General features: G+C 35.1%; 70 protein-coding genes (2 of these 70 cut by a window edge). 16 read left to right on the forward strand and 54 right to left on the reverse strand.

Translation table 11 applies throughout. From position 1 onward, the window contains the following. The 4 genes from nadD to BLT04_RS05520 form a co-directional block, all read left to right on the forward strand. Nucleotides 1–576, forward strand: the 3' portion of a protein-coding gene (gene nadD, locus BLT04_RS05505; protein ID WP_089754556.1) for a nicotinate (nicotinamide) nucleotide adenylyltransferase. Its footprint begins 9 nt before the window's first position; only the last 576 of its 585 coding nucleotides appear in the window; its start codon lies off the left edge, out of view; the stop codon is at nucleotides 574–576. 75 nt (nucleotides 577–651) lie between these two features. Continuing rightward, entirely contained in the window at nucleotides 652–993 is a 342-nt protein-coding gene (locus BLT04_RS05510) for a DUF3817 domain-containing protein (RefSeq protein ID WP_089754559.1), read from the forward strand. 381 nt (nucleotides 994–1,374) lie between these two features. Continuing rightward, the gene (locus BLT04_RS05515) at nucleotides 1,375–3,684 is read left to right on the forward strand and encodes a TonB-dependent receptor domain-containing protein (protein ID WP_089754561.1); all 2,310 of its coding nucleotides are present in this window, start codon (nucleotides 1,375–1,377) and stop codon (nucleotides 3,682–3,684) included. Between the two features lie 75 nt (nucleotides 3,685–3,759). Then, complete coding sequence (locus tag BLT04_RS05520; protein WP_089754563.1) at nucleotides 3,760–4,617, forward strand: alpha/beta hydrolase; 858 nt, start codon at nucleotides 3,760–3,762, stop codon at nucleotides 4,615–4,617. Nucleotides 4,618–4,657: 40 nt separating this feature from the next. On the opposite strand, the gene BLT04_RS05525 is transcribed toward BLT04_RS05520, so the two are convergent. From BLT04_RS05525 to BLT04_RS05580, 12 genes are all read right to left on the reverse strand, one after another. Continuing rightward, a complete protein-coding gene (locus tag BLT04_RS05525; RefSeq protein WP_089754565.1) occupies nucleotides 4,658–6,412 on the reverse strand; it encodes a discoidin domain-containing protein in 1,755 nt (584 codons plus the stop codon). A gap of 28 nt (nucleotides 6,413–6,440) precedes the next feature. Continuing rightward, entirely contained in the window at nucleotides 6,441–7,466 is a 1,026-nt protein-coding gene (locus BLT04_RS05530) for a hypothetical protein (RefSeq protein ID WP_089755536.1), read from the reverse strand. Continuing rightward, nucleotides 7,463–9,052: an NAD(P)/FAD-dependent oxidoreductase gene (locus tag BLT04_RS05535; protein WP_089754566.1), complete on the reverse strand. Its 1,590-nt coding sequence runs from the start codon at nucleotides 9,050–9,052 to the stop codon at nucleotides 7,463–7,465. Before BLT04_RS05535 ends, BLT04_RS05530 begins: the two co-directional genes overlap by 4 nt. Further along, nucleotides 9,027–10,541 carry a polyamine aminopropyltransferase gene (locus BLT04_RS05540; protein ID WP_089754568.1) on the reverse strand — a complete coding sequence of 505 codons (1,515 nt, stop codon included), beginning with the start codon at nucleotides 10,539–10,541 and terminating at the stop codon, nucleotides 9,027–9,029. Before BLT04_RS05540 ends, BLT04_RS05535 begins: the two co-directional genes overlap by 26 nt. Beyond that, on the reverse strand, nucleotides 10,534–10,749 hold the full coding sequence (locus BLT04_RS05545; protein ID WP_089754570.1) for a DUF350 domain-containing protein: 216 nt from the start codon (nucleotides 10,747–10,749) through the stop codon (nucleotides 10,534–10,536). The genes BLT04_RS05540 and BLT04_RS05545 overlap by 8 nt, the downstream gene beginning before the upstream one ends. Nucleotides 10,750–10,759: 10 nt before the next feature. After that, a complete protein-coding gene (locus BLT04_RS05550) occupies nucleotides 10,760–10,957 on the reverse strand; it encodes a hypothetical protein (RefSeq protein WP_228421913.1) in 198 nt (65 codons plus the stop codon). A 3-nt stretch (nucleotides 10,958–10,960) separates the two neighbouring features. Beyond that, nucleotides 10,961–12,433: a DUF4178 domain-containing protein gene (locus BLT04_RS05555; RefSeq protein ID WP_089754572.1), complete on the reverse strand. Its 1,473-nt coding sequence runs from the start codon at nucleotides 12,431–12,433 to the stop codon at nucleotides 10,961–10,963. Nucleotide 12,434: 1 nt separating this feature from the next. Continuing rightward, nucleotides 12,435–12,794 (reverse strand): S-adenosylmethionine decarboxylase family protein, encoded by a 360-nt coding sequence (locus BLT04_RS05560; RefSeq protein ID WP_089754574.1) that lies wholly within the window; start codon nucleotides 12,792–12,794, stop codon nucleotides 12,435–12,437. 22 nt (nucleotides 12,795–12,816) lie between these two features. Continuing rightward, the gene (ctlX, locus tag BLT04_RS05565; protein ID WP_089754576.1) at nucleotides 12,817–13,740 is read right to left on the reverse strand and encodes a citrulline utilization hydrolase CtlX; all 924 of its coding nucleotides are present in this window, start codon (nucleotides 13,738–13,740) and stop codon (nucleotides 12,817–12,819) included. After that, a complete protein-coding gene (locus tag BLT04_RS05570; protein WP_089754578.1) occupies nucleotides 13,716–14,192 on the reverse strand; it encodes a four helix bundle protein in 477 nt (158 codons plus the stop codon). The genes ctlX and BLT04_RS05570 overlap by 25 nt, the downstream gene beginning before the upstream one ends. Before the next feature lie 108 nt (nucleotides 14,193–14,300). Beyond that, nucleotides 14,301–15,215, reverse strand: a complete 915-nt coding sequence (locus tag BLT04_RS05575) for a dimethylarginine dimethylaminohydrolase family protein (RefSeq protein ID WP_089754580.1) — start codon at nucleotides 15,213–15,215, stop codon at nucleotides 14,301–14,303. A 298-nt stretch (nucleotides 15,216–15,513) separates the two neighbouring features. Beyond that, nucleotides 15,514–15,885, reverse strand: a complete 372-nt coding sequence (locus BLT04_RS05580; protein ID WP_089754582.1) for a winged helix-turn-helix transcriptional regulator — start codon at nucleotides 15,883–15,885, stop codon at nucleotides 15,514–15,516. Nucleotides 15,886–16,008: 123 nt separating this feature from the next. On the opposite strand from BLT04_RS05580, the gene BLT04_RS05585 reads away from it, so the two are divergent. Next, nucleotides 16,009–16,803 (forward strand): SDR family oxidoreductase, encoded by a 795-nt coding sequence (locus BLT04_RS05585; protein ID WP_089754584.1) that lies wholly within the window; start codon nucleotides 16,009–16,011, stop codon nucleotides 16,801–16,803. Nucleotides 16,804–16,827: 24 nt separating this feature from the next. Then, nucleotides 16,828–17,151, forward strand: a complete 324-nt coding sequence (locus BLT04_RS05590; protein WP_089754586.1) for a nuclear transport factor 2-like protein — start codon at nucleotides 16,828–16,830, stop codon at nucleotides 17,149–17,151. Between the two features lie 328 nt (nucleotides 17,152–17,479). Here the strand turns inward: BLT04_RS05590 and BLT04_RS05600 are convergent, their stop codons facing one another. After that, nucleotides 17,480–18,184 carry a hypothetical protein gene (locus BLT04_RS05600; protein WP_139166213.1) on the reverse strand — a complete coding sequence of 235 codons (705 nt, stop codon included), beginning with the start codon at nucleotides 18,182–18,184 and terminating at the stop codon, nucleotides 17,480–17,482. A gap of 159 nt (nucleotides 18,185–18,343) precedes the next feature. Here BLT04_RS05600 and BLT04_RS05605 point away from each other — a divergent pair, with 159 nt between their 5' ends. Further along, the gene (locus BLT04_RS05605; protein WP_089754592.1) at nucleotides 18,344–18,556 is read left to right on the forward strand and encodes a helix-turn-helix transcriptional regulator; all 213 of its coding nucleotides are present in this window, start codon (nucleotides 18,344–18,346) and stop codon (nucleotides 18,554–18,556) included. Between the two features lie 191 nt (nucleotides 18,557–18,747). Here the strand turns inward: BLT04_RS05605 and BLT04_RS05610 are convergent, their stop codons facing one another. The 5 genes from BLT04_RS05610 to BLT04_RS05635 all read right to left on the reverse strand — a co-directional run bounded on the left by BLT04_RS05610 (nucleotide 18,748) and on the right by BLT04_RS05635 (nucleotide 24,308). Continuing rightward, a complete protein-coding gene (locus BLT04_RS05610; RefSeq protein WP_089754594.1) occupies nucleotides 18,748–20,034 on the reverse strand; it encodes a citrate synthase in 1,287 nt (428 codons plus the stop codon). A gap of 90 nt (nucleotides 20,035–20,124) precedes the next feature. Continuing rightward, nucleotides 20,125–21,417, reverse strand: a complete 1,293-nt coding sequence (gene eno, locus BLT04_RS05615) for a phosphopyruvate hydratase (RefSeq protein WP_089754596.1) — start codon at nucleotides 21,415–21,417, stop codon at nucleotides 20,125–20,127. A 137-nt stretch (nucleotides 21,418–21,554) separates the two neighbouring features. Then, on the reverse strand, nucleotides 21,555–22,346 hold the full coding sequence (locus BLT04_RS05620; protein ID WP_089754598.1) for a sensor histidine kinase: 792 nt from the start codon (nucleotides 22,344–22,346) through the stop codon (nucleotides 21,555–21,557). 636 nt (nucleotides 22,347–22,982) lie between these two features. Next, complete coding sequence (locus tag BLT04_RS05630) at nucleotides 22,983–23,669, reverse strand: hypothetical protein (protein ID WP_089754602.1); 687 nt, start codon at nucleotides 23,667–23,669, stop codon at nucleotides 22,983–22,985. Nucleotides 23,670–23,675: 6 nt separating this feature from the next. Next, complete coding sequence (locus tag BLT04_RS05635) at nucleotides 23,676–24,308, reverse strand: response regulator transcription factor (RefSeq protein WP_089754604.1); 633 nt, start codon at nucleotides 24,306–24,308, stop codon at nucleotides 23,676–23,678. A gap of 180 nt (nucleotides 24,309–24,488) precedes the next feature. Between BLT04_RS05635 and BLT04_RS05640 the strand changes: the two genes are divergently transcribed. Continuing rightward, nucleotides 24,489–24,923, forward strand: coding sequence for a hypothetical protein (locus BLT04_RS05640; protein WP_089754605.1), 435 nt, complete (start codon nucleotides 24,489–24,491; stop codon nucleotides 24,921–24,923). Between the two features lie 74 nt (nucleotides 24,924–24,997). Here the strand turns inward: BLT04_RS05640 and rplQ are convergent, their stop codons facing one another. The 28 genes from rplQ to rplC form a co-directional block, all read right to left on the reverse strand. After that, nucleotides 24,998–25,522 (reverse strand): 50S ribosomal protein L17, encoded by a 525-nt coding sequence (gene rplQ / locus BLT04_RS05645; protein ID WP_089754607.1) that lies wholly within the window; start codon nucleotides 25,520–25,522, stop codon nucleotides 24,998–25,000. Nucleotides 25,523–25,528: 6 nt separating this feature from the next. Beyond that, nucleotides 25,529–26,524, reverse strand: coding sequence for a DNA-directed RNA polymerase subunit alpha (locus BLT04_RS05650; protein ID WP_089754609.1), 996 nt, complete (start codon nucleotides 26,522–26,524; stop codon nucleotides 25,529–25,531). A gap of 33 nt (nucleotides 26,525–26,557) precedes the next feature. Further along, nucleotides 26,558–27,166: a 30S ribosomal protein S4 gene (gene rpsD / locus BLT04_RS05655; RefSeq protein WP_089754611.1), complete on the reverse strand. Its 609-nt coding sequence runs from the start codon at nucleotides 27,164–27,166 to the stop codon at nucleotides 26,558–26,560. A gap of 19 nt (nucleotides 27,167–27,185) precedes the next feature. Then, complete coding sequence (gene rpsK / locus BLT04_RS05660; protein WP_089028777.1) at nucleotides 27,186–27,575, reverse strand: 30S ribosomal protein S11; 390 nt, start codon at nucleotides 27,573–27,575, stop codon at nucleotides 27,186–27,188. A 12-nt stretch (nucleotides 27,576–27,587) separates the two neighbouring features. Next, nucleotides 27,588–27,965: a 30S ribosomal protein S13 gene (rpsM, locus tag BLT04_RS05665; protein ID WP_089754613.1), complete on the reverse strand. Its 378-nt coding sequence runs from the start codon at nucleotides 27,963–27,965 to the stop codon at nucleotides 27,588–27,590. Nucleotides 27,966–27,974: 9 nt separating this feature from the next. Continuing rightward, a complete protein-coding gene (rpmJ, locus tag BLT04_RS05670) occupies nucleotides 27,975–28,091 on the reverse strand; it encodes a 50S ribosomal protein L36 (protein WP_007839480.1) in 117 nt (38 codons plus the stop codon). Nucleotides 28,092–28,200: 109 nt separating this feature from the next. Beyond that, nucleotides 28,201–28,416 carry a translation initiation factor IF-1 gene (gene infA, locus BLT04_RS05675; protein ID WP_027381317.1) on the reverse strand — a complete coding sequence of 72 codons (216 nt, stop codon included), beginning with the start codon at nucleotides 28,414–28,416 and terminating at the stop codon, nucleotides 28,201–28,203. 3 nt (nucleotides 28,417–28,419) lie between these two features. Then, a complete protein-coding gene (gene secY, locus BLT04_RS05680; RefSeq protein WP_089754615.1) occupies nucleotides 28,420–29,799 on the reverse strand; it encodes a preprotein translocase subunit SecY in 1,380 nt (459 codons plus the stop codon). A gap of 9 nt (nucleotides 29,800–29,808) precedes the next feature. After that, on the reverse strand, nucleotides 29,809–30,258 hold the full coding sequence (gene rplO, locus BLT04_RS05685) for a 50S ribosomal protein L15 (RefSeq protein WP_089754617.1): 450 nt from the start codon (nucleotides 30,256–30,258) through the stop codon (nucleotides 29,809–29,811). 19 nt (nucleotides 30,259–30,277) lie between these two features. Next, nucleotides 30,278–30,454: a 50S ribosomal protein L30 gene (gene rpmD, locus BLT04_RS05690; protein WP_007839493.1), complete on the reverse strand. Its 177-nt coding sequence runs from the start codon at nucleotides 30,452–30,454 to the stop codon at nucleotides 30,278–30,280. A 10-nt stretch (nucleotides 30,455–30,464) separates the two neighbouring features. Further along, nucleotides 30,465–30,986 (reverse strand): 30S ribosomal protein S5, encoded by a 522-nt coding sequence (rpsE, locus tag BLT04_RS05695; RefSeq protein WP_042721505.1) that lies wholly within the window; start codon nucleotides 30,984–30,986, stop codon nucleotides 30,465–30,467. Between the two features lie 18 nt (nucleotides 30,987–31,004). Further along, nucleotides 31,005–31,358 (reverse strand): 50S ribosomal protein L18, encoded by a 354-nt coding sequence (gene rplR / locus BLT04_RS05700; RefSeq protein WP_089754619.1) that lies wholly within the window; start codon nucleotides 31,356–31,358, stop codon nucleotides 31,005–31,007. A gap of 15 nt (nucleotides 31,359–31,373) precedes the next feature. Beyond that, nucleotides 31,374–31,919: a 50S ribosomal protein L6 gene (rplF, locus tag BLT04_RS05705; protein ID WP_089754621.1), complete on the reverse strand. Its 546-nt coding sequence runs from the start codon at nucleotides 31,917–31,919 to the stop codon at nucleotides 31,374–31,376. 17 nt (nucleotides 31,920–31,936) lie between these two features. Further along, nucleotides 31,937–32,335 carry a 30S ribosomal protein S8 gene (gene rpsH, locus BLT04_RS05710; protein WP_089754623.1) on the reverse strand — a complete coding sequence of 133 codons (399 nt, stop codon included), beginning with the start codon at nucleotides 32,333–32,335 and terminating at the stop codon, nucleotides 31,937–31,939. A gap of 145 nt (nucleotides 32,336–32,480) precedes the next feature. After that, nucleotides 32,481–32,750, reverse strand: a complete 270-nt coding sequence (gene rpsN, locus BLT04_RS05715) for a 30S ribosomal protein S14 (protein ID WP_089754625.1) — start codon at nucleotides 32,748–32,750, stop codon at nucleotides 32,481–32,483. Nucleotides 32,751–32,753: 3 nt separating this feature from the next. Then, nucleotides 32,754–33,305 (reverse strand): 50S ribosomal protein L5, encoded by a 552-nt coding sequence (gene rplE / locus BLT04_RS05720; RefSeq protein ID WP_089754627.1) that lies wholly within the window; start codon nucleotides 33,303–33,305, stop codon nucleotides 32,754–32,756. 13 nt (nucleotides 33,306–33,318) lie between these two features. Further along, entirely contained in the window at nucleotides 33,319–33,645 is a 327-nt protein-coding gene (gene rplX, locus BLT04_RS05725; RefSeq protein WP_047442256.1) for a 50S ribosomal protein L24, read from the reverse strand. 22 nt (nucleotides 33,646–33,667) lie between these two features. Continuing rightward, nucleotides 33,668–34,036, reverse strand: a complete 369-nt coding sequence (gene rplN, locus BLT04_RS05730; RefSeq protein WP_034684837.1) for a 50S ribosomal protein L14 — start codon at nucleotides 34,034–34,036, stop codon at nucleotides 33,668–33,670. Continuing rightward, nucleotides 34,036–34,293: a 30S ribosomal protein S17 gene (gene rpsQ, locus BLT04_RS05735; RefSeq protein WP_053073319.1), complete on the reverse strand. Its 258-nt coding sequence runs from the start codon at nucleotides 34,291–34,293 to the stop codon at nucleotides 34,036–34,038. Before rpsQ ends, rplN begins: the two co-directional genes overlap by 1 nt. A gap of 11 nt (nucleotides 34,294–34,304) precedes the next feature. Next, entirely contained in the window at nucleotides 34,305–34,493 is a 189-nt protein-coding gene (rpmC, locus tag BLT04_RS05740) for a 50S ribosomal protein L29 (protein WP_089754629.1), read from the reverse strand. Nucleotides 34,494–34,505: 12 nt separating this feature from the next. After that, nucleotides 34,506–34,931, reverse strand: a complete 426-nt coding sequence (gene rplP, locus BLT04_RS05745) for a 50S ribosomal protein L16 (RefSeq protein WP_089754631.1) — start codon at nucleotides 34,929–34,931, stop codon at nucleotides 34,506–34,508. 78 nt (nucleotides 34,932–35,009) lie between these two features. After that, on the reverse strand, nucleotides 35,010–35,747 hold the full coding sequence (gene rpsC, locus BLT04_RS05750; protein WP_089754633.1) for a 30S ribosomal protein S3: 738 nt from the start codon (nucleotides 35,745–35,747) through the stop codon (nucleotides 35,010–35,012). Nucleotides 35,748–35,755: 8 nt separating this feature from the next. Continuing rightward, on the reverse strand, nucleotides 35,756–36,154 hold the full coding sequence (gene rplV / locus BLT04_RS05755) for a 50S ribosomal protein L22 (RefSeq protein WP_056026831.1): 399 nt from the start codon (nucleotides 36,152–36,154) through the stop codon (nucleotides 35,756–35,758). Between the two features lie 2 nt (nucleotides 36,155–36,156). Then, entirely contained in the window at nucleotides 36,157–36,435 is a 279-nt protein-coding gene (gene rpsS / locus BLT04_RS05760) for a 30S ribosomal protein S19 (protein WP_027387215.1), read from the reverse strand. 2 nt (nucleotides 36,436–36,437) lie between these two features. Continuing rightward, nucleotides 36,438–37,259 (reverse strand): 50S ribosomal protein L2, encoded by an 822-nt coding sequence (gene rplB, locus BLT04_RS05765; RefSeq protein ID WP_089754635.1) that lies wholly within the window; start codon nucleotides 37,257–37,259, stop codon nucleotides 36,438–36,440. 22 nt (nucleotides 37,260–37,281) lie between these two features. Beyond that, nucleotides 37,282–37,572, reverse strand: a complete 291-nt coding sequence (rplW, locus tag BLT04_RS05770; protein WP_089754637.1) for a 50S ribosomal protein L23 — start codon at nucleotides 37,570–37,572, stop codon at nucleotides 37,282–37,284. A gap of 3 nt (nucleotides 37,573–37,575) precedes the next feature. Then, nucleotides 37,576–38,205: a 50S ribosomal protein L4 gene (gene rplD, locus BLT04_RS05775; RefSeq protein ID WP_089754639.1), complete on the reverse strand. Its 630-nt coding sequence runs from the start codon at nucleotides 38,203–38,205 to the stop codon at nucleotides 37,576–37,578. After that, a complete protein-coding gene (gene rplC, locus BLT04_RS05780) occupies nucleotides 38,196–38,822 on the reverse strand; it encodes a 50S ribosomal protein L3 (protein WP_007839520.1) in 627 nt (208 codons plus the stop codon). Before rplC ends, rplD begins: the two co-directional genes overlap by 10 nt. 243 nt (nucleotides 38,823–39,065) lie before the next feature. On the opposite strand from rplC, the gene BLT04_RS05785 reads away from it, so the two are divergent. Genes BLT04_RS05785 through BLT04_RS05795 form a run of 3 tightly spaced genes read left to right on the forward strand, consistent with a single transcriptional unit; the run spans nucleotide 39,066 to nucleotide 43,207 of the window. After that, nucleotides 39,066–39,479 carry a hypothetical protein gene (locus BLT04_RS05785; protein WP_089754641.1) on the forward strand — a complete coding sequence of 138 codons (414 nt, stop codon included), beginning with the start codon at nucleotides 39,066–39,068 and terminating at the stop codon, nucleotides 39,477–39,479. Further along, nucleotides 39,476–40,453 carry a hypothetical protein gene (locus BLT04_RS05790; protein ID WP_089754644.1) on the forward strand — a complete coding sequence of 326 codons (978 nt, stop codon included), beginning with the start codon at nucleotides 39,476–39,478 and terminating at the stop codon, nucleotides 40,451–40,453. Before BLT04_RS05785 ends, BLT04_RS05790 begins: the two co-directional genes overlap by 4 nt. 42 nt (nucleotides 40,454–40,495) lie before the next feature. Further along, complete coding sequence (locus tag BLT04_RS05795) at nucleotides 40,496–43,207, forward strand: hypothetical protein (protein ID WP_089754645.1); 2,712 nt, start codon at nucleotides 40,496–40,498, stop codon at nucleotides 43,205–43,207. 62 nt (nucleotides 43,208–43,269) lie between these two features. On the opposite strand, the gene BLT04_RS05800 is transcribed toward BLT04_RS05795, so the two are convergent. The 8 genes from BLT04_RS05800 to BLT04_RS05835 form a co-directional block, all read right to left on the reverse strand. Continuing rightward, complete coding sequence (locus tag BLT04_RS05800; RefSeq protein WP_089754647.1) at nucleotides 43,270–45,486, reverse strand: zinc-dependent metalloprotease; 2,217 nt, start codon at nucleotides 45,484–45,486, stop codon at nucleotides 43,270–43,272. A 146-nt stretch (nucleotides 45,487–45,632) separates the two neighbouring features. Continuing rightward, nucleotides 45,633–46,118 (reverse strand): low affinity iron permease family protein, encoded by a 486-nt coding sequence (locus BLT04_RS05805; RefSeq protein WP_089754649.1) that lies wholly within the window; start codon nucleotides 46,116–46,118, stop codon nucleotides 45,633–45,635. A gap of 151 nt (nucleotides 46,119–46,269) precedes the next feature. Further along, nucleotides 46,270–47,115, reverse strand: coding sequence for a carbonic anhydrase family protein (locus BLT04_RS05810; RefSeq protein WP_089754650.1), 846 nt, complete (start codon nucleotides 47,113–47,115; stop codon nucleotides 46,270–46,272). Nucleotides 47,116–47,392: 277 nt separating this feature from the next. Beyond that, on the reverse strand, nucleotides 47,393–47,698 hold the full coding sequence (gene rpsJ / locus BLT04_RS05815) for a 30S ribosomal protein S10 (RefSeq protein ID WP_002661363.1): 306 nt from the start codon (nucleotides 47,696–47,698) through the stop codon (nucleotides 47,393–47,395). Between the two features lie 17 nt (nucleotides 47,699–47,715). After that, the gene (gene fusA, locus BLT04_RS05820) at nucleotides 47,716–49,833 is read right to left on the reverse strand and encodes an elongation factor G (protein ID WP_089754652.1); all 2,118 of its coding nucleotides are present in this window, start codon (nucleotides 49,831–49,833) and stop codon (nucleotides 47,716–47,718) included. Between the two features lie 6 nt (nucleotides 49,834–49,839). Further along, on the reverse strand, nucleotides 49,840–50,316 hold the full coding sequence (rpsG, locus tag BLT04_RS05825; protein WP_047401262.1) for a 30S ribosomal protein S7: 477 nt from the start codon (nucleotides 50,314–50,316) through the stop codon (nucleotides 49,840–49,842). A gap of 23 nt (nucleotides 50,317–50,339) precedes the next feature. Then, a complete protein-coding gene (rpsL, locus tag BLT04_RS05830; protein ID WP_027381287.1) occupies nucleotides 50,340–50,753 on the reverse strand; it encodes a 30S ribosomal protein S12 in 414 nt (137 codons plus the stop codon). 171 nt (nucleotides 50,754–50,924) lie between these two features. Then, nucleotides 50,925–52,295, reverse strand: coding sequence for a hypothetical protein (locus BLT04_RS05835; RefSeq protein ID WP_089754654.1), 1,371 nt, complete (start codon nucleotides 52,293–52,295; stop codon nucleotides 50,925–50,927). A 139-nt stretch (nucleotides 52,296–52,434) separates the two neighbouring features. On the opposite strand from BLT04_RS05835, the gene BLT04_RS05840 reads away from it, so the two are divergent. The 5 genes from BLT04_RS05840 to BLT04_RS05860 form a co-directional block, all read left to right on the forward strand. After that, on the forward strand, nucleotides 52,435–52,911 hold the full coding sequence (locus tag BLT04_RS05840) for a Dps family protein (protein ID WP_089754655.1): 477 nt from the start codon (nucleotides 52,435–52,437) through the stop codon (nucleotides 52,909–52,911). 90 nt (nucleotides 52,912–53,001) lie between these two features. Beyond that, the gene (pncB, locus tag BLT04_RS05845) at nucleotides 53,002–54,180 is read left to right on the forward strand and encodes a nicotinate phosphoribosyltransferase (protein WP_089754656.1); all 1,179 of its coding nucleotides are present in this window, start codon (nucleotides 53,002–53,004) and stop codon (nucleotides 54,178–54,180) included. Nucleotides 54,181–54,184: 4 nt separating this feature from the next. Next, nucleotides 54,185–54,652 carry a YciI family protein gene (locus BLT04_RS05850; protein ID WP_089754659.1) on the forward strand — a complete coding sequence of 156 codons (468 nt, stop codon included), beginning with the start codon at nucleotides 54,185–54,187 and terminating at the stop codon, nucleotides 54,650–54,652. Between the two features lie 40 nt (nucleotides 54,653–54,692). Continuing rightward, nucleotides 54,693–54,938, forward strand: a complete 246-nt coding sequence (locus tag BLT04_RS05855; protein ID WP_089754661.1) for a hypothetical protein — start codon at nucleotides 54,693–54,695, stop codon at nucleotides 54,936–54,938. 100 nt (nucleotides 54,939–55,038) lie between these two features. Next, nucleotides 55,039–55,488 carry the 5' portion of a DUF5995 family protein gene (locus tag BLT04_RS05860; protein ID WP_089754663.1) on the forward strand. It continues 306 nt past the right edge of the window, so only the first 450 of its 756 coding nucleotides appear in the window; it begins with the start codon at nucleotides 55,039–55,041; its stop codon lies beyond the right edge, outside the window.

Raw genomic sequence — 55,488 nt, forward strand, 5'->3', positions numbered from 1 at the left:
ATAGGTTTATTTTTTGGCTCGTTTAACCCAATTCATATTGGACATTTGATTTTGGCGAATTATATTCTTGAAAATTCGGATATGGATGAATTGTGGTTTGTGGTAAGTCCGCAAAACCCTTTTAAGGATAAAAAAACGCTGCTAAAAGATCATAACAGGCTTGATATGGTGCAACTTGCCGTAAAAAACTATCCGAATATGAGAGCTTCCAATGTGGAGTTTTCTTTACCAAAGCCAAGCTATACGATCGATACATTAACTTATCTTCATGAAAAATATCCTGATCATTCTTTCAGCTTAATTATGGGTGAAGATAATCTGGCAGGTCTACATAAATGGAAAAACTCTGAAACTTTAATTAAAAATCATCACATTATCGTTTATCCGAGAGTTTTTGATGGTGAGAAAAAGGATTCCGAATATCTGCAACATGATAATATTTCTTTAATAAAAGCGCCTGTTGTGGAGCTTTCTGCCACCGAGATCCGGAATATGATCAGAGACGGCAAAAACGTAAGACCAATGCTTCCTCCCGAGGTTTTTGAATATCTGGATGGAAGTAGCTTTTATAAGTAATTTAAATAACAGATAATAGGGACCAGGTCTTAGACAAAACTCATAATTTATAACTTATCATTCATAATTCAAGACATGAATTTCATCGAAAAATTTTTCTCAAAATATTCACAGGAAAAAATCATAAAATGGTTTAAGCAGGTCTGCGTTGCTGAAGCAATTACTTGTTTTCTGCTTTACGGAGTTGCCATGATCTGGAAAAGATATGATGAGGAAGGGCTTCTTTCCACTATTTTCATTATTATTATCGGAAATATTCATGGGCTTTTCTTTACCCTTTATCTTTTGCTTTGCCTTCCGGTGAGAAAAATTTTCAAATGGGATGATGAAGATTTTGTTTTTGCATTAATGTCCGCATTTTTCCCGTTTGCAACGATTTGGGTTGATAAAAAACTCGCCCGATTCGACAGGGAATAAATTAACATAATAAAAAGGGCCTTTTCGGGCCTTTTTTTATTCTATCTACACTAAATCTTTTGATTATGTGTATCCCATTACAGTTCCTAAAATTCAATTTACTGAATAAAGTTTCACGAAGAACTTTATATGAATTTCTTATTAATATTTTAAAAGTTTAGGATTTCGATGTAACAAAAATTAGGTCAGCATTGTCTTATTAAGTATAAAATCAAAGAAAGTAAATTTTTAATGTAAAATTTAACTACTGATAATCAAATAGTTAAATTAATTATTAAATTATTTTAAGTACTTTGTATTGCATAATACTAAATTATTTATATATCTTTGCAATGTTAAATAATAACAAATACAAGCTATTAACGACTTAAAAATAACATCATGAAAACGCCCATTCTCATCGCAGCTCTATTTTTCAGCGGAATGACATTCGCTCAGCAGAAAAAATCAGACTCTGTAAAAACTCAAAACATAGAGGCAGTAACGTTAACGAAACAGGTTTTCAAAAAACAAAGTGACCGTTTTGTATATGATGTTGCGGCATCACCTGTTGCAAAGGGGAACACAACATTCGATATTTTAAAGCAAACTCCCCTGCTTTCTTCTACCGATGATAAAACGCTGAAAATTGCAGGAAAAAACAATGCTTTAATCTATATCAACGGCAGAAAAAGCAATATGGATGCTGATTCTTTGGTACAGTTCTTAAAAAATACTCCTGCCGAAAATATACAGAAAATTGAAGTTATTACGGTTCCGGGAAGTGAATTTCAGGTAGAATCTTCTGACGGAATCATCAATATCGTTCTAAAGAAGAAAATGAGCGACGGTTTGAACGGAAACATGAGAATGTCGAACAGCCAAAATAAATACAACTCTAGCAATGCAAGTTTTTCTGCGAATTACAGAAAAGATAAATTAGGAATCAGTGCAAACCTCAACGGCGGCGAAAATATCAATCCTCAATCTTATATTTTAAGAAACGGAAATGCTTTATCTTCAAACGAATCCGTAGGGAATATTGACGATCCGAACAAAAATCTCGGTGGCTATTTAAATATTGATTATCAGCTTACTGAAAAAAGCAATTTAGGCCTATCATGGAATTCGTGGGCCAATAAAAGCTATAATTCGAGGGTGAATTTATTCAATACCGTTCGTTCATTTGATAATAAAACTAATTCTTACTTTGAAAATTACACCAAATCCCAAAACAAAGAAGATGCAAGATCTTACAACAACTCTGTAAATCTGAATTATGAGCTTAAAACCGATTCATTAGGAAGCAAATTAAACATAAATGCTGCTTATTTAAATTATAAAAGATTCCAGTTTACAGATAACAGAACCATTATTTCTGATATTAACAGAAACGACATCAGAATCGGAACACAGATTTTCCAGGATTTACCACAAATTATTAATAATTTCTCTGGAACCGTAGATTACATCCAAAAGCTTAAAAACGATTTTACGGTATCTGTAGGTGGAAATTATAATAAAACAAAAACCAATAACGACACAAAAAACAATACGCTGGATTATGTTTATGATACTAATGGTCAATTGATAAACGTAGAAAATACATCTGCTCCCAATCATTTTGTCTATAATGAAAATATTTATGGCGTTTATCTAACCTTAGAAAAGAAATTTTCTGATAAATTTTCCGGGAAAATCGGAGCCAGATATGAAATGACAAACAGCGTAGGAACCTCAGACAACGCCGCTCCGGAATACAGAAGAATTGAACAGAATTACAATAACCTGCTTCCTTATCTGACCTTTAATTATGCCATTAATGATAAAAATAATATTTCCTATGCATTTTCGAGCAGAATGAGAAGACCGAGCTTCTGGGAAATCAATCCTGTAAGAAATATTCTGACAGAGGATAATTACACGCAAAACAATCCGTTTGTAAAAGCATCTTCTACATACAATCAGGAGTTGACGTATATGTATAAAAACTCCTATTTTCTGATTTTAAACCATTCTTATTTTAAAGATCAGATCACTCAGGTTCCTTTGCAAAGAGATATTTTGAAACCGAGATTGGACGATATGGGCAATCCTGTAAAAGATGAAAACGGAAATATAATCATGGATCCTCACAAACAATTAAGATACATCAGAACAAACTTTGGCGACAAACAGGAAATGTCAGCCATGTTAGGAATTCAAAAAACATTCTTCAAGCAATATTTAACATTAAACTTTAATGCGGGAATCCAGCACAATATCAACAACGGAAGCTTAAGCGTTGACCCGACGTCAGGAGACGTTTTCCCGACTTATGAAAATAAAGTACGCTCTACAAGTATCGTCATTACCAGTAACAACACGATCCGTTTAGACAAAAAGAAAACTTGGTTTTTGGGGGTAAATTATTTCTTTGTCGACAAACAGCAAATCGAGCTTGGAATGTTGAAAAACTTAATGAGCCTGGATTTAAGCTTAAAGAAAAACTGGAACGACTGGACTTTTGCCGTAAATGTAAATGACGTTCTGAGAACAAACGTCGTAGAAATCGAAGATTATCAAACCAACGGAAATTACAATTACATCAGAAGCGACCAGTACAGAAGAAACATGACCGTGAGCATCACTTACAACTTCGGAAACCAAAAAGTGAAAAAAGTAAGGGACATCGAAGGCGCTTCTGACGCGATCAAAAGCAGAACAAGATAAAACAATCATTCATTCATATCAATTATTTTGTACAAAGCTCACTGAGAAATCGGTGAGTTTTTTATCTTTATAAGTATGAAAGCTTTCGTTACAATTTTTATCGGTCTCATGCTTCTTCTTTTCACTATTGATTGCAAAGAAAAGCCGATCATTATTAATAAAAATACATCTTTTGAGGTCAAGAAAAATATTTCTTACGGTAAAGATTATGAACAAAAAATGGATCTATATCTTCCAGATAGTAAAAATATGGTGCAAAAAGATATATTTATCGTTATTCATGGTGGCGGCTGGCGAGGCGGCGACAAATCTCAATTGACACCTTTCATTTTTTCAATGATGGAAAAATTCCCGAATTCTATTTTTGTTAACCTGAATTACAGACTGGCTTCTATTAACCATTTTGCCCTTCCGGATCAAACTGACGATATTACGGATGTCATTCATTATTTAGAAAAAACTTTACAGTATAATCCTAGAGTAATCCTTCTCGGAAACAGCGCCGGCGGGCATTTATCAATGTTGTATGCTTACAAATTCGATAAAAATAAGAAGGTAAAAGCCGTTGTCAATATTGTAGGTCCGGCAGATTTGTCTGATCCCGGATTTAAAAATTATGAAGATTATTCTTTTATTGAAAAACAACTGATCGATCCTAAAATTCTTCCACAAAATGCTTTAGCAATGGATTTCGGAAGCCCGACATACTGGATTGATAAAAACGCTCCGCCCACTTTATCTTATTACGGAAAAATTGATAAGGTTGTTCCGGTTTCACAAAAAGAAATTCTGGATTCGGTTTTTTCCAAAAATAATGTTTTTCACGAATCTTATGAATTCAACGGAGGCCATGTTGACTGGGAAAAAGGGAAAAATTCAATATTTTTAATTAATACCATTGAAAGTTTCCTCAAAAAAGTAGATAAAAAATAAACGCTCTGAAATTTTCAAAGCGTTTGATTTATTTAAATCTTTATTCTGATTTTACAATTTCCGTTCGTTCTGACATTCCATTTGAATTAAAAGCTTCAATTTGGAAATAATAAGCGTCTGTGCGGTCGGCTCCCGTGAAGAAATATTCATTTTTACCATAAACCATGATGCTTCCGTACATTTTATCAGGAGATTTACCCCAATAAATCACATATCCGTCGGCATCGGAATTCTGTTGCCATTTCATCCAGATGCTTCTTCTTTCTCCATATTTTTTAGGATCTGCTCTCAAAGGAACAAAATTCTGAACTTTCGGAGGTGCTGCTCCCGCTCCTTTTCCAAACACCCTGAAACCGCTTAATGCAAATTTTCCGGTTGGCATTTTTAAATTTTCCATTTTCAGGAATCTCGCCTGTGCAGGTTTTTCCAATTCTACATAATCATGAGGAACATCTTTGGTATTCTTGCTTTTATCAACAATCACATGCCATTTTTTACCGTCGTTTGAACCGTAGATTTTATATTGATGCATTTTTCCCAATGTTTTCCCTAAAAATTCCACATCCTGATCTGCATAATTAATCTGAATCGCATTAATTGTAGAAACTTCACCTAAATCCGTCTGAAACCATTCACCGGAATTTCCGGTTTTTGCGCTCCAATACGTTTTAATATCTTCATCCACCGCCAAATTGGGCTGATAACCACCCAAAGTCGATGAAACCTGAACAGGCTTATTGTAATTCAACAACATCCAACCTGCAAAAAGGCCTTTTGAGAAATCTTTTCCCTGCGCATATTGCGGAAGGTATGTCGGATAATCGCCGTAAGCTGTGTTACAGTACATGACATCATCTTTATCAAATCCGGCAGGCCAGATTCCAAGTCTTCTTTCAAAATTATTTTTAGTTGAAATGAAAATGGTTGAAATATGCCACCAATTTTTATAATTATCCTCAAAAGTTGCACCATGTCCTGCTCCTCTCGCAAAACCTCCCGGCTTGTAAGAAAACGGATTATGCTGCTGATATTCAAAGCCTTCTAAAGGCTTATCGCTTACATAGACTCCGTCAGAATATCCGCTGAACTCTGTCGCCGGAGCGCCGTATTGCATATAATATTTTCCGTTGTGCTTGGTCATCCAGGCGCCTTCTACGAAAGGCTGCAGGAAAACATTGTCATTATATTCCCCGAATCTTTCCCAACCGTGATCTTCGGGTTTTAGCTTAATAATTGGCTTTACAAAACCTTCTGACTGTAGCGTTTTTACTTTAACTTCAGTTCCCAGCAACGGCCATTCGTTGCTCGAGCCCCAATATAAATACAGCTTATTTTTGTCTTCATCATAATGAAAAGCAGGATCCCAAGCTCCGACTTTTAATGTATCAACAGCAATTTTCCAGTCATCTTTTGTGGGATTTGTACTTTTCCAGATCGGAAAATCCTGTTCCCAGGTAGAGCCGAAAACGTATAAAGTATCTTTCATCGCCCAAACCGCAGGAGCATTCAGATCGTGTTGGTATTTGTTGTCTCTAAGGAATTTTCTTTTCACAAATTTCCAATCCAGCATATCGTCGCTGTACCAGTATCCCTCCTGATTTGTTGAAAAAAGAAATAGTTTGTTTTTGAAATTAACAATCACCGGATCTGCCGTCGCACGGTGTTTTCCCTGGCTTGAAAAAGATTTAAACGGGGTATATCCATAATCAATATTGATCGGATTACAAAATGTTTTTTGCTGGGCGTTTAAACCGATTCCCAACAAAAAAGCAAACAAAAATAAATACTTCTGCATCTTCATTTTTTTTACATTAAAAGCAAATTTACTTAACTTTTTTCTTTTTTCTCCAAATAAAGCCGTCCAATAGGTAATGCGTTAATTGGGGAACAACAAGTAAGGGAATTAAGAATTGAAACCAATTTAATGAAAGTTGAAAATCAAATGAAAAATGTTCGCGCCAAATAAAAACCTCCCACAAAAATTCCTCGAAGAAGGCAAATACAACAATTACAACGATGAATAAAAAAATTCCGAAAGTTGATTTAAAAATAGAAAGTTTATTCAATTCCTGGGAGTTTTTCTGTTCAATTTCTCTGATATAGATCAAAGCAACGTAAGGAATTCCGTGTGAAATGACATTCATAAAAGTGAAGACTAAATCATTATTAAAATAGACAATCCCGAAATACCATGAAAGATAAGTTCCTGTAATTAAGGTGATTTTGGGAACATTGATCTGTTTGGCTTTAAAAACCTCAAAGACAGTTTTAATAATCCAAACGGACAGAATCAGGACATATAAAACGGTGATAAAATTTGTATAATCCGGTAAATTCTGAAATAAGTTAAATTCATTCTCAACAAACCAAGTGAACGCTCTCGGCGTTTTAAACCAATACAGCATCGGGAAAACTGTTGCAGAATAAACAGCAACCTCATCGATTCTTTTATTCCAGTTATTCGGTTCAAAACGCGCATAAATCCGCATAAACCCATATTGCTGACGGATAAAATGGAAGACTGCGACCAAAGCCAGGACCGACCAAAATGTCAGACTCCCGAATTGATATAAAATTAAGCCTAAAACCCAGCTCAAAATGGGAATTCCATAATATAAAAGTTTTCTTTTCTGAACTTCTTCTTTAACAAAATAGGTTTTAAACAACGTTGAATATACATGCGCAACATCCACAAAAACGATTAAAAATAACCATGTATAAAAAGAATAATGATTTTCCAGCCCCTGAATTTGCTTCTGAAAAAGAAAAATAATCAGCAAAATCAAAAAAGGCGGTGATAAAATAAACCATCCGTCTGTTTTTGCATTATGTATCCAGGGTTGTTTCATATCATTTTTTCTGCAGTTCTCCATCCCTGATAAAAGGCTTCTTCAAAAATTGAAATTCCTGATAAATCGGTATGGGCAAAGAAAATTTTTCCGTCAATCGGTTGTTTTGCTTCATATGCATTTCTAAAAATCTGATTCGGAATGGGCGCAATCATTGCATGACCGATCTTGTGAAACTGCATTTCAATAATAAAGTCTTCGATCAAAGGATGTGCTTTTTTCAGATCATCCAGAACAAGACTTTTAAGTTCGCTTTCCTTCATAGAATAGAGTTTTTTTCTTGCTTTTCTGCAATCATCTGTGGAAAAGCTTCTGTAATAAGTGATCACTTTCTCACCCAGGATTTGATCTACATTCTGATGCTGATCGTAAATATAACCCAAGCCGTCCGAACCGTAAATTACATTATCCCAGGCCAATTCTTCATCACCTCCGAATTCATTTTTCAACGTAATCGTTGTTAAAAGCCATGGAACATAATTAAAATATTTTGTGCGTTTATCATTAAAAATTCTTTCGTTGACAAACTGTGGCGTCGCAAAGAGAACTTTTTCTGCAATAATTTTCTTTGTCTTTTTTTGGATGTTATCAAAGCTTAAAACCTCAACTTTGTTTTCATTTAATTTTACATCAAAAACTAAATGTTTCGTTAAACTTTTTTCTTCTGTATATTTTGAAAAATGCTTTGCTAATCTTGCATTTCCTTCCGGCCATGTAAAAACCTGATCTTTATATTTTTTGCTCCAGTTGTTTTTTCTTCCTGCAAAATAATGGATTCCCGCCCAGGCTGAAACATAGTCAATTCCTAAACCATAGTCATCTCGACAGGAATAATCCAGCAACCAAAGTAATTCTTCTGATTTGAAATTTTCTGTTCCAAGAAAACTTTTAAACAACATTTTTTCTAATTGGATTAATCCAGAGTCTTCACTTGAATCTTCAACCGGAATTGCAAAAAAATACTTTTCATCTTCTCCTTTTTTATCACGAAAACCATCCATTAATTTGAAAAAACGGTCAAATTCTTTCTGAGTTTCTTCAGAAATTCCTTTTTGCGGAACAATATCGTTTTGCCATGAATTTTTGAAAAATAATCGTTCCTGCTGAGGAAAAGTCATTTGATATTCATCTAAAATCGGTTCGCCATTTTCATCGTCACCCTGATAAATGTTACATTCTTTTAAAAAATCGATGATCTCTGTATTTTCTTTATTCGGCAATGGTAAATAATGAGCTCCCAAAGGAAATTTAGAGAACTTATTTTGTCCGTTTGAAGAATTTCCTCCTAAATGATCTTCCATTTCGAGTAAAAGATAATCATTTTCATTATTTTGACTGAAAAATCTACATGCTGAAAGCCCGGAAATTCCACCTCCGACCACGAGATATTTTGTACGAATTTCTTCTGTAAATTTAGGAAAATCTTTAGCCCAAAGCTTGTGCCCGAGAACGTGATTGGTTCCGGTGATTTTAAGCAACAATGACTTTCCTTTTCTTTCACAATATTGTAGAAAAGGAAGCATCAGACTGCCCAAAAAGATCGTTTTAAGGAAATCTTTTCTACTGTACTTTTCCCCACTCTTCATCGAAATAGCGTACTAAAATTTGATTATCCAATCGATTGACCTCTACGTCTTTCGTCTTCATATCTTTTGTGAAATATGACATCTGAGAAAAGTTGTAATCGTAAAATTTTAAATCGGGAATTCTTCTGTAAATCCTATTGTTAACAGGCTCAAAAGATGCCATCGAAAAGCCCCACTCCCCGAAAGACGGAACATACGTATGATACGCCGAAGTAAACGGAAATATCTGATTGATCGTTTTCTCAATGCACCAGAAAGATTTTGGCGCAAAGTATGGTGAAGTTGTCTGAACAACGATTTTTGTGTCTAAAGTAGTCAGTTTTTCCAATTCTTTGTAAAACTGCAGAGAATATAATTTTCCTAAGCTATAATTGGACGGGTCAGGAAAATCAATGATAATAGCTCCGAATTTTTGTTTGTTTTCTTTTACCCAAATGTAAGCGTCTTTGTTGATGACCTTCACTTTCGGATTGGATAAAGAACTGTGATTCAGCTCGCGCATGGTTTCATTGGTTTTGAAAAAATCGGTCATTTCACCATCCAGATCTACCAATGTGATATCTTTTACTTCTTTATATTTTAAGACTTCACGAACGGCAAAACCGTCGCCACCGCCCAAAATCAGGACATGATCAATATTTTTTGACATTGACATCGCGGGATGCACCAACGCTTCATGATAACGGTATTCGTCGGTAGAGGAAAACTGCAGATTGTTATTTAAATATAAACGAAATTCACGATTATTCCTCGTTAAAACGATTCTCTGATAAGGTGAGCTTTTTGTATAAACAACATTTTCACCATATAATTTTTCTTCGGAATACGATAAAATTTTATCCGAAAAAATAAAAAGTACCAACAGAAAAATAAATGCTCCGATTGCTTTTATTTTCAATGAAATCGGTTTTGACAATTCTTTTTTAAGATAAAAACATAAGAAAATAGCGATTGAAATATTAATCAATCCAAAAAACAAAGGCGTTTTTACAATTCCTAAATTTGGAATTAGAACTAACGGAAATAGTATTGAGGCTAATAAAGCTCCGATATAATCGAATGCGAAAACATTAGAAATTAAATCTTTAAACTGAACTTTATCCTTTAAAATATTCATCAACAGAGGAATTTCCACGCCAACCAAACATCCCGTAAAAAACACAAAAAGATATAAAACCGCTTCAAAATGCGCCAACGTATTGAATAAAATAAACAGAACCACCGAACTTATTCCGCCGACAATTCCTACGAGAATTTCTATTTCAACAAATTTATCGATCAGATTTCCTTTAATAAATTTCGCAAAATAAGAGCCCACTCCCATCGAAAAAAGATAAACCCCGATGATGAAAGAAAACTGCTTCACGGAATCTCCCAAAAGATAACTCGCCAGAGCGCCCGCTACCAATTCGTAAATCAGCCCGCAAGTTGCAATGACAAATACCGAAAACAGCAACAAAAGCTCGAGAGGAATCCTCTTTTTATCCATGAATTGCCGCGCTTATGATAATTGAAATTCCAATGATAAATGCTCCGAAAATAATTGCCAATGCCGTATTTTTATTTTGAGAAATCTCGTGCCATGTTTTCTCCGGCGTTAATTTTTCAATGATAACATAGCAAACCAACAAAATTGCAATTCCTAAAAAAGAATAAATAATTGAGTTGATTATTGGTAAGAAGTTTATTTGATCCATAATTTATATTTTATTTGTGATAGTATCGGTAATAGCCCACTCCACCCGTGGAATGATGCCTTGTTGTTCCGTCTCTGTAAGTTTCTGTTTTCGCACAATCGCACACCTGATTTCCTGCGTAGGTAAGATAAACAAACCAGCTCAGGAATACCCCTCCCATTAAGCATAAAAACCAATTTTCTCTGATATAATTAATCAATTTTGCCATAATTTATGATTGAGGATAAGGTGAATTTGAACTATTTTTCCATTTTGAAACATTGAAAAGATATCTTCCCCAATAACAAGCGATGAAAAATACGATCATTAGAACTAAAACGATTGTAAAATTCCAGAATGACACAGGAAGCCATGTTGCTTTAATATCTACGGAACTGTCATCGGATGTTACACTCAGAGATGGCGTCTGAATTATAGGATTTACATTTAATAATGAATCTAAATTCTGATTAGGAAATGTCTGTTTTACTAATTTTCCCATATCGGATGAATCTTTTTCCAATGTTTTTATATCACCGAAGGAAACTGTTTCTTTAGTTGTATTATTTACTACATCAATAATTCCTGACACATCTCTTGATATTGTTACTCCATTATCTGAAGATACAGTGTTAGATGATATTGTTTCCATTGAAGGTTGTTTTTCCGCAGAAATCAAGAAATGATATTTTCCTGAAGAAACTCCGCAAAGATTAAAATCTTCCGTTGTATTTCCTTCCGACCAATGTTCTCCATCTTCGATTCCGTGATATTCTTCAATGTCTTTGGAAGTGTAAACTATTTCGTTTGTAGATTCATTAACAAGGCTTAACTGAACATTAGCCCAGGAATTATCAACTCCGGAATATACCTTTACCTTCAATGGTGCAGAGCCTCCCGATAATGTAAAGCTTTTGCTTACCATTTCCTTATTTTTTACATCTTCAAACTTTATTTTCTGTTCAAAAACAGGATAATTAGTTCTTGTGGTGTAAACATAAAGCTGTAAAAGGCAAATCAAAAGTGCAGCAACACAAAAAATATTGATCATTTGCTTAATGTTCACATAATAAGGCTGAACAATTCCGATTCCTGTATAGTTGGGAAGATTCTGAATTTTAAAAGCTTTTTGAACTTTATACTTTGAAATATGTTGTCCGAAAAAGTATTGGGTTTCACCATTTGACTTTTCCTCAGAAATCATTTGGGTTCCGTTTACATATTCTCTGTACGTGGAAAGTCCGAAATCTACACGGTCTTCAAAAAAACCGGCAGCCGCGTGAATGTGGCATTCCGTGGTTTCGTACCAGCGATAATTTAACAAATGAAATTCTACTACTCTGCTATTCCATGATTTTCTCTTTATGTCTTCTTTATGAATAGATTGAAGAAAAACCCAATGCCCGTCGCTTTCACTTAAAAAAGCATTGTTGGCTTTATTATCTTTCAAATAATATTCTCTCCAAAAAATATCTGACCCGTATTTTTTAACGATAATTCCAACAACACTGTATTCAACTTCATTAATAATTCCTTTTTGCCCAACTTCCAGAACGACACTTTCAATCGGTTTTTTAATAACTTTTGTTGATGTGTTTTTACTGACATCAATAAGATTAGAACATGCTTTGCAAACATATTCTACGACGTGAAAATTAGCATCAATCTTATTCTCAGTTTTGCATAAGGGACAAGTGTAATGCATTTTATCTATAAATTTTGTGTTTTTGAATAATTTTGGCGTTAAAATATTCGACAACCTCATCTGCAATTTTATCCACTTTTTCTGTGTTATCCTGTAAATAATTGCAAAGGAAAACATCAAAAGTCAACTGCTTAAATTCCGGCCAGGTATGAATGCATAAATGCGATTCTTTAAGACAAACCGCTGAAGTAAAGCTTTGATTTTCAAAAACATGGTCAGTAATCCCAACAATTTCCACTTCTTTTGAAGCTAAAATTTTCTCAATAAAATTCAGAAAACCTGTACTGTCTAATAACAAAGCTTCTGACTCTGTTTCCAAAGTCAGAAGAATATGTAAACCTTTGCTTGATAATGGGTTCAATTAAATATTTTTCGCAAATATATCATTTTTTCGGCAGGAAAACCTCCGCCAGCATACAACGTGCGCTTCCGCCTCCGTTTACTTCAATTGTATTTAAATCCGAATAAATGATCTCGCAGTATTTTTCAATCGCTGAAATTTGATTTTCGTTTAAAGATTTATAAGCCGTTTCACTCATTACTAAAAATTTTTCACCTTCTTTATTTTGTACCTGAAGCATATTTCCTGCAAACTGCTGCATTTGCTCTTCAGAAATTTCGATGATTTCTTTTCCTGAATTTTTAATGGTTTCAACAACTTTGCTTCTTTCCAGATCATTATCGATGCAGTCAAGACAAATGACCACAAATTTATCGGCAACACACATCATAACGTTGGTATGATAAATCGGAAGTCGTTCTGAACCAACCGTTTGAAACGAATGAAAAACAACAGGCGTAAAACCATATTTCTTACAAAATTCTCTGAATAACGCTTCATCCAATCGCAAAGAAACCGAGCCGTAAGCTATTTTATTATCATGATCGAAAATCATGCTTCCTGTTCCTTCCAAAAAATGTCCCTGAATTTCAGGCAGCGACCAATCATCGATTTCTGTTACCTCAAATCCCTGGTTTTTAATATTTTCAATAATATCGTCCCTCCTTTCTACTCTTCTGTTCGGAGCGAACATCGGATATAAAACCACCTTTCCGTCATTATGGAAGCTTACCCAGTTATTCGGAAAAATAGAATCCGGTGTGTGCGGGTCTAAGGTATCTTTTACAGTAATTACATTAATTCCTTTGCTTCTTAATTTTTCAACAAAAATATTGAACTCCGCCAAAGCTTTAGACTGAACATCAGAATTTTTCTGCTCAACCTGAAAATAATTATTCTCCGCTGTCTGCGCATTGTAACCGAATGCAGTCGGCTCTATCATTAAAACTGTATCTGTTGTTTGCATGTTTTCTTTGAGTTTGAGGGTAAGTGGGTTTGAGAGTCTGAGTGTTTTAGTGTAAAATATGTTTCTTCTTTTATTGTAAATGTACACCAACTTTGTGATTGACTCATCATATTGACCAACATCCCGATTATTTGATTATACTGATTGCTTAAATTATTAAACTGTTCCTGACTGATATAGTTGCAAGCTAATGAAAATTGAAGCCAGGTTTGAGTTTCTCTTGCTTCACCTTCTGAATCTGTGAGTTTGGCAACAAAAGATTTTTCATATTTTCTTTTTCCCCAAGCTTCGCTAATATTTGCAGAAACTGATCGCGATGATCTTCTGATTTGATCTGTGAGAGAATAAAGCTCTTCTTTCGGAAAAGATTTTAAGAGCTCATAAATTGTCATTGCTGTTTCAAAAGACTTTTGAAAAACTTTTAAATCCTGATGAAATCTAATTGTTGACATATTTGTATTTTTAACTAAAATAAGAAAAAAAACAAACACTTTTCTAACTCTTAGTCTCTCAAACCCTAAGACTCTCTGACTATCAAACCCTAAAACTCTCCGACACTTTTACTCCCGAACAAGCGGCATCGTCGAACAACGCAGAAGACCTCCCATCTTAGAAATTTCTCTATAAGGAATTTCCTCAACCGTCATTCCCCATTCGTTCCTCAGGTGATTATTCATTCTTGTGAAAGCTTTATCTGACACTACAATTTCGGGAGAAATCGAGAAAATATTTGGGCACATATCGAACATTTCTTCTGCCGTTACGTGGAAACAGTTTTCTTCACCGAAAATATCGATGATCAGACGGTAATCACTTTCATCTACAAAACCATCCTTGTAAATGATGCATTTTTCTTTTCCTATCGGGTTGAAAGTACAATCCAGATGTAAAATACCTTCGTACGGGATCTTATCGTTTTTCTTTAATTCAAGGTCGATAATTCTCTTTTTAGGAAAATATTCTTTAAGAATTTCGATGGCGTATTCGTTAGTTCTTGCTGTTTTATAATTTCTGTAATCTTCGCTGAAACATGTTCCGATGAAAAGAAAATCATCCCAGACAATCACGTCACCGCCTTCTATATGGGCAGTTTCCGGAAGATTGATGATTTTTCTCCAGGCTACTTTTTCAAAAACTTTTTTGTAAGCTTCCTGTTCGTCTGCTCTGTCTGTGATCACGTTTGAAATGATCATTTTATCGTCAATTACAAAAGCTACATCTCTCGCAAAAACCTGATTATAATCTTTGATAATGCTTGGCCGAAGCACTTCAACATCATATTTTTTTAAAACCGCTTCAAAGGCGTTCATTTCGTTGATGATATCCTCTTCTTTAGGGTAGATGTTGTTTTGGATCGAGTGATATGATTTTGCATCATAGCTTTCTTCCAGTGTAGGAACCGGGCCCATAGAATTGGGTTGCCCCAGAACAACTGATCTTAACCTTCCCGTTTCGTTTTTTATATTTAGTTTCATAAAGATTTATGCAATGCTACAAATATAGGTAAAGGTCTGTATTTGGGAAACTTTTGCATGGTTTTTAGGCGTAGAATTTAATTTTATTCTGCAAAATCTTTTAATTATAGTTTTTTAATCAGGAACGCTTTATTTAAAAGGGCATTTCATCTCAAAAGAGCCTTGTTTCCAGATATTTTTAAATACAATTTATTATTTATTATAATTTTACAGTTAGAGATTTACTATCATAAATTTTCTGATCATTCGCTTTAAATAGAATGTTTTGTAACGCAAAGCATGCAAAGATTTCAGTAAATTATTTTTCAGATATATTATCCAAACGATTGAGAATTAAAGCTCGCAATTTCTCCTCATTTTCGTCTCCCCATTGTCCTAAAACGGAGATTACAGGAATCAGAGTTTTCCCAAAATCGGTAAGGCTGTATTCAACTTTTGGAGGAACGACGGCATAAATTTTCTTTGAAATCAATTCATGCTCTTCCAGTTCTTTCAGCTGGATATTCAAAACCCTGCGGGAGGCATCCGGAATTTTCTTCTGCAGCTCGCTTGGCCGCAGAAAACCTTCATTGATAAACCACAGCAAACGGATTTTCCATTTGCCGTAAAGCACTTCACCGATCAGGTCAAGTCCACAATTTAAATTAGGAGGAATTTTTCTTTCATACATGTCACAAAATTAGTCAATGTTCTAAAAATGACAATAGGGGAAAAAATTCTCCCTATATGAATCGTATTTCCGTACTTGTATAAACTCATCATACTCCTGAAATTTGTACTAAACTTTAAACGTATGAACGAACAATTTAATTTTAATAATGAATTAAGCAATAAAACAGCTTTAGTAACGGGCGGAACAAAAGGTGCAGGAAAAGCCATTGCAGAAAGATTGCTGGCTGCAGGTGCAACGGTAATTGTGACGGCAAGAAACCAACCGGAAATTATGAATGAAAAAATTCATTTTATCGCTGCAGATCTGAGTAAAGCTGAAGGTACACAAAAAGTTGTCGACGAAATTTTGTCAACATTCGGGAAGCTTGACATTTTAATAAACACGCTGGGCGGTTCTGAAACAAAAGGCGGCGGTTTTTCTGTTTTGACGGATGAAGATTGGGAAACATCTATTCAGACCAATTTGTTGGCTCCCGTTCGCCTGGACAGAGGCTTTTTACCACAAATGATCGGACAAAAACAGGGCGTAATTATTCATATCGCATCCATTCAGGGGAGATTGCCGCTTTATGATTCCACGTTGCCGTATGCGGCGGCAAAAGCGGGTTTGATTAATTACAGCAAGGGTTTATCGAAGGAAGTTTCATCAAAAGGAGTTCGAGTTTTAACCGTTTCTCCAGGTTGGATCATGACAGATTCTGCGACAAGAATGATGGAACGAATTGCTGAAAGCTCAAATTCAACAACAGAAGAGGCTACCCAAAGCGTGATGGATGCATTAGGCGGAATTCCCATCGGGAGACCCGCGCAGCCGGAAGATATTGCAGAATTTGTGGGATTTTTGGTATCTCCGAGAGCAAGTTATTTAACCGGAACTGAATATGTGATTGATGGCGGAACGATCCCAACAATTTAAATTAACCTTAAAAAATTTATAAAAATGGATTTACCAATTATTTTAAAAAATTTATTGAAAGCTCAGGAAAATTTTGACAGCATTTCCTATTCTGAATGTTTTTCTGATGATGCGATTGTGTTTGATGAGGGAAAAACTCACAACGGAAAAGAAGAAATAAAGCGCTGGAACGAAAAAACCAATGAAGAATACAAACCCAAACTTGAGGCTATCGACGTTTTTAATGAAGATCAAATTACTGTCTTAACAACTAAAGCTTCAGGAACTTTTGATGGCAGTCCGATTGTTTTAAAGTATAACTTTGAAATTGTGAATGATAAGATTTCAAGTCTGAAAATTACTGGCTAATATCCTGTTTATAGCGAAACTTTGTAGATTCGTAAGATCTTAAAACAAAAACTTTCGATAAAATCGAAAGTTTTTTACTATTTAAAATAAAGCTCTTTAAAATACTGTGTTCTCCAAAAAGGAATGAAGAATTTCCAAAAAGTCTTTTTATCTACAATACCTTTTTGATATAGTCTGTAAAAATCTGTAATTCCACGATAAAAATAGTACAGAAATACCAACAAAGCAAATATATTATAATGCCCTCGTTTTGCGACTAAAAACATGATTACTAACGGAAATAATATGCATAGATAATAAACTATTATATTCTTCATAAATTCTATTTTTATTCATGATGACAAGAATGTAAACAACCTCCTGCTACTATTATTGTTAATTCAGGGTAAAATATTGATCCAACTGTAAGCCCAAGAGAAGCCCAACCGTGGTTTGTATAAGCATTTGATAGACAGTTCATTGTTTGTTGTCCACTACATAATCTTGATGTATCATTCTGAATTACATAATTAACTTTTACTGTATCATTAGAAATATCTCCATCAACAGATAATAAAAGAAGATCATCAGTATCAAAGTATTCTAAACGTTTCTCATCCTTATTTATAGATGTAGTTTTAAGTACTATTACATTATAGATTTCTCCTTTTTCATCTTCTGTAAAGCTTAATGCATAATTAACCTCATTATTGTCAAAATCATAACCCTTTTGCCTTACAACCAAAATCTTATTATTTGTAGTGCTTTCATTAGTTACTAAACTTATATTATCATAGTCAAAAGCTACATCATCAATAATTTTACTAGTTTCCGACTGATGATTTGAGACGTTTATTTTTATATTTTCTTGAGATAAATACTTTAAGATTTTATCTTTTTCAAAATTCATGTCAGTAACCTTAGAAACACTAATACCTTTTTGATTAGCTTTGTTAGAATAAGCTGCGACATTTTCTTCTTGTTCATTTTGGCAAGAAATAACACTTACAGTTGTTATGATAATCAACTGACAAATTACAAAAATTTTTTTCATGGTATAAATTAATTTCTGTTTTCTTATGAAAACTTTGGCACAAAAATGATTTTTTTTTAATGTATATCCTATTCCGTTTTGGAATATATAAATCCTTAACATAGAATTAATATATACATTGAATGAAATTTATATTTTAGCGCCCTAAAACTAATTTCGATGGTAAATATCGGTTCTTCAATTAAAAAATATAGAGTGGAAAATAATATCTCCCAAGAAGATATGGCATACGAATTAAATATTTCTCAAAGTAAGCTTTCCAAAATAGAAAATGGAAAATTAAAAATAAGTTTAATTTTAGCAATAACTGTTTTTCGTCAATTATCTTTTACAGTTACTGAAATCCTTGAAATTCTTGAAAAGATCTCTTAATAAATTGCAAGCACAAATTAATCTTTGTTAAAAATAAAAAAAACGATAATATATCATATCTATAATAAATTTATTACATATCTCTTCATTATGAAATTAATGACATGATAACATGCTAATCTTCTGAAAGCTTCTTGAATAAAAAAAATCCCAAGTTAAAGCTTGGGATTTAATTTTATAGGTATCAAATATTATCTGTTGATCATATCGATATAATCTCTTTGCTGAGCTCCCTGGTAAACCTGTCTTGGTCTTCCAATTGGGTCTCCTTTCAATCTCATTTCTTTCCATTGAGAGATCCAGCCCGGTAGTCTTCCCAATGCAAACATTACAGTAAACATTTCTGTAGGAATTCCTAATGCTCTGTAAATGATTCCTGAATAGAAGTCTACGTTTGGATATAGTTTTCTTTCGATGAAATATTCATCTTCCAGCGCTACTTTTTCTAACTGCATAGCAATATCAAGAGCTTTGTCTTCAATTCCTAATGCTGCCAATAAATCATCTGCTGCTTTTTTGATGATTTTTGCTCTTGGATCGAAGTTTTTGTAAACTCTGTGTCCGAATCCCATCAAACGGAAGCTGTCGTTTTTATCCTTAGCTTTTTCAACCCACTTGTTAACATCACCACCATCTTTTTCAATTAGTTCAAGCATTTCGATAACTGCCTGGTTTGCACCACCGTGAAGCGGGCCCCAAAGTGCAGAAATACCTGCAGAAACAGATGCAAAAAGACCTGTGTGAGCAGAACCTACCATTCTTACGGTAGATGTAGAACAGTTTTGCTCGTGGTCAGCGTGAAGGATTAATAATTTATCTAAAGCTTCAGTTACCACAGGATTGATTTGGAAATCTTCATTTGGTAATCTGAAAGCCATTTTGTAGAAATTTTCTACATAGCTTAAGTTGTTATCTCCGTGGTTCAATGGAAGCCCCAGGGTTTTTCTGTAAGTCCATGCAGCAAGGTGAGCAAATTTAGCAATAAGCAATTCTGCAGCAAGATCCATTTCTTCTTTAGAGTTTACGTTAACAGCTTTCGGGTTGAAGGCCGTTAAAGCAGAAGTTAAAGTAGATAAAACTCCCATTGGGTGAGCAGAACGCGGGAAAGCATCGATGATTTTTTTCATCTCTTCTGCTACGAAGTTATATTTTTTAATATTCCCGTTAAAGGTATTGAATTGATCCTGAGTTGGTAGGTCACCGTGCAGTAAAAGGTACATTACTTCTGTGAAGTTGGATTTTTCAGCAATCTGCTCGATTGGATAACCTCTGTAGAATAATTCTCCTTTGTCTCCGTCTAAGTAAGTGATGTCGCTAAGGGTAGCTCCGGTGTTTTTATAGCCTAAATCTAAAGTGATTAAACCTGTCTGGTCTCTTAATTTTGAAATATCGATTCCTCTGTCTCCGATAGTACTATCTACGATAGGATATTCATATGAATTACCATCGTAATTCAATATTACTTTGTTGTCTGACATTATTTAATTTATTTTTTTTTAAATATACTACTTATTACAAAATACGGCAAACTAAAAATTTCGCTTGCCGTTATTTATAAATTCGATTAATTATCTTTTGATTTTAAAAGCCTCCAATCCTGGAAAAATTGCAGTTTCACCAAGCGCTTCTTCGATTCTTAACAATTGGTTGTATTTTGCCATTCTGTCTGATCTTGAAGCTGAACCTGTCTTGATCTGTCCGCAATTCATTGCTACTGCTAAATCAGCGATTGTAGAATCTTCTGTTTCTCCTGATCTGTGAGACATTACAGAGGTAAACTTGTTATGCTGAGCCATTTGTACCGCTGCCATTGTTTCAGAAAGAGAACCGATCTGGTTTACTTTTACTAAAATTGAGTTGGCGATTCCTTCTTTAACTCCTCTTGACAATCTTTCAACATTTGTTACGAATAAATCGTCACCAACTAACTGTACTCTGTCACCGATTTTATCCGTTAACATTTTCCAGCCGTCCCAGTCATTCTCCTGCATACCGTCTTCGATAGAGATAATCGGGTATTTACTGGCCAATTCAGCCAAATAAGAAACCTGCTCGCTGCTTGAAAATTGCGCTGCATCCTGAGTCTGGAATTTTCTATAATCGTAAATTCCGTCTTTATAGAATTCTGAAGCCGCGCAGTCTAATGCCAACATGATATCATCACCAGGCTTGTAACCGGCTTTTTCGATAGCCTGAAGCAAAGTATCCAAAGCATCTTCAGTTCCTTTGAAAGTTGGCGCAAAACCTCCTTCGTCACCTACAGCTGTAGACAAACCTCTTGAATGAAGAATAGATTTTAAGCTATGGAAAATTTCAGTTCCTTTTCTCAAAGCGTGAGAGAAAGAATCTGCTTTTACAGGCATTATCATAAATTCCTGGAACGCGATAGGTGCATCAGAATGCGATCCACCGTTGATTACGTTCATCATCGGAACCGGAAGCGTATTGGCATTTACACCGCCTACATATTTATATAAAGGTAATTTTAATTCATTTGCAGCAGCTTTTGCAGCAGCTAAAGAAACCCCAAGAATTGCATTCGCTCCCAAGTTTCCTTTATTGTTGCTTCCATCAAGATCGATCATGATCTGATCGATAAGATTCTGGTCAAAAACCGGAAGACCCACCAATTCAGGCGCAATTACCTCTCTTACATTTTCAACAGCTTTCAGAACACCTTTCCCCATGTATTCCGAACCGCCGTCTCGTAATTCTACCGCTTCATGTTCCCCTGTAGATGCTCCCGAAGGTACCGCCGCACGGCCCATTGCCCCGCTTTCTGTAAATACATCCACCTCCACTGTAGGATTTCCTCTAGAATCCAAAATTTGTCTCGCTTCTATGTAAGAAATGTAACTCATTGTTCGTTTTTTTATAGTTTAGACAAATTTAGTCAATTTTTAACTTTTTTTGCCATACCGGTCTTATCTTTTGGGGGAATTCAAAGTTAAATTTTAGTTAATATTAAAGCTATAGGCATCTATTGCTGTAAAGCGTATTAAACACTTACTTTAAAGATGACTTCAGTTCCATTTTCCGAGGATAGGATATTGCATTCTCCATTTTGCTCGTGCATCCTTTTTTTCATATTTCTAAGGCCGTTTCCTTCGGACTTTTCAGTAGAAATTCCGGTTCCGTTGTCTGAGATTTTCATTAAAAATTCCTTTCCTTTTTGCGAAAACGAAAGCTTTACATTTTCTGAGCGGCTGTGCTTGTAGGCATTATTTAAAGCTTCCTTTAAGCATAGGAACATATTTCGTCTTAAATCGGTAGAAATCGGTGTTTCTGAAATAATATCTTCGCTTACAGTTAACAGTTTGATCTTTGTCTTTTTCAAAAAATTCTCAGCATACACGATTGCATAATCTATAAAGCTTCCCAGCATATCGTTTCCCGAATTGAGGCTCCAAAGCATTTCCCGCATAGAAAGGTTCATTTCTTCCGAGGTTTTCAGCATTTCATCGATGTCTGTTTTTAAATTCTCATCTTGGGCTTTTTGTTTTAAAAATTCAGCCTGAAGCTTTAATGCAGAAATTCCTGCCCCGAGATCATCGTGCATATCGTGGGAAATCCGTTCGCGTTCTTTTTCTATTGATTTTTGTTTTTCAAGCTCTTTTTGGAGGAGCTGGTTTTGGTGTTCTGCTTCTTTGAGCTGTTTTTCTTTGATGTAGAGGAGTTGTTTGCGGTTGTACATCAAAACTACAAAAATGATGAATCCAATGAAAAAAATCATCACAATGGTAATGATAATATAGGTTAGCTTTATTTCATTCATATTTTCCTGATCCATGATTTTTACTGTATTTAATTAATGAAATTAAAAAAAGCACATAGAAAAAAATATTAATTATAAAGAAAAATGACTGTGAAATGATGAGCACTTCTTCATCTATTTTGTTAAACAAATATCTTGGTATAATCCTCAGTATGAAAAAAACTCCCCAGAAGAGCAATCCGGAAGCAATCCAGAATTTAGGTTCATTAGTAATCTTTTCAAGGCTGGGATTTTTTATTTTACTATAAAACCAGATCAAGCTGTAGAAAATATAAACCAATGCGAATGAAATCCCTATCACCTGATTGACCTCGCGATAGTTTTTAAAAATGTAAAAAACGTAGACAAAAACAAACCATGAAAAAATGCTCGTATTAAGTATTATAAGGCTTTTGTCCTGGTTTTTATTAAAATATTTCAAAAAGAAAAAAGCACAAAAAAGTATATAAATATTGTATAAAAAACCAAAATTTGCACTGCTTTTAAAGTAAATCTGAAAAATATACATTAAAAACTCCAGGGAGAAAGTGATCCCCAGATAAATACATAAAAACTTCTGTTGTTTTCTCCCGTTTTTTATCCATAAAAATACCGAGAAAGAAGCGACAAGAAATAAGACAAGCAAATATGCTAACTGTGTCCCGGTATACATCACGGCTGCATATTACCTATGTTGAAGAAGGCTGTTTTTTCCGTTGTTATTGGCTTATTACAATATTCCCTGTCAATTTGCAGAATAAGATTCAGTCTTAATTTTTGAGTCATAGGATCTGGTTTTGCCGCACATATCAATTGTGTATTAGGTTCAAAGCCCGAAAAATTCTCTAAAATATTTTTGTAATGAAAAGTGATGTATTGTGTATAAGCAGTCTCTTCTGTTCCAAAACCCTGATTTTCGTATAATTCTTTAAAAGTTTCTATAAAAGATTTTGCATTCTGAGGAGAAATATCTGACAGCTTTCCGTTTTTAAGCTCTAATAATTTCTCTTTTGCAGTAAATACTATTTCTGTTGCGCTGTTTTGTTCTTCTTTGTTGAACCTGAACAAAAGGCTTATTCCGTCCTGATTTTTAATAAAATAGATATGGATATACTTATTTGCAAGAATATTTAATGCGAAAGCAGGTTCTATTTGTTCAATAAAAAAAGAAGATGGCATCGCCAATGATGCGAAAGTACTCATATCCATTACTTCTCTTTCAATTTCCTCTCTGGAAATTTCGCTATCAAAGTCAATTGACTTATTATTTTTCAAATCATGGCAGTCATTCTCCAGAATATCTTTTATCAGCTGGATTTTCTTTTCAGCACAATTCATACTTGTTTCTGAGTTTTTCATGGTTTCTTAGTTTTTAAAATGGTTAAATTTATTAATAGCTTCTACTTTATTGTTTACGTGAAGCTTTCTGTAGATGTTTCCGACGTGCTTTTTTACGGTGTCGATGCTGATGAACTTTTTGTCAGCTATTTCTTTGTAGAGAAGTCCCTGAGAAAGAAGCTCGAGAACTTCCTTTTCGCGTTCCGTTAATTCATCAAATCCTTTTATATCAGCATTTTTCCTTTCAAAATGGCTGAGAACTTTCCTGGCGATAGAAAAACTCATGGGAGCCCCACCGTTGTAGACATCGCGAATCGAAGAAAGGATCTTATCCATGCTTTCACCTTTGATGAGATAGCCCATTGCGCCTGCTTTTAAGGAATTGAAAATCTTTTCATCATCTTCAAAACTCGTACACATGATGAAATGAGTTTTTGGCAAGTCTTTCTTAAGCTTTTCGATGATCTCGATTCCCAGCATATCCGGTAACTGGATATCCATCATGACAACATCGGGAGAAATATCCTTTAAATTCTTTAAGGCATCATTTCCATCAAAGAATTGAGCAATCACTTTCATATCGGTTTGATAATTAATGACCTTCTTCAACGCATTGTTGTAGTTTTTTTCGTCTTCTACTATGGCTATGGAAATGCTCATGCTTACATTTTATTTGAAAACAAATTTCGCTGGAAAACAAAGGATGGTCAATTACACGTTTGTGTAATTTTCAGGTTTGAGTTCAGGGTATTGGTTTAGTTTTTGTTTTTATTAAATTTAATGAAAATTCCATTATAATTAATATTAATTAATTTTCAACATATTAAAAAAATAAACAACATGAAAAACGGACTTTTAATCGCAGTTTCTTTCACTGCTTTATCACTTGTAAGCTGTGGAAAGAATGAAAATGGCAATAAAGGCACATTAAAATTAGACACTTCAGAGACGAGCATCGTTGACAATAATGGGAAAACAGATACTTTAACAACAGGTTCTTCTGTCACAGAAGTTGATGGTAAAAAAACAGAAACAAGATCGTCAATTTATAAAGCCGTTGACGGTACATTGGTAAAAGTAGTTTTTACAGAAACCCCTAAAGAAAGTACATTGGCAATTACCAACAACCATAAAACTTTCAAACTACCAAAAATAAAAACTGCTGCCGGAGAAACAACCTATCAAAAAGATGATATAAAAGCAACGGTAAAAGGTGACAGCCTGATTCTGGATCAGGGGAATAATCTTATTCAGCTGGTAAAGACTAAAATATAATTCACAAATCATTTTTGTGCACAATAAAAACCGTTCAGATTTCTGAACGGTTTTTATTTATATCTGAATGAATATTATTCTTCAGTTTTTTCCTCTGTAGAATCAGCTGCTTCAGCCTTAGGCTCTTCAACTTTTTCTTCTACTTTAGGAGCTTCCGCAACTACAGCTTCTTTTTTAGCCGTTGTAGCTCTTCTGCTTCTTCTCGTAGCTTTTTTCTCTTCAGCATTAGGATTGTAAAGTTCGTTGAAATCAACTAGCTCGATAAGAGCCATATCAGCAGCATCACCTGGTCTGAATCCTGTTTTGATGATTCTTGTGTAACCACCGTTTCTTTCAGCGATTTTAGGAGCTACTGTTCTGAAAAGCTCAGTAACTGCCTCTTTACTTTGAAGATATGAAAAAACAATTCTTCTATTGTGTGTAGTATCTTCTTTTGCTTTTGTTAATAGAGGTTCAACATATACTCTTAAAGCTTTCGCTTTAGCTACAGTAGTGTTGATTCTTTTATGCTCAATTAGAGAACAAGCCATATTAGAAAGTAAAGCACTTCTATGAGAAGCTGTTCTTCCTAAGTGATTGAATTTTTTACCGTGTCTCATTATTAATTATTTATCAGCGTCTAACTTATATTTTGCAACGTCGAAACCGAAGTTAAGACCTTTTGAATGCACCAATTCTTCTAGTTCTGTCAAAGATTTTTTACCAAAATTTCTGAATTTCATCAAATCAGACTTACTGTAAGAAACCAATTCTCCAAGAGTTTCTACTTCAGCCGCTTTCAGACAGTTAAGGGCTCTTACTGAAAGATCCATATCTGCTAATTTAGACTTAAGAAGTTGTCTTGTATGAAGAGTCTCTTCATCGTATTGGATAGATGCTTTTACAGCTTCGGTTTCAAGCGTGATTCTCTCATCAGAGAACAGCATGAAGTGATAAATTAATATCTTAGAAGCTTCTGTTAAAGCATTTTGAGGGCTGATGGAGCCATCAGTTTCTATATCTAATACAAGTTTTTCGTAGTCTGTCTTTTGCTCTACACGATAATTTTCAATGCTATACTGTACTTTCTTAATAGGTGTAAAAATAGAGTCAATCGCAATAGTACCTACCGGTGCATTGTTTGACTTATTTTGTTCAGAAGGCACATACCCTCTACCTTTTTCTACGTTGAAAGTAATTTCGAAAGTTACATCACTGTTTAGGTTACAGATCACCAAATCCGGGTTTAAAATCTCGAATCCGTTGATTGATTTACCTAAATCACCAGCAGTAATAACCGTCTGCCCCGAAACTTTGGCAACAACCTGCTCATTCGTCTGGTTTTCTGCCGTAGCCTTTAATCTTACCTGCTTAAGGTTAAGAATAATTTCGGTAACGTCTTCGATTACTCCTGGAATAGTTGAAAATTCGTGCTCTACACCTTCTATTTTGATAGATGAAATAGCGTATCCTTCCAGAGAAGAAAGCAACACTCTTCTCAAAGCATTACCGATTGTAAGCCCGAAACCTGGTTCTAAAGGTCTGAATTCGAATTGACCTTTAAATTCATCAGAGTTAAGTAAAATTACTTTATCGGGTTTTATGAATTGTAAAATTGCCATATTATTGGGTTGAGCAAAAATTTGATTAAAAAATTATTTAGAGTAAAGTTCGACGATAAGCTGTTCCTTGATGTCTTCCGGGATTTGGATTCTCTCAGGAGCAGATACGAAAGTACCCTGCTTTTTCTCATCGTTGAATTGTAACCACTCATAGTTTGCTTTAGAAGCTAACGCATCAGTAACAACTTCAAGTGACTTGGATTTTTCTCTCACAGCGATTACATCACCTGCTTTTACTAAATAAGAAGGAATGTTAAGGATCTCACCATTCACAGTTATGTGTCTGTGAGAAACCAATTGTCTTGCTCCAGCTCTGGTTTTAGAAAACCCTAATCTGTACACTACATTGTCCAATCTTGATTCACAAAGCTGTAATAGAACTTCACCTGTTACACCTTTACTTCTGTGTGCTTTTTCGAATAAGTTTGCAAACTGTCTTTCTAAAATACCGTAAGTATATTTAGCTTTTTGCTTTTCAGCTAGCTGAACTGCATATTCTGATTTCTTAGCACCTCTTCTTTTGTTAGGACCATGTTGTCCTGGTGGTTGGTTTTTTCTTCTTTCGAAGTTTTTGTCGTCTCCGTAGATTGCAGCACCAAACTTTCTCGCAATCTTAGTTTTAGGACCAATATATCTTGCCATAATGGATAAATTCTAAAAATTAAACTCTTCTTCTTTTTGGTGGTCTACATCCATTATGTGGCATAGGAGTCACATCAATGATTTCGCTAACTTCAATTCCTGAATTGTGGATAGTTCTGATAGCAGATTCTCTACCTGCACCTGGACCTTTCACAAACACCTTTACTCTTCTTAATCCAGCTTCGTGAGCTACATTAGAACAATTTTCTGCTGCCATCTGAGCAGCGAATGGAGTATTCTTTTTAGAACCTCTGAAACCCATTTTACCGGCAGACGCCCAAGAGATAACTTCTCCGCTTTTATTTGTTAAAGAAATGATGATGTTATTGAAAGAAGCCTGAATATGCGCTTCACCAATAGCCTCAACTTTTACTTTTCTCTTTTTAACTACTTTTGTTTGTTTTGCCATAATTCCTAACGATTATTTACTTGCTTTTTTCTTGTTAGCAACTGTTTTTCTCTTTCCTTTACGGGTTCTAGAGTTGTTTTTCGTTCTCTGGCCTCTTAAAGGTAGTCCTAGTCTGTGACGTATTCCTCGTTGGCATCCTATGTCCATCAATCTCTTGATGTTCAATTGCGTTTCAGATCTCAATTCTCCTTCAACTTTAATGTTTTCAGAGATATAATTTCTGATTGCAGCCAATTCATCGTCATTCCATTCGTTGACTTTCTTATCTTCGCTAATACCGGCAGCTTTAAGGATTTCAGAAGAAGTACTTCTTCCAACACCGTAAATATAAGTTAAACCGATAACGCCTCTTTTGTTTTTTGGTAAATCAATACCTGCAATTCTCGCCATAATTTAATATTAGCCTTGTCTTTGTTTAAATTTTGGGTTCTTCTTGTTGATTACGAAAAGCACACCTTTTCTGCGTACAATCTTGCAATCAGCACTTCTTTTTTTAATTGATGCTCTAACTTTCATTTGAAATATTTATATTTTTTTTACTGACAAACGGAATCTGCATTCATTTGGCAGCATTTATTTTTTAACAATAGCCAAATGGAACAAGAATTCCATTTGGCGTTTGTTTTTAATATCTAAATGTGATTCTCCCTTTTGATAAATCATAAGGAGACATTTCTAGTTTTACCTTATCACCAGGTAAAAGTTTAATATAATGCATTCTCATTTTACCAGAAATATGAGCAATAAGTATATGCCCATTTTCCAGCTCTACACGGAACTGGGCGTTCGAAAGTGCTTCCGTAATAACGCCGTCTTGTTCAATATGTTTTTGTTTCGCCATAAATTAATATCCAGTCGTTCTTGATAATTTAGACTGCATTAAGCCATCATAATGATGATTCAGCAGATAAGTATTAATCTGTTGAACGGTATCTAAAATAACTCCAACCATAATCAATAATGATGTCCCCCCGAAAAATAGGGCGAACGCATCTGTCTGAACAAAGGTTCCATGCACAATTGCCGGAAGGATTGCAAAGATAGATAAAAATATTGCACCTGGCAAGGTAATTTTAGATAAAATATCATCTAAATAATCAGCCGTCTCTTTTCCTGGTCTTACTTTGGGTACTAAACCTCCATTTCTCTTCAAATCATCAGCCATTTGGTTCACCGGGATTGTAATTGCAGTATAGAAAAACGAGAAGATAATAATTAATAGCGCAAACAATACGTTGTATTGCCAGCTAAAAACATTCTTGAAACCTGCAAGAAAAGTGTTAGATTCATCAACTTTAGTTAATAAACCAGGTACGAACATCAATGCTTGCGCAAAAATGATCGGCATTACCCCGGCTGCATTTACTTTTAATGGAATCCACTGTCTTGCTCCCTGCATAAGATTTCTGTTTACACCTCCTCTTGCTTGAGCTCTGCTTACATACTGGATAGGAATTTTTCTTACAGCAACGGATAATACCACTGCTAAAAGAACAACCAGCATCCAGAAAATTACTTCAATAAGGATCATGATAGATCCTAATCCTCCTTTTCCGTTCTGCACAGCCACCTCTTGTACGAATGCTTCTGGTAATCTAGATAAAATACCCACCATAATAAGGATGGAAATACCATTTCCGATTCCTTTGTCGGTAATCTTTTCACCTAACCACATTGCGAATACTGAACCGGCAACCAAAATAACGATACTTGGTAACCAGAACATGATAGAGTTTGGCTCTATGTAATATGCAGACTGGAATTGAGCATATGGTAAAAATAATTGAGTAATAGATGTTAAATACGAAGGCGCCTGTACTAGACAAACTCCGATCGTTAACCATCTGGTAATTTGGTTCAATGTATTTCTACCGGACTCTCCATCTTTCTGAAGTTTCTGAAGATAAGGAATAGCCATTCCCATCAACTGAACAATAATAGAAGCAGAAATGTAAGGCATGATACCTAACGCCATCACGGAAGCATGGCTGAAAGCCCCTCCCGTAAATGACGAAAGCAAGCCAAGAAGACCTGCTCCTTGCTTGTTTCCGCCTTGACTTTTATAATGCTCTAAGAGATCTCCCACTTGTGCAAGGTTAATTGCAGGCAGAGAGATATAAGATGCGAATCTATACACAAGAATAATACCTAAAGTGAAGATAATTTTATCTCTAAGTTCCTTTAAGCTCCAAATATTTTTGAGGGTTTGTATAAATTCTTTCATTAGTAATTATTATAAGGTAATTGCTTTTCCACCTGCTTTAGAGATAAGCTCCTCAGCAGATTTAGTGAATTTGTCAGCAGAGATTGAAACCGCAGATTTCAATTCTCCTCTACCCATAATTTTCACTAATTCGTTTTTAGTTGCTAAACCGTTTGCTACCAAAACTTCTTTGGTGATGTCTCCAGAAACAGATTTGTTATCAATCATAATCTGAATATCATCTAGGTTAATCGCTCTAAATTCTTTTCTGTTTACATTTTTGAATCCGAATTTCGGTAATCTTCTTTGTAAAGGCATCTGACCTCCTTCAAAACCGATCTTCTGAGAATAACCGGCTCTTGCCTTCTGTCCTTTGTGACCTTTTGTAGAAGTACCTCCTTTTCCAGTACCCTGACCTCTACCAATTCTTTTTGAATTGAAAGTAGATCCTGCAGCTGGTTTTATGTTGTTTAAATTCATTTTAAAATTATTTTAAAAATTATTTTTGAACTTCAAGTAAATGACTAACTGCAGCTATCATTCCTAAGATAGAAGGAGTAGCTTCGTGTTCTACAACTTGGTGAAGTTTCTTAAATCCTAATGCTTCAAGCGTTCTCTTTTGGGTTTTTGTTCTACCAATAGCGCTTCTTACTTGTTTTACTTTAATTGTTGCCATTGTTTATGTATTAACCGTTAAACACTTTACTTAGAGAAACTCCTCTCATTCTTGCAATTTCTTCAGGTCTTCTGATGTCTAATAACGCTTTGAAAGTAGCTTTCACTACGTTGTGAGGGTTAGAAGATCCTTTAGATTTTGAAAGGATATCGTGAATACCAGCAGACTCCAATACCGCTCTTACCGCACCACCGGCGATAAGCCCTGTACCGTGAGAAGCAGGTCTTAAGAAGATATCTGCACCACCGTATCTAGCAGTAGTTTGGTGAGGAATTGTATGGTTCATTACAGGAACTTTCACAAGGTTTTTCTTAGCATCTTCAACTGCCTTAGCAATTGCAGAAGCTACCTCTTTAGATTTTCCTAAACCAAAACCGATAACTCCTTCTTCGTTTCCTACAACAACAATTGCAGAAAATCCGAAAGCTCTACCCCCTTTAGTTACTTTTGTTACTCTATTAACAGCTACGAGACGATCTTTTAATTCTAATCCTCCCGGTTTTACTCTTTCTATATTATCTAGTCCTAACATATTTCCGAAATTTAATGATTAGAATTTAAGTCCTCCTTCTCTCGCACCATCAGCTAGAGCTTTAACTCTACCATGATATACGAAACCGTTTCTGTCAAATACAATAGCTTGGATTCCTGCAGCAACTGCTTTAGCAGCAATAGCTTTACCAACAGCGGCAGAAACTTCACTTTTTGTACCTTTAGCGTCAACTCCTTTATCTCTAGAAGAAGCAGATACTAAAGTTTTACCGTCCTTGTCATCGATTAACTGAGCGTAAATTTCCTTATTACTTTTATATACAGATAATCTTGGCAATTCAGAAGATCCGGAGATTTTTCCTCTTACTCTTCTTTTTATTCTTATTCTTTTTTCTACTTTACTTAATGCCATAATACTTATAATTTATTAAGCAGATTTACCAGCTTTACGTCTAACATTTTCACCAACGAATCTTACACCTTTTCCTTTGTACGGCTCAGGCTTTCTGAATGAACGGATTTTCGCCGCTACCATTCCAAGAAGTTGCTTGTCGTAAGACGTTAAAGTAATAATTGGATTTTTACCTTTTTCAGTCAATGTATCGATTACCACTTCTTTTGGAAGTTCTAAAACAATACCGTGAGAGAATCCTAAAGCCAATTCAAGTTTTTGACCTGAATGAGAAGCTCTGTATCCTACCCCTACTAGTTCTAACTGTTTTGTGAAACCTTCGCTGGTTCCTACAATCATGTTATTGATTAACGCTCTGTATAAACCGTGAAGCGCTTTGTGTTGCTTAGACTCAGATGGTCTGCTGAATGTAAGCTCTCCATCGTTTTGTTCTAAAGTAATTCCTTCTGTAAGCTCCTGAGAAAGTTCTCCCTTAGGACCTTTAACAGTTACTACACCCTCATTTTGAGTGATTGTAACTCCAGCGGGAACTGTTATAATTGCTTTACCAATTCTTGACATTTTCCTTTGATTAAAAATTAATAAACATAGCAGATTACTTCACCGCCTACTTTCTCTTCTCTGGCTTTCTTATCAGTCATTACTCCTCTAGAAGTAGAGATGATAGCTACACCCAAACCGTTTAGTACTCTTGGAAGCTCAGCTGAACCTTTGTACTGTCTCAAACCTGGTCTTGAAGCTCTTTGAATAGACTTAATTGCAGGCTTGCTGGTTTGTTTGTCATACTTTAAAGCGATTTTGATCGTCCCTTGAACAGCGCTATCTTCAAACTTGTAGTTTAAGATATACCCTTGATCAAATAAGATCTTCGTAATCTCCTTTTTGATTTTCGATGCAGGAATTTCCACCACTTTGTGGCCTGCGCTTTGTGCGTTCCTTACTCTTGTTAGGAAATCTGAAATTGGATCTGTTACCATTTTTCTTTTATAAATTATTGGTTAAAGACAATCAGTATTGAAAGGACTTAAAGATTAAAATATCAGACTTCAGAAAACTTCGGTCTGATATTTTTATTTTTAGTATCCAGACAACTTAATTGTCCCGATTTTTAATTAGTAATTATTACCAACTAGCTTTTTTCACTCCTGGGATAAGACCGTTGTTTGCCATTTCTCTGAAAGTTACTCTGGAAATACCAAACGTTCTCATGTATCCTCTTGGTCTACCTGTTAATTTACATCTGTTGTGTAATCTTACAGGAGAAGCGTTTTTAGGTAATTTCTGAAGTGCTTCATAATCACCAGCTTCTTTTAAAGCTTTTCTTTTTTCAGCGTATTTAGCAACGACTGCTTCTCTTTTGCGCTCACGCGCTTTCATTGATTCTTTAGCCATTTCTTAGTTCTTTTTAAATGGTAAACCGAAGTGAGTTAATAATGCTTTAGCTTCTTTATCTGTTTTCGCAGTTGTAACGAAAGTGATGTCCATCCCCTGGATTTTTTTCACTTTGTCAATTACGATCTCAGGGAAGATAATTTGCTCAGTAATACCTAAGTTATAGTTACCTCTACCGTCGAAACCATCCGCTTTGATACCAGAGAAATCTCTGATACGTGGTAAAGCAGAAGCCGTAAGTCTGTCTAAGAATTCGTACATTTTGCTAGCTCTAAGAGTAACCTTAGCACCTACAGGCATACCTTTTCTCAATTTGAAAGCAGCTTCATCCTTTTTAGAGATAGTGCCTACAGCTTTCTGACCAGTGATATTCGTTAATTCTTCAACAGCATAATCAATGATTTTTTTGTCTGCAGTAGCATCACCTAATCCTTGAGATAAGATGATTTTTTCTAATCTAGGTACTTGCATTACTGACTTGTACCCGAATTCTTCCATCATTGCAGGAACAATCGTTTCTTTATATGCTTTCTTGGGTCTTGCTATATATTCCATTTGTTATTTAAAATTATAAAGTTTCACCCGTTTTTTTGTCGATTCTTACTTTCTTATCTCCGTCGATTTTGTAACCAACTTTGATAGCTTTTCCGTCTTTACCAACTAAAGCTATGTTTGAGATATGAATAGAAGCTTCCTTTTCTGTAATTCCTCCTTGAGGATTTGAAGCTGAAGGCTTAACGTGTTTTTTAACGATATTAAGTCCTGCAACGATTACTCTAGGGTCTTTTCCTTCTTTTTTGATCACTTCAATAACTTCACCAGTCTTACCTTTGATATCTTTCTTACCGGTAGTAATGATTACGTTATCTCCTCTTTTTATTTTTAACTTTGACATTTTCTTTTAAAAATTTTAAAAATTAAAGTACTTCAGGAGCCAATGAAATGATTTTCATATATTCTTTGTCTCTCAACTCACGAGCAACAGGTCCGAAAACACGCGTTCCTCTCATTTCTCCACCAGCGTTTAGTAAAACACAAGCATTGTCTTCGAATTTGATGTATGAACCATCTTTTCTTCTCACTGCTTTTTTAGTTCTCACTACTACCGCTTTAGATACTTGACCTTTCTTTGCGTTTCCTGATGGTGTAGAATCTTTAATAGTAACTACGATTTTATCACCAACTGAAGCATATCTTCTTCTGGTACCTCCCAGAACTCTGATCACCAATACTTCTTTAGCACCTGTGTTATCAGCAACTTTTAATCTTGATTCTGTTTGTAACATTACTTAGCTTTTTCAATGATTCTTACTAATCTCCATCTTTTACTCTTGCTCAAAGGTCTTGTTTCTTGGATAAGAACTGTATCTCCTTCTGTGCATTCGTTGTTTTCGTCGTGTGCAGTATATTTTTTCGTTTTTAATACGAATTTACCGTACATCGGGTGTTTCACTCTCGTCGTCTCACTTACAACAATGGTCTTTTCCATTTTATTGCTGGAAACTATTCCGATTCTTTCTTTTCTTAAGTTTCTTTCCATAATGTATGAAAATCTTATTGTTGTTTGTTAGTTAACTCAGTGTTTAGTCTTGCGATTGTCTTTCTCAAATCTCTGATTTGGATAGGATTTTCAAGTGGGCTGATCTTGTGAGCCAATTTCATTTTAGTGAATTCAGCTTTAGCTTCAGTCAATTTAGCTTGAACATCTTCAGCGCTTAGATTTTTAATTTCAGCTTGTTTCATTGTATTCAGAGATTAAAGAGGTTTAACAAAATCGTTAGCAACTACAAATCTGGTAACTACCGGTAATTTTTGAGCGGCAAGTCTTAGAGCTTCCTTAGCGATTTCGTAAGGTACACCTCCAACTTCGAACATAATTTTACCTGGTTTTACTACAGCTACCCAATATTCCACGGCACCTTTACCTTTACCCATACGTACTTCGGCTGGTTTTTTAGTAATTGGCTTATCCGGGAAGATTTTGATCCATAGTTGACCTTCTCTTTTCATATATCTTGTAGCAGCGATACGCGCAGCCTCAATCTGTCTAGCAGTGATCCAAGCACCTTCTGTTGCTTTGATTCCGAAAGTTCCATAAGCAAGTTGATTACCTCTCTGAGCAATCCCCTTCATTTTCATCTTATGAACTCTACGGAATTTGGTTCTTTTTGGTTGTAACATAATTTCTTAAATTTTAGATTTTAGAATTTAGAATTTAAAAAAGTAACGGTCATTTAAAAACTATCCTCTAAAATTTTATTAATTATTTTTTTTATCTCTTGAAGGTCTTCTGTTATCTCTATCTCCTCCTCTGTTTCCGCCTCCTGAAGGTCCTTTTTTCTGTTGTCCCACTAGAGGAGAAAGTTCTCTTTTACCGTAAACTTCACCTTTCATGATCCACACTTTAACCCCTAGCTTACCATATTGAGTCAATGCTTCTCCGATATGATAATCGATATCAGCTCTGAAAGTAGATAAAGGAACTCTTCCGTCTTTGAAAGATTCGCTTCTTGCCATTTCAGCACCGTTCAATCTACCAGAGATCTGAACTTTGATTCCTTCAGCACCCATTCTCATTGTACCTGCCATTGCCATTTTAACAGCTCTTCTGTAAGAGATTCTGTTTTCAATTTGTTTAGCAATGCTGTCAGCAACTAATACTGCATCAAGCTCAGGTCTTTTGATTTCGAAAATATTGATTTGAATATCCTTACTTGTAAGTTTTTTCAATTCTTCTTTTAACTTGTCAACTTCCTGACCTCCTTTACCGATGATAAGTCCCGGTCTTGCAGTAGTGATTGTTACTGTTACTAATTTAAGTGTTCTTTCAATATAAATTTTTGAAATACCACCTTTAGATAATCTTGCTTCAAGGTATCTTCTGATTTTGTAGTCTTCCGCGATTCTGTCTCCATAATCGTTTCCGCCAAACCAGTTAGAATCCCATCCTCTGATGATACCTAATCTGTTACCAATTGGATTTGTCTTCTGTCCCATACCTTGAATTAATTTTCTTTTGTACCTAAGATTAATGTAATGTGGTTTGATCTTTTTCTGATTCTGTACCCTCTACCTTGTGGAGCTGGTCTCAGTCTCTTCAATTGTCTTGCACTATCCACAAAAATTTCCTTAACGATAAGATTAGCTTCTTCAATATCAGCACCTTCGTTTTTAGATTGCCAGTTGGCCATCGCAGAAAGTAATACTTTTTCTAACTTGTTAGAAGCGTCTTTCTTTGAATATTTTAGGATGTATAAAGCTTTGTCAACTTCTACCCCTCTGATGATATCAGCAACTAATCTCATCTTTCTTGGAGAAGAAGGGCAATCGTTATGTAATGCTTTTGCTACATCTTGATTTGTTAATTTACGTGCTAATGCACTTTCTCTTTTTCTTGATCCCATGATTATCTACTTCCTTTGTTTTTATTACCACCATGACCTCTGAAAGATCTTGTTGGAGAAAATTCGCCTAACTTGTGACCAACCATGTTTTCTGTAACATAAACAGGGATAAAAGATTTCCCGTTGTGTACAGCGATAGTTTGTCCTACGAAGTCCGGAGATATCATTGATGCTCTAGACCAAGTTTTAATAACTGTCTTCTTACCAGACTCTATATTTGCCTGAACCTTCTTATCTAAAGTATATGCGATGAATGGTCCTTTTTTAAGTGATCTTGCCATAATTATTTTCTTTTAGATACGATGTAACGGTTAGACACTTTGTTTTTCTTTCTAGTTTTATAACCTTTAGACGGCATACCGTTTCTAGATCTTGGGTGACCTCCAGAAGAACGTCCTTCACCACCTCCCATTGGGTGATCTACAGGGTTCATTACTACAGCTCTTGTTCTTGGTCTTCTACCTAACCATCTGCTTCTACCTGCTTTACCTGAAACGGTTAACTGGTGGTCAGAGTTAGATACTGATCCTATCATTGCATAACATTCAGTAAGGATCATTCTAGATTCTCCTGAAGGCAATTTGATGATTGCGTATTTCCCGTCTCTTGAAGTTAATTGAGCTGAAGAACCTGCACTTCTTGCTAAAATAGCACCTTGTCCCGGTTTCATTTCAACACAAGAGATTACGGTACCCAATGGAATATTTTTCAATTTCATTGCGTTTCCTACGTTTGGCTCTACGCTTTCTCCTGAAACTACTTTTTGATCTACTTTGATACCGTTTGGAGCGATTATGTATCTCTTCTCTCCGTCAGCATATTCTAATAAAGCGATAAATGCAGTTCTGTTTGGATCATATTCTACAGTTTTTACCGTTGCTTCAACATCATGCTTGTTTCTTTTGAAGTCGATAATTCTGTATTTCTTTTTGTGTCCACCTCCGGTGTAACGCATGGTCATTTTACCAGTTTGGTTACGTCCACCTGACTTACTAATACCAACTGTTAGAGATTTCTCTGGTTTGTTGGTAGTAATTTCCTCAAAATTGTTTACAATTCTGAATCTCTGTCCTGGGGTGATAGGTTTTAATTTTCTAACAGACATTACTATTATTTATAATTAATAATTAATTTACAGCAAAAATATCGATAACCTCACCTTCAGCAAGTTTGATTACCGCTTTTTTCAATTTGTTTGTCTTCCCTACTTGAAGACCTTTTTTAGTGTATTTCGAAGAAACCTTCGGAGCATAAATCATTGTATTAACGTCTGCTACTTTTACACCATAAGCCGCTTCTACAGCCTTTTTAATTTGGATTTTATTCGCCTTAGTATCAACTAAGAAAGAATAAGAACCTCTTAAATCTGTAAGATAGTTAGCTTTTTCTGAGATAACTGGTTTAATGATAACTGACATGACTTATTTCTTTAAATTTTCCTGGAATTTTTCAACTGCACCTTCTAAGAAAACGATCTCACCTGCGTTGATTAAGTCATAAGAAGAAATTTCGTTGAATTTCATAACTTTAGTCTTAGGTAAGTTTCTTGAAGATAAATATACATTCTTGTTTGTGTCAGGAAGAATGAATAAAGACTTCTTATCGTTTAATGCCAATGCATTTAAGATCGTGATGAAATCTTTAGTTTTAGGAGCAGCGATGCTCAAACCTTCCACAATTTTAATGCTGTTGTCTCTCATTTTCTGAGAAAGAACAGATTTTTTAGCTAATCTCTTAAGAGCTTTGTTCAATTTGAATCTGTAGTCTCTTGGCTTAGGTCCGAATACTCTACCTCCACCTCTGAAAGTTGGAGATTTAATATCACCGTATCTAGCAGATCCAGATCCTTTTTGCTTCTTAAGCTTTTTAGTAGAAGCAGTAATTTCGCTTCTTTCTTTTGATTTATGAGTTCCTTGTCTCTGTGCAGCAAGGTACTGTTTAACTTCTAAGTAAACCGCGTGCTTATTTGGCTCAATTCCGAATACTGTTTCGTCTAGAGTTACTTTTTTTCCGGTTTCTTTTCCTGATGTATTTAATACTACTAGTTCCATTTTCTGATAATTACATAAGAATTTTTAGCTCCCGGAACAGCACCTTTTACTACTAAAAGATTTTGTTCTTGATCCACTTTTAATACCTGAAGGTTTTGTACAGTTACCTGCTTACCTCCCATTCTGCCCGCCATTCTCATTCCTTTGAATACTCTCGAAGGATCTGATCCAGCACCGATAGAACCTGGAGCTCTAAGTCTGTTGTGCTGACCATGAGTCGCTTGCATTACACCTCCAAATCCGTGTCTTTTAACAACACCTTGGAAACCTTTACCTTTAGAAGTACCTGTTACGTCAACATATTCACCTTCCGCGAATAGATCAACTTTTACTTCTTCTCCTACTTTTACTTCATCAACGAATTCTCTGTAGAATTCTACTAATTTAGCTTTAGGAGCAGAACCAGCCTTTTTAAAATGACCAGCTAACGCTTTACCAACGTTCTTCTCACTCTTGTCATCGAAACCCAATTGAACTGACTTGTAGCCGTCCTTTTCTATGGTTCTGACCTGTAAAACCGAGCACGGACCAGCTTGAATAACTGTACAAGGAATGTTTTTCCCTTCTTCGTTAAACAAAGATGTCATACCGATTTTTTTACCAATAATACCTGACATTATTTATATAATATGTTATAAAATTTTCTTGTATTTTTCACCGTTTTAGGAAGGTTCGCAGTAATTTCTACTTCTGATATAGGCATACTCTACCCCTAAAATGAGTGTGCAAATTTATGAATAATTTTATTACTGACAAATATTTAAGGTAAAATATTTTGATTTTTAATCATTTAGCTAATTCATGAAAATTTTTAAGCTTATTTTATGAAGGAATATTTTTAAATTTGAGAAAAAAGAAATATGAAAAAGATTTTCAGCTTACTCATAATAGGCTTCAGTATTTTGTCTTTCGCACAATCCAAAGTTCCTTTTACGGGAAAGAGAGATTTTATGATTGAGCAGGGAGCAAGCGGTACAGGCACCCCTTCTTACTATGTAGATGTAAAGAAAAACGGCGATGTTTACTTTGGTTTCGTTCAGATTAATCAGGCGAACGGTGAAGAAACAAAGGAAGAAATCAATGCAGGAAAATATAATGCAAACGTGATGAAGGTCTATTTCAAAACTTACAATGAAACTTATTATATAAAATTTGATAAAGAAAAAATATATCTCACCGACGAAAAGGGAAATATCAAAAAATCAGAAGACTGTTGCCCGGTTTCCGAGATGGACAAAGGAAGTTGCACCTGTGAAAGCGCCTTATACGAATGAGAGCAATAAAAATTTTATTCATTCTTCTTATCGCCGTTTCGTGCAGTAAAAAGGAAGTTCATCCATACACGTTCTATTATTGGAAAACCAAATTGGCTTTAAATCCGACAGAAAAAGACGTTTTACAAAAATCAACGACACCTTATTTATATACACGCTTTTTTGATGTTAATAAAATAAACGGAAAATTTCAGCCGGTTGGGGTTATCACAAAGGATAAAAGTTTTGAAACCGACAAACACATCGTCCCGACAGTTTTTATCACCAATCAGACATTTTTATATATACATAAAGAAGAAATCACTTTTCTTGCGGAAAGCATCAGCAAATTAATCCAGAAGAAAGTATCGGAATATCATTTAAAAACCAACAATGAGATCCAAATCGATTGCGACTGGACCGCCGGAACCAGAGACGATTATTTTGAATTTTTAAAGGAGTTGAAAAAGATTTCAGGAAAAGAAGTTACCTGCACCCTCAGGCTTCATCAGGTAAAAGATAAAAGTATCATGGGAATTCCGCCTGTGAAAAAAGTCTATCTGATGTGTTACTCTACTTCTTCCCCTCTCGAAAATTCCGATAAAAATTCAATTCTTGATGTGAATATTTTAAAAAGTTATCTTTCCAAGCTTGAAGAATATCCTTTGAAACAAATCGAAGTTGCCCTTCCGATTTATTCATGGGGAATTATTACGAATCATTTGGGGAAACATAAATTAATCAATGCTTTATCTCAAAAAGATTTAAATAATCCTAACTTTAAGAAACTGTCAGAAAATGAAGTTGAAGTGGTAAAAGACGGTTTTTATTTTGGAAATTATCTTAATAAAGGTTTCATCATTAAAATTGAAGATATTTCTGATGAACAACTGAAAAACGTTATTAATTTTTTAGATAAAAAAATACCTAATTATAATATTATATATTATCAGTTAGACAGTAAATTTGTAGATCAGCAGAAATTTATTTTTTGATTTTCACAGCTATAAAAACAGAATTAAAACACCACTATCAATATGAAAAAGTATATTCTTTCTCTTGCCGTCGCCTCACTTTTCTACACGAAATCTGAGGCCTGCGCATGGGCAGATCCGGATTATGATTATTTCAATCTTTTTACGCAAAGTATTATTAAGGATAAATCTTATCTGCCATTTTTACACAGTTATTCAACAAGATTTTACACAGATTATAAGCCCAATCTGATTCCGGATGAGAATATTGAATCCTGGAAAAAGTTTTTCAACAATCAATTAAGTTATGCAGAAACAGATTTTTTGGTGAATAAAATCAACATTAATGATCTGAATGAGTTAAAAAAAGGAAATCCAGCCAATCCATTATTAAAAAAATTAGGAACGGGGTTTTATCAGAAATATGCAGAAGGAATAGATTATCTGATCGAAGCAAAATATCTTGAGCCGTATATGAGGATCAATTATGTTGAAAGTCCGGACTCTTTTTATTACAGTGGGAACCAAAATGATAAAAATGCTACCAATCTTGATTATACAAAAACCATTTCGGCGTTAACCTCTTTATATAATGCTGCCAAAAACCCGGAAATCAAGCAGCGCTACGGCTTTCAGCTGGTTCGTTTTAATCATTATACGAGAAATTATGATGCGGCACTTCAGGCTTTTAAAACTTATGTTGAGCCTATAAAACTGAAAGGTGCCCCTTACATTATGGCTCTTGACCAGTTTGCCGGTGCGCAAAGGGGTTTAGGAATGGGAAGTGATGCCAACTGGAACTTTTTTCAGGTTTTTAAAGACAGCAGAAGCCGTAAAGAATCTGCGTTTGTTTCGATGAAACTTTCAGATACTGCTTCTTTCAATAATATTTTGAAAAGAGCCGGAAACAACGAAGAAAAAAATATGGCATATTTCCTTTTGGGCTATGAAGATTTCACCAATCCGATTCCTTTAATGGAAAAAATGTATGACATTAATCCAGATTCGGAAATTTTAAAAGTAATGGCCGCCAGAAGCATCAATGAATTAGAGAGAAGCTATCTTCCCATTTATTATTATACTTCTAATGACAGTAATTCAACAACAGCCCAAAAATCTGCTTCAAACACTTCATCAGATCAGCCAAAAGCCGAAGCTGCGGAAACTCCTAAAAAAGAGCTTTCTTTCTGGCAAAAAATTGTACGGTTTTTCAGAAGACTGTTTGGAATGGATGATAAAAAAACAGAAGACAATAAAGCGGATCAAAGCGATGATGAATTGCTGGACAATCCCAACAGAATTCCTGTTTACACCAAAAGCAACAGTTATTTTTATGATGAAAAGTCTAAAGACTTTTTAGATGATCTTGAGAAATTTACAGATAAAACAAAAGAAAAATCTAAGGACGAATACTGGCAAATCGCTGATGCTTATTTGAAATTCCTGAAAAAAGATTACAAAGCAAGCTCTGAAATTCTTGAAGATATTAAAACCACAAATCCTGAATATCTGGAAGAAATTAAAAGAATGAAAGTCTTAAATGACATCGTTTCTCAACCAAAAATCGATGCAGAATACGAAGATCATTTAATAAAAGATTATGCTGAATATTTCATTAAAAAAGAACCGAAAAAAGACAGTACCAATACAGACTATGATTATTACGGTCCGGTTCCGTCAACCGCGGATTTCTTAAAAGATGTGTTGGCAAACCGTTATTTCCTGCAAGGCGAAGATGGAAAATCTTTTTTAATGAATAACAAGCTTTCTGACCTTCAGTACAATCCGAACTCGAGTTTGGTAAAAAGTGTCGAAGAATTTTACAGAAAACCGAATAAAACGCAATTTGAACAACAGATTATCGCTAAAAATATGGATGATGTCGGAAATATTGACGCGTTCTTTAATGTAATTTACGGTGACAGGGCAATGAGAATGGCGGATTTTGATAAAGCTAAATCTTACTATCAAAAATCACAGAGTTTTGTGGGCATTCCAAGGTTAAATTATGAATGGAACGATAATGCTCAAAAAATAACACCGCGTCAATATGGCGCTACGGAATACAACGGTTTCAGAAATATTTCGAATCTGATTTTCGGGCATAATGTTTGGGAAAGTTTTGGAAGCGCTGATAATGAAAGTATGGAAGCGGAAGATTATTCACAATTTCCTTTCATTAAAAACAGCATGAATAAGCTTGAATTGGCGGATGCTTTAATTCAGCTGAAAAAAATCGGAAACGGAAATGATGATAAAGCCTCACGAGCGAATCAACTTATCGGAAATCTCCTGTACAACACTTCAATTTTAGGATATTACAGGGAAGTATTCGTCATGGATGTTGACAATACCAATGGCGGAAAATATGACTTCTGGAGCACCGACAGAAAAAACCCGTACCAATATTATTATAAAAACTTCATGGATACGTCTTATATTGAGCCTGATAATTTTGATTTAGCGATTAATTATTACCAGAAAGCGCTTCAGCTTTCAAACAATAAGGATCAGAAGGCGAGAGTTCTTTTCCAGATGGCAAGCGCGGAACAGGGAAAATATTATCAATATGAGGCCAAAAATCCTGCAAAAATTAATTACTCCGATCCTAAATATTCTGAAAAAAGTGATGCTCATCAGAAGCAATTGGATGATATTAAAAATCAAAAATACAGAACTTATTTTGCCATGTTGAAATCACAATACGCGGATGCTGAAATTACGAAAAATCTTATGGGAAGCTGCTCTTATTTTGGTTACTTCATGAAAAGGTAATTAATATTTCCACATAAAAAAACCTCTGATTGCTCAGAGGTTTTTGTTTTATTTTGTTTGAATTACTTCTTAACAAATTTAGTTTTGATGTCTGTTCCTTTTTCATTAATGTTGATAAAGTAAACTCCTTTCACCAGATTTCTGACAACAATTTTACCGTCTCCTAAAGTTCCTTTTGAAATTAATTGCCCTACAGCATTATAAATTTCGTAAGGAGATTTTGAAGAAGCATTTGAAACATTTAAAATATCATCTACCGGATTCGGATAAACCTGAATGGTTCTCACGCCATCAACCTCTGAAGTTGCCAACGCTGAAACTGTAGCCTGTTTAACAGCATAAAACACATTCCCGATTGCAGAAACTCTTATGTGGCCGTTTTTACCCGCTAAAGCAGCAGGGATAAACACACTTGCAGAACCTGTATTCGGAACAGAGGCTGCCAAAACCGTCCATGTTGTTCCTCCATCAAAAGTATAATCGATTTTCACATTGGCCACATTATATGGTGCGGCGGTAGTTCCTGAAACCGTCCATGCAACTGTAGAATTTGTATTTGGAGACAAAGAGGTTGTATTTACGGTAAAAGCTGCAGCAGACCCTACAACAATCGTTTGTGTAGCATAAGCCGTTTGAGCCTGGCCTGCAGGTTTGTTATCTCTTACTGTAACCCGGAAATGAGTTGTTCTTTCCACATTAGAAGCTGATTCAAAATCTAAAGTATTTGCAACAGCTCCACCAAGAACAGTAGCTAATTTAGGGAAATATCTTGTAGGAGTTGATACCGCAGGCCATGATCTGAAAATAGCACCTGAAGTCTCGTTCCCGATATTTGTATTATCAATTCCGTCGTCTAAAATACAGGCATCCATTTGTTCCCAATTGTAGGTTAATGCATCTCCATCAGGATCTGTAGCAGAAGCTGTCAATACAAATGCCGTCGATCTTGGAATGGTATAAGTTGTTGGCATTGCTGCAACAACCGGCGTGTTATTCGCGATCGGTGTTTCTACATCTACCGTTACCGCCGCAAGATTTGCCTGAACCTGATCGATACTTACACTGTGAAAATAAGGATCTGAATGATCCTGTAAATCCGTAGCCGGGCCTGTAATTCCTGCATATCCCATAATCGTAGAACCTGATCCAGGCTCAACTTCAGTCCCCATGAAATCTTCAAAGAAACTATAGGTATGAGAATCTCCTAATTGATGCCCAATTTCGTGAGCCACATAATCAATATCAAAAGTATCACTCATCGGGATACCATCAGCAGGAGAAGTTATACCACTTCCTTTGTAATTATTAGGGGCTGTATATGAGTAACCACAACCTCCATTAGCCGCTGAGTATGTTGTTGTAGAAACATCATTACTGCCGATACAGCCAATACAACCTGCGTTACCACCGCCACCTGTTCTTCCAAACAAATGTCCTATATCAAAACTTGCATCCGTAACTCCGTATGCACCGTTATGTAAAGTATTCATTAATTCGTAATTCCATTTACACATTTGACTTGCATTACTGTAAGGATCAGAAGCAGCAGTTGTAAAAATAAGGTTGGGAGCGCTCACCATATTAAGGTGAAGGTTGAATTCCTGCTCAAAAACGCCGTTTACTCTTGTTAAAGTTGCATTGATTTGAGCTAAAGCATTAGCTGTTCCTCCAAAATAAGTAGTGTATTCACCAGTCACAGACATTGCCAATCTAAGGGTATGGTATTTTTTATCACTGGATTTTGCAGCAGCTCCCGAAGCCATCATCTGCTGCATTTTGGCAACAGATTCTTTGCTTTCTTTTGTGCTACAAGTAAATGCGTGGCCATTCTTACTACTTTTCCCGTGGATTGAATAGGCTGATTTATCCTGAGTTGCAGGTTCAATAAATTCATATTTCCCATTATTGATAATCATAGACTGAAAATCGTTGGGTGCGACACTGAATCTGATATATTTGGCAGGATCGTCGACACCTGTTCCGACATATGATCCCAATTGATACTGACCTGCTAATGCTTCGTCTACAACAGGTAAGCTATTCACCGTAAATTTTTCAATCTTACCGTTTAATGTTGGAATATTAACTGTAATACCGCTGCCTTCACCATATTTTGGAGCTGCCAGTAGCTGGGTTCTTATTTTATCAATATCAAGCTTGTAATATACTGAGTTATCGCTCTTTTTTACCACTTCTTTTGGTGGCATTACTTTACTCCACTGTGCGCTTGCCATAATAGCAGCTGTCACTGTTAATAAAGAAAATAATTTTCTTTTCATATACTTATTATTTAAAAATAGGAATGTAAAATTAGTATTTTATATAATATCACAATGAAAAGAAATGATTAATTTAAATTTTAATTTAAAAATTAAAATTTTTTACTAAATATCTGTGTTTTAATTTAATAATTAATCTATAAAATCTATTTCTGTTGCTTCTGCAGCCATTCTTCATGCTTTTTTCTGAAGAGGTCATTTTTATAATCTTGATTTCTTTTGGCCGCATCTATGGAATGTGAGGTGTGAATATCAGCATCTTCTTCTGCAAAATCTGATAATTTCTCATAATAACAATGAAGCTCGTCAAGCTCTTTTTCGGTGAGATCTTCAATATCTACAATTCTGTTGCTTGCTTTTTCGTTGGCGGCTATCAATTCATTTAATTTAATCTGAATTGCTTTTGAATCTTTATTTTGAGCCTTTTGAATAAGAAATACCATTAAAAAAGTAATAATGGTCGTACCTGTATTAATAACAAGCTGCCAGGTTTCGGAATATTTAAAAATGGGTCCGCAAACCGCCCAAATAATCACGATGAGAGTGGCACCGATAAATGCATACGGGCTTCCGGTAAATTTTGTTGCCCAATCTGAAAATTTTTCAAAAACACTTTGATTATTTTTTGACATAGTTTTTAATTTATGTAAGATTCATCAAAAACTCCGCCGAAATGGTCATAGCTTAAGATTAAATTAGTTTCCCTAACAAACATTTGACTCCATCTATTAAGAAACCCCAACTTTTCCAAGTTGGGGCTAAAAAAAATTAAATCTTAAATGTTTAATATCCTACATTCATATAAACTTTGCGGCCATTCAACGGTTGAATTGCTCTGAAGTTTGGTGCTGAATATATTGCTTTGTAAGAATCAAATTGTGAAGTTGACAGCTGTTGTTTATTTTTAAATACAAACCATGTCACCGGTCCTCCATTTGTAATTGACGAGCTTGCCCCGAAATTTGGAGTGGTTAATGAACCGTTGTATGTAAAATATTCTCTTGTATTGCCCGGAAGCAAACTGGAAAGATCAAAAGTTGTATTGGGTGAATTTATAGTATTACTCGTAGTTGGAGATTGAGAGAATAAATTCTGAAGAGAAGAATTCCCATTTCCAAGGTCAACCAGTACGCCAAGTACAGCATAAGAATTGTCTGCAGCTACATTCACAAAATGGATTTCCATTGTACTGTATTTGCCGTCCATCGTATGTTCGCTGCTATAGTGGAAGTGAAAATTGACAAGATTGTATTTTTTTCCTCCCACCGTAATATAATTGTTAACATTATCCGTTCCGCTCACATTTACTCTTAAATTCTCTCCTGCATTATTGGCCACGGAACTTAATGTCACTGTACCATAATGAATGGCAGGGTCTGCACTGTGAAAACCTATCGTTTTGGAAGGCTCAATATTGATCGGGGTCTGAGATTCTGCAACTGAAGCGGGAAAGTTAGAGGTAACAATCGGTGTGCTGATGATATCCGACGGATAAGAAGATAACTCGTGGGGTTCACTATAATCGCTTTGACATGAAGCCAGGAAAAGCAATTGACACAAGCATAATAAAATGCCAAATTTTTTGATACCGGATTTAGAAACCGGTACGATTTTTTTTTCTTTTTTCATTTGTAAATTTTTAAAATATATGGGTTTTAATTACGGCTAAACCCGCATCAAATATAGGATTACTTCAACGATCAAATACAAGAAAGGCTTCATTTTTAATTGTATTTTAATTAACTATAACTTTCTATAAAAGAGATAAAAATTTCAACAAAATCTCACCCATCGGTTAAAAATATACCTATCAATAAGCTTTAACTTTAAAACTATTTAACACAAAAAAATCCGCTCCTAAAAAAAGGAACGGATTTGATATAATCATTGCAAAATATGCAAGTTATCACACTTTAATTTCAACGTCTACACCGCTTGGCAACTCTAATTTCATTAGAGCATCCACAGTTTTAGAAGAAGAAGAATAGATATCCATCAATCTCTTGTGAGCAGAAAGTTGGAACTGTTCTCTAGCTTTTTTGTTAACGTGTGGAGATCTCAACACAGTGAAGATTCTCTTATTTGTTGGCAATGGGATTGGTCCGTTTACAACAGCACCAGTAGCCTTTACCGTTTTTACGATTTTCTCAGCAGACTTGTCTACCAAGTTATAATCGTAAGATTTTAGTTTTATTCTGATTCTTTGTGACATTTTTCTAATTTAAAAAATTAACCTTTTGCTTTAGCAATGATTTCTTCAGCAACGTTTTGTGGAGTAGCCTGGTACTTCTCTAATTCCATAGAAGAGGTAGCTCTTCCTGATGAAAGTGTTCTTAGAGTTGTTACATATCCAAACATTTCAGAAAGTGGAACTGAACCTTTGATTACAACGGCACCGTTCTTTTCTTCCTGACCACTGATTGTACCTCTTCTCTTGTTAAGGTCACCAATGATGTTACCCATATATTCCTCCGGAGTTACAACTTCCAATTTCATAATAGGCTCCATGATTACTGGCTTAGCAGCACGTCCCGCTTCTTTAAATCCTAATTTAGCAGCCATTTCAAAAGAAAGAGCATCAGAATCCACTGCGTGGAAAGATCCGTCTTTAAGAACAACTTTAATACCTTCAACTTCGAAACCAGCCAAAGGACCGTTCTTCATTGCAGCTTTAAAGCCTTTTTCAATAGCAGGAACAAATTCTCTAGGAACGTTACCACCTTTGATCTCATTGATGAATTCTAAACCAACTTTACCTTCGTCAGCAGGTCCTAGTTCAAATACAATGTCAGCAAATTTACCTTTACCACCAGATTGTTTTTTGTAAACTTCTCTGTGCTGAGCAACTTTTGTAAGATTTTCTTTGTACTCTACCTGAGGTTGTCCTTGGTTTACTTCAACTTTGAATTCTCTCTTCATACGGTCAACAATGATATCCAGGTGAAGCTCACCCATACCAGAGATAATCGTTTGTCCAGAAGCTTCGTCAGTTCTTACCGTAAACGTTGGATCTTCTTCAGCCAATTTAGCTAATGCGTTACCCATTTTATCCTGGTCAGCTTTAGTTTTAGGCTCAACAGCAATACCAATTACCGGATCAGGGAAAACCATCGATTCAAGAACGATTGGGTTTTTCTCATCACACATTGTATCACCGGTTTTGATAGATTTGAAACCTACAGCTGCACCAATATCTCCTGCTTCAATATATTCTACAGGATTTTGCTTGTTAGCGTGCATCTGATAGATTCTTGAGATTCTTTCTTTATCACCTGAACGGGTGTTTAAGATATAAGAACCTGCATCTAATCTTCCAGAGTATGCTCTGAAGAATGCTAATCTTCCCACGAACGGGTCAGTAGCAATCTTAAATGCTAAAGCCGAGAACGGCTCATTTACGTCTGGTTTTCTTGTAATTTCAGCGTCAGTTCTAGGGTCAGTACCTTTGATATCATCTTTATCCAATGGAGAAGGCAAGTATTTACATACTGCATCCAACATAAACTGTACTCCTTTATTTTTGAATGAAGAACCACAAGTCATTGGGATAATAGATAAATCGATAGTAGCTTTTCTTAGCGCTTCGTTGATTTCGTCTTCAGAGATTGAATCCGGATCTTCGAAGAATTTCTCCATCAAAGTCTCATCGTAGTCAGCCACAGCTTCTACTAATTTCTCTCTATATTCAAGAACTTCAGCCTTCATGTCTTCAGGAATTGGCACTACTTCGAAAGTAGCTCCTTGTCCTGCTTCATCCCAGATGATCGCTCTGTTTTTAATTAAGTCAACAACACCTTTGAAATCTTCTTCAGCACCGATTGGTAAAACGATTGGAACTGCGTTTGATCCTAACATTGTCTTAACCTGGTTTACCACGTTAAGGAAGTCAGCACCCTGTCTGTCCATTTTGTTTACAAATCCCATTCTAGCAACTTTGTAGTTGTCAGCAAGTCTCCAGTTTGTTTCAGACTGAGGCTCTACTCCATCTACTGCAGAGAATAAGAATACCAATCCATCCAATACTCTCAAAGATCTGTTTACTTCTACTGTGAAGTCAACGTGTCCCGGTGTATCGATGATGTTGAAGTGGTAAGGTTTAGTTTCAGGTAAAGCTTTTCCTTGATCCGTTGGAAAGTTCCAAGAACAAGTAGTCGCTGCAGAAGTAATAGTAATACCTCTTTCAGCTTCCTGCTCCATCCAGTCCATTGTAGAAGCACCATCGTGAACTTCTCCAATTTTGTGGTTTACACCTGTATAGAATAAAATCCTTTCTGTAGTGGTAGTTTTTCCCGCATCAATGTGGGCAGCAATACCAATGTTTCTTGTAAATTTTAGATCTCTACTCATTTCAGATTAGAATTTAAAGTGTGAGAAAGCTTTGTTAGCTTCCGCCATTTTGTGAGTATCAGATTTCTTTTTGTAAGCAGCACCTTCTTCTCTTGAAGCAGCTACCACTTCATTAGCTAATTTCAAAGCCATAGATTTATCATTTCTAGCTTTTGAATATTTGATTAACCATTTCATTGCCATAGAAATTTTTCTGTCAGCTCTGATTGGCATAGGAATCTGGAAGTTAGCTCCACCTACTCTTCTAGAACGTACTTCTACGTGAGGCATAACGTTAGTTAATGCATCTTTCCAGATTTCAAGGGCTGTTTTCTCAGTTTCTCCTTTTTTAGTTTCTACGATCTCTAAAGCATCATAGAAAATTTTGAATGCGATTGACTTTTTACCGTCAAGCATTAGGTTGTTTACGAATCTCGTTACCAATTGATCATTAAACTTCGGATCTGGTAACAACGGTCTTTTTTTCGCTTTTGTCTTTCTCATTGCTTCTGTACCTTATTTAATGATTATTTTTTCTTTCCTTTTGCTGGTGCAGCTGGTGCCTGACCTGGTTTAGGTCTCTTAGCCCCATACTTCGATCTTCTCTGTGTTCTTCCATTTACACCTGCAGTGTCTAAAGCACCTCTTACGATGTGGTAACGTACTCCCGGTAGGTCTTTCACCCTTCCGCCTCTTACCAATACTATCGAGTGCTCTTGAAGATTATGTCCTTCGCCCGGGATGTAGGCGTTAACTTCTTTACCGTTAGAAAGTCTTACCCTTGCAACTTTTCTAAGTGCAGAGTTAGGTTTCTTCGGTGTAGTAGTATATACTCTCGTACATACACCACGTCTTTGTGGACAAGAATCAAGGGCAGCCGATTTGCTCTTCTTGGCAAGCGTGGCTCTTCCTTTTCTTACTAATTGTTGAATAGTAGGCATTTAATTGCTTTTTATTTTAGGGTGCAAAAATAGTAATAATTTTTTAATCTACAAGCAGTTATAAAGAAATAATCTTTTTAATTAAAATTTAATTAATACTATCATCATGCATTTTCTATGAAAGAATACCGATAAAAGAAAGGTTGATTTAATTACTTTTTAATAATCTAATCAGTCAAATTTCAGCTGAGAAGTATACAAAACTTTAGATCTGTCTCGGACAGTATCATACTTTACCCATTTTATTTTAGGATTTACGGTTCCGGCAATGCTCTCTTTTAGTTTTCCTTTTTGACTGTTTGTATGAGTATATTTGAAAGACTTATTAATAATGGAAAAATGATAAGTTGTAACAGTAACATTATTTTTTTCATCATTATAAAGATATACCTTATCCTTAAACTTAGATATCTGTGGCTGAATTTTATCTTTATTTTTTAAATAATTTCCGGGATCTTTCATTCCATATGTTACAAGGAAAATAAAAAAGAAACAACTTATTCTCCAAACCAGCTTATCTGTAGAATTATTCTGGAAATAAAGAATGAGAAATGAAAAGAATAAACAAAAGTTAGAAGCCGCCATAAGTCTCACTCCCATTTCTTCAATTTGTTGAAGATACCCTGAAACTAATACTGCTACACCATAAACACACGCCATTATCCATAAAAGCATATGAAAATAATATAGCGATGTTTCTTTTGCCTTTTTATAATATTTAATTAAATAAAGAAAAATAAATACATCTATTATAAAGACAAAAAACTGAAAAGCAATACTTCCTACACTATTCGAAGCAGGTTTTATACCAATAAACGGATCTACTGCATTCGCAAGGCCAAGAAAATCTCTTACCACATATATATAGGATACCCAAACTGGTTTTCCTCTCAAATTTTCCCCGGTAAGACTGCCAAAATACATATGATTAAACAACAAATATCCACCAATCCCGAATCCAGAAACCACAAGAAACAACAATAAAGGTTTAAAGTATGTTTTATCCTTAAGTTTAAAAAACATTAAAACACTAAAAAGCAGGATTGATAAATAAATATAAATTCCGGAATATCTACACGCAAACATACAAAGAATCATTAGCGAGCCTCCTAAAGCATTCAAATAAAGATTTTTTTTCTCGGAAAAAATTTCATGTAAAAAATAAAACAAGAAATACATAAAGAAAATAAAAGGGCTTTCTGACATCGCTCCAAAAAAAACAAAATAAAATGTTTTTCCGGTAAACAACAAAACCGTTTCCCTGAAATAAAAGCTTTTTCTATAAGAAAACAACAAAATAATTGCTGTAAAAAGTAAATTCAAAATCTTCGAAGCCCAAAAATAATCTTTAGAAAATGTGTAAATAATTTTCAATAAAATAGGATATCCCAGAGGAAAAAGATCGGTCTGAGGATTTGGTAAATCCGCTGCAATACCAAAATACGACAGGCTATCCGAACCGATCCCTCCATATGAAATAAAAAAAGTTTGAAAAAAATAAACTACTACTATTATAATAGACAGTATCTTATATTTCATCATAATATTTAGGCTTTTAAACCGCAATATTAAGCAAACTTATTTAAATAATTTTGCCATAGTTATCATCTATTGACAAACATTAAAATCGGCACAATATTTCTTAACTTTGTTATATACAATAATAACTACTTAATAAATTATGAAAAATGCAAACATTATTGGCCTGAAAGAAGAGGATTGTAAAAACATTTCAGAAAAGTTAAATATACTTTTGGCCAACTATTCAGTTTTTTATCAAAACACGAGAGGTTCTCACTGGAATATTAAAGGGGAGCAGTTTTTTACGCTTCACCCTAAATTTGAAGAGCTTTATAATAGCTTAGTCTTAAAAATCGATGAAATTGCAGAAAGAATTTTGACTTTAGGCGCTACTCCTGCTCACAATTACTCTGACTATCTTACCGTTTCCACCATCAAAGAAAGCCAGGAAGTAAGTGACGGAAATAAAAGCGTAGAAATCATCCTTAATTCTTTCAAAGTGGTCATCGATTTACAGAGAGAACTTTTAGACATCACCGAAAAAGCCGGCGATGAAGGAACGAACTCCCAAATGAGCGACTATATCACCGAACAGGAAAAAGAAGTTTGGATGTACAATTCTTATTTAGGCAAGTAAACCTAAAAATCATCGAAATATCTCAAAAAATCGCCTTACATTTAGGCGATTTTATTTTTAATTTATATATTTGCGTAAATATTACACAATATGCACGATGTACGTTTAAACTCAATCCTAGATAATGATTTCTATAAAATAACCATGCAAAACGCTGTGGTGAAATTATTTCCAGGTTCAATCGTAAAATACGAATTCATCAACAGAGGAAAACATCAGTTTCCGGAAGGTTTTGATGCGGCGTTGAGAGAAGCCGTAAACAAAATGGCCGAACTTAAATTAACGAAAGACGAGAAAAAGTTCATGGCAAAAACCTGTCCTTATATCGATCTTCCCTATTTAGATTTTCTTGAAGGCTATCATTATGATCCTTCCGAAGTGAAAATTATCCAGAACGGAAGCGATCTGTCGGTTATTGTTGAAGGGCTTTGGTACAGAACAATTCTTTGGGAAGTGCCTTTATTAGCCTTAATCAGCGAACTTCATTATGAAATGAACCACATGGAAAGAGACTCCAATGAAGTGGTCATGAGTAAAACCATCGAAAAAGCAGAATCTTTAGCAAGATTAGGAGTAAATTTTGCAGAATTCGGGACAAGGAGAAGACATTCTTATAAAGTTCAGAACCTGGTTGTGGAAGCCTTAACTCAAAACAAACAATCAACATTTATCGGAAGCTCAAACGTCCATTTTGCTATGAAATACGGCGTAAAGCCGATCGGAACCCACGCTCATGAATGGTTTATGTTCCACGCTGCAGAATATGGTTTCAAAATGGCAAACGAATTAGCGCTGGAACATTGGGTAGACGTTTACAGAGGCGACTTGGGAGTTGCTCTTTCAGACACTTATACGACGGATGTTTTCTTCCAGCAATTTGACAAAAAATTCGCAAAACTTTTCGACGGAGTACGTCATGACAGCGGCGATCCTTTTGAATTTACAGATAAAACCGTTGCCCATTATGAGAAAAACGGTATCAATCCCTTATTTAAGTATATTATTTTTTCCGATGCCTTAAATCTTGAAAAAGTAGAAGAAATCACCAATTACTGCAAAGGTAAAATCGGAATTTCTTTCGGAATTGGCACCAATCTTACCAATGATGTTGGCTTAAAGCCAATGAATATTGTTATGAAATTAATCGGAGTACAAGCTCCAAACCAGGATTGGATCCCGACCGTAAAGCTTTCCGACGAACACGGAAAATACACCGGAGATCCAAAAATGATCGAATTAGCAAAAGAATTTCTAAGGATAAAAGATTAACACAATGAAACTAAAAATTATTTTGACAGCATCTCTTTTAGCAGCAACATTTTCGTTGGCTCAAAAGAAAACAGAAAAAGTGAAATTCAACCAAGAGCTAGCCACTTCTCTCGGCGCCGACAAATATGGAATGAAAGGCTACACCATCGTGATGCTGACTCCCGGAACAGCAAAAATTGAAGACAAAGGAAAAATGGCTGATTTAATGAAAGGTCATTTAGCTAACATCGGGAAATTGGCAGACGAAGGAAAACTGGTTGTTGCCGGTCCGTTTCTAGAGCAAAATAAAGAAAATTACCGCGGCATGTTTATTTTTAATACAAAGTCTAAAGAAGAAGCTGAGCAATGGGTAAAAAGCGATCCGTCTGTGCAAGCGGGAGTTTTCAGCTATGAAATTTTTTCCTGGTACGGCTCTGCAGCGTTGCCTTTATACCTAAAACATCACAAAGAGATTTCGAAAGAGAATCCTTAAATTATTTTTAAATTATAATAACCATCAAAAACAATTATTTATGAAAAAGACGAACTTATCAAAGCTTTCAAGAAAAGCTCTTAAAGACATCATAGGAGGAACTTTGTATCCCGCACTGGAGTGTTATTCTGACAGAGAATGCAGCCATTATGGAGAAGCATTAATCATGTGCCCAAATGGAACATCCTCAATGACAAATTATATATGCATGGGCGGAAAATGCATGATCAATACAGGTTTTTGCCCACCATTGGAAATCGAAGGTCCTATTACGATACAACCATAATAATTAAAAGTTTTAAAAATTAATGAAGTGAGTCTTTTGGCTCACTTTTTTTATAAATTATCCTGTTACTTTTAATTATATTTATGCAAACAAAATTACCATGAAAACCATAGAAGAAGTCCTGAAAAAGCTCGATGAAATTATCCTTTGGAGCAAAGAAAATCAAAGCCCCGCAGGATATTTTGCGTGCACATACAGAATTATGACCGCTCAGGTTTTAAAAGGAATTCAGCAGAAAAAATTTGAAGATAACCCCAGAATGACAATGCTTGACCTTGCATTTGCACAAAGGTATCTTGAGGCTTGGGACAACTACAGAAAAGGAAAAAAATGCACAAACGCCTGGTACCTTGCCTTCGAAGCTACAAAAAATAAAAACCTCCTGATTTTACAGCATATTTTCTTAGGAATGAATGCTCATATCAATTTAGATTTAGGAATTTCAGCGGCGTCAGTAATGCCGTACAGAAAGATCAATCCTCTTAAAAAGGATTTTGAAAATATCAATACAGTCATTGCTTCTATTAATCAAAAGGTACAGGATTCATTA

It is taken from the genome of Chryseobacterium soldanellicola (genome assembly GCF_900100115.1).
Lineage (GTDB): Bacteria > Bacteroidota > Bacteroidia > Flavobacteriales > Weeksellaceae > Chryseobacterium > Chryseobacterium soldanellicola.

Coding starts and splice junctions, on each gene's coding strand:
- rpsL (WP_027381287.1), bottom strand. CDS start 50,753: ATGCCTACTATTCAACAATTAGTAAGAAAAGGAAGAGCCACGCTTGCC.
- BLT04_RS05850 (WP_089754659.1), top strand. CDS start 54,185: ATGAAACTAAAAATTATTTTGACAGCATCTCTTTTAGCAGCAACATTT.
- BLT04_RS05800 (WP_089754647.1), bottom strand. CDS start 45,486: ATGAAAAGAAAATTATTTTCTTTATTAACAGTGACAGCTGCTATTATG.
- BLT04_RS05555 (WP_089754572.1), bottom strand. CDS start 12,433: ATGCATTACACTTGTCCCTTATGCAAAACTGAGAATAAGATTGATGCT.
- eno (WP_089754596.1), bottom strand. CDS start 21,417: ATGAGTTACATTTCTTACATAGAAGCGAGACAAATTTTGGATTCTAGA.
- rpmJ (WP_007839480.1), bottom strand. CDS start 28,091: ATGAAAGTTAGAGCATCAATTAAAAAAAGAAGTGCTGATTGCAAGATT.
- BLT04_RS05835 (WP_089754654.1), bottom strand. CDS start 52,295: ATGATGAAATATAAGATACTGTCTATTATAATAGTAGTAGTTTATTTT.
- BLT04_RS05790 (WP_089754644.1), top strand. CDS start 39,476: ATGAGAGCAATAAAAATTTTATTCATTCTTCTTATCGCCGTTTCGTGC.
- rpsS (WP_027387215.1), bottom strand. CDS start 36,435: ATGGCAAGATCACTTAAAAAAGGACCATTCATCGCATATACTTTAGAT.
- rplQ (WP_089754607.1), bottom strand. CDS start 25,522: ATGAGACACGGTAAAAAATTCAATCACTTAGGAAGAACAGCTTCTCAT.
- BLT04_RS05610 (WP_089754594.1), bottom strand. CDS start 20,034: ATGTCAGACAACAAAGTAATATTGAATTACGATGGTAATTCATATGAA.
- rplR (WP_089754619.1), bottom strand. CDS start 31,358: ATGGCATTAAGTAAAGTAGAAAAAAGAATAAGAATAAAAAGAAGAGTA.
- rpsJ (WP_002661363.1), bottom strand. CDS start 47,698: ATGTCACAAAGAATCAGAATAAAACTAAAATCTTACGATTATAACTTG.
- BLT04_RS05570 (WP_089754578.1), bottom strand. CDS start 14,192: ATGTCAACAATTAGATTTCATCAGGATTTAAAAGTTTTTCAAAAGTCT.
- rplC (WP_007839520.1), bottom strand. CDS start 38,822: ATGTCAGGTATTATTGGTAAAAAAATCGGTATGACATCTTTGTTTAAC.
- infA (WP_027381317.1), bottom strand. CDS start 28,416: ATGGCGAAACAAAAACATATTGAACAAGACGGCGTTATTACGGAAGCA.
- BLT04_RS05575 (WP_089754580.1), bottom strand. CDS start 15,215: ATGAAACTAAATATAAAAAACGAAACGGGAAGGTTAAGATCAGTTGTT.
- BLT04_RS05550 (WP_228421913.1), bottom strand. CDS start 10,957: ATGGCAAAATTGATTAATTATATCAGAGAAAATTGGTTTTTATGCTTA.
- fusA (WP_089754652.1), bottom strand. CDS start 49,833: ATGAGTAGAGATCTAAAATTTACAAGAAACATTGGTATTGCTGCCCAC.
- BLT04_RS05855 (WP_089754661.1), top strand. CDS start 54,693: ATGAAAAAGACGAACTTATCAAAGCTTTCAAGAAAAGCTCTTAAAGAC.
- rpsC (WP_089754633.1), bottom strand. CDS start 35,747: ATGGGACAGAAGACAAATCCAATTGGTAACAGATTAGGTATCATCAGA.
- BLT04_RS05635 (WP_089754604.1), bottom strand. CDS start 24,308: ATGAGCATTTCCATAGCCATAGTAGAAGACGAAAAAAACTACAACAAT.
- rplO (WP_089754617.1), bottom strand. CDS start 30,258: ATGAATTTAAACAACATAAAACCAGCTGCAGGATCTACTTTCAATTCA.
- BLT04_RS05545 (WP_089754570.1), bottom strand. CDS start 10,749: ATGGATCAAATAAACTTCTTACCAATAATCAACTCAATTATTTATTCT.
- rplB (WP_089754635.1), bottom strand. CDS start 37,259: ATGTCTGTTAGAAAATTAAAACCTATCACCCCAGGACAGAGATTCAGA.
- secY (WP_089754615.1), bottom strand. CDS start 29,799: ATGAAAGAATTTATACAAACCCTCAAAAATATTTGGAGCTTAAAGGAA.
- ctlX (WP_089754576.1), bottom strand. CDS start 13,740: ATGCAAACAACAGATACAGTTTTAATGATAGAGCCGACTGCATTCGGT.
- pncB (WP_089754656.1), top strand. CDS start 53,002: ATGCACGATGTACGTTTAAACTCAATCCTAGATAATGATTTCTATAAA.
- BLT04_RS05540 (WP_089754568.1), bottom strand. CDS start 10,541: ATGGATAAAAAGAGGATTCCTCTCGAGCTTTTGTTGCTGTTTTCGGTA.
- BLT04_RS05785 (WP_089754641.1), top strand. CDS start 39,066: ATGAAAAAGATTTTCAGCTTACTCATAATAGGCTTCAGTATTTTGTCT.
- rplW (WP_089754637.1), bottom strand. CDS start 37,572: ATGTCAGTTATCATTAAACCAGTTATCTCAGAAAAAGCTAACTATCTT.
- rpsN (WP_089754625.1), bottom strand. CDS start 32,750: ATGGCTAAAGAATCAATGAAAGCGCGTGAGCGCAAAAGAGAAGCAGTC.
- BLT04_RS05520 (WP_089754563.1), top strand. CDS start 3,760: ATGAAAGCTTTCGTTACAATTTTTATCGGTCTCATGCTTCTTCTTTTC.
- BLT04_RS05590 (WP_089754586.1), top strand. CDS start 16,828: ATGGATTTACCAATTATTTTAAAAAATTTATTGAAAGCTCAGGAAAAT.
- BLT04_RS05810 (WP_089754650.1), bottom strand. CDS start 47,115: ATGAAAAAAGAAAAAAAAATCGTACCGGTTTCTAAATCCGGTATCAAA.
- BLT04_RS05535 (WP_089754566.1), bottom strand. CDS start 9,052: ATGAAGAGTGGGGAAAAGTACAGTAGAAAAGATTTCCTTAAAACGATC.
- BLT04_RS05640 (WP_089754605.1), top strand. CDS start 24,489: ATGAAAAACGGACTTTTAATCGCAGTTTCTTTCACTGCTTTATCACTT.
- rplF (WP_089754621.1), bottom strand. CDS start 31,919: ATGTCAAGAATTGGTAAAGCAATTATAACAGTTCCCGCTGGAGTTACA.
- BLT04_RS05585 (WP_089754584.1), top strand. CDS start 16,009: ATGAACGAACAATTTAATTTTAATAATGAATTAAGCAATAAAACAGCT.
- BLT04_RS05805 (WP_089754649.1), bottom strand. CDS start 46,118: ATGTCAAAAAATAATCAAAGTGTTTTTGAAAAATTTTCAGATTGGGCA.
- BLT04_RS05530 (WP_089755536.1), bottom strand. CDS start 7,466: ATGAAACAACCCTGGATACATAATGCAAAAACAGACGGATGGTTTATT.
- BLT04_RS05515 (WP_089754561.1), top strand. CDS start 1,375: ATGAAAACGCCCATTCTCATCGCAGCTCTATTTTTCAGCGGAATGACA.
- rplX (WP_047442256.1), bottom strand. CDS start 33,645: ATGTCAAAGTTAAAAATAAAAAGAGGAGATAACGTAATCATTACTACC.
- rplP (WP_089754631.1), bottom strand. CDS start 34,931: ATGTTACAACCAAAAAGAACCAAATTCCGTAGAGTTCATAAGATGAAA.
- rpsH (WP_089754623.1), bottom strand. CDS start 32,335: ATGGTAACAGATCCAATTTCAGATTTCCTAACAAGAGTAAGGAACGCA.
- BLT04_RS05650 (WP_089754609.1), bottom strand. CDS start 26,524: ATGGCAATTTTACAATTCATAAAACCCGATAAAGTAATTTTACTTAAC.
- rplN (WP_034684837.1), bottom strand. CDS start 34,036: ATGTTACAAACAGAATCAAGATTAAAAGTTGCTGATAACACAGGTGCT.
- rpsG (WP_047401262.1), bottom strand. CDS start 50,316: ATGAGAAAGACAAAAGCGAAAAAAAGACCGTTGTTACCAGATCCGAAG.
- rpsD (WP_089754611.1), bottom strand. CDS start 27,166: ATGGCAAGATATATTGGTCCTAAAACTAAGATTGCGAGAAAGTTTGGT.
- BLT04_RS05605 (WP_089754592.1), top strand. CDS start 18,344: ATGGTAAATATCGGTTCTTCAATTAAAAAATATAGAGTGGAAAATAAT.
- BLT04_RS05795 (WP_089754645.1), top strand. CDS start 40,496: ATGAAAAAGTATATTCTTTCTCTTGCCGTCGCCTCACTTTTCTACACG.
- rpsK (WP_089028777.1), bottom strand. CDS start 27,575: ATGGCAAAACAAACAAAAGTAGTTAAAAAGAGAAAAGTAAAAGTTGAG.
- rpsE (WP_042721505.1), bottom strand. CDS start 30,986: ATGTTAGGACTAGATAATATAGAAAGAGTAAAACCGGGAGGATTAGAA.
- BLT04_RS05580 (WP_089754582.1), bottom strand. CDS start 15,885: ATGTATGAAAGAAAAATTCCTCCTAATTTAAATTGTGGACTTGACCTG.
- rpmD (WP_007839493.1), bottom strand. CDS start 30,454: ATGGCAACAATTAAAGTAAAACAAGTAAGAAGCGCTATTGGTAGAACA.
- BLT04_RS05600 (WP_139166213.1), bottom strand. CDS start 18,184: ATGAAAAAAATTTTTGTAATTTGTCAGTTGATTATCATAACAACTGTA.
- BLT04_RS05510 (WP_089754559.1), top strand. CDS start 652: ATGAATTTCATCGAAAAATTTTTCTCAAAATATTCACAGGAAAAAATC.
- BLT04_RS05630 (WP_089754602.1), bottom strand. CDS start 23,669: ATGAAAAACTCAGAAACAAGTATGAATTGTGCTGAAAAGAAAATCCAG.
- rpmC (WP_089754629.1), bottom strand. CDS start 34,493: ATGAAACAAGCTGAAATTAAAAATCTAAGCGCTGAAGATGTTCAAGCT.
- rplE (WP_089754627.1), bottom strand. CDS start 33,305: ATGGAATATATAGCAAGACCCAAGAAAGCATATAAAGAAACGATTGTT.
- rplD (WP_089754639.1), bottom strand. CDS start 38,205: ATGGAACTAGTAGTATTAAATACATCAGGAAAAGAAACCGGAAAAAAA.
- BLT04_RS05840 (WP_089754655.1), top strand. CDS start 52,435: ATGAAAAATGCAAACATTATTGGCCTGAAAGAAGAGGATTGTAAAAAC.
- BLT04_RS05620 (WP_089754598.1), bottom strand. CDS start 22,346: ATGGATCAGGAAAATATGAATGAAATAAAGCTAACCTATATTATCATT.
- rplV (WP_056026831.1), bottom strand. CDS start 36,154: ATGGGATCAAGAAAAAGAGAAAGTGCATTAGCACGTAAATTAACAAAT.
- BLT04_RS05525 (WP_089754565.1), bottom strand. CDS start 6,412: ATGCAGAAGTATTTATTTTTGTTTGCTTTTTTGTTGGGAATCGGTTTA.
- rpsM (WP_089754613.1), bottom strand. CDS start 27,965: ATGGCGAGAATTGCAGGTATTGATTTACCAAAAAACAAAAGAGGCGTT.